Source organism: Nonomuraea ceibae (assembly GCF_019396325.1).
GTDB classification, from domain to species: Bacteria; Actinomycetota; Actinomycetes; order Streptosporangiales; family Streptosporangiaceae; genus Nonomuraea; species Nonomuraea ceibae.
The window spans coordinates 1-56,147 of sequence record NZ_JAHKRO010000048.1 but is presented as its reverse complement, the minus strand read 5'-3'; the positions used below and the strand labels follow the sequence as shown (position 1 = coordinate 56,147).

Genomic DNA, 56,147 nt, shown 5'->3' with positions numbered 1-56,147 from the left:
GACTCGGGTAGAAGGCCGCCATTCCGGCTTCTTCTCGGGGTTACGCCATGACGATCGCTCGCCCACGTCCGCAGCCGACGATTGGTGGGCGGCCGCGGTTCGCCTTGCGCCCAGCCGGGTGGCTGGCGCTGGTCAGTGTCTTGTACGGGCTGGCGCAGTTGATCCTGGTCTCGCCGTGGCTGGGGATCGGGTGGGACGAGGCGGTGTACGCCAGCCAGGTCGCCTCCCACGCGCCGCCCGCGGTGTGGAGCGCGCCGCGTGCGCAAGGGGTGCCGCTGCTGGTCGCGCCGGTGGTGGCGGTGACCGATTCGGTGCTGGTTTTGCGCCTGTATCTGACGGTGGTCTCGTTGCTGGCGCTGTTCGGCGCGTTCTTCGTCTGGACGCGGATTCTGGCGGGCCCGGTGACAGCGGTCGCCGCCCTGCTGTTCGGTGGCTGCTGGCTGTCGCTGTTCTACGGCAATGAGGCCATGCCCAACCTGTACACGGCGCTGGCCGCTGTAGCGGCCACCGGGTTCGTGATCTTGGCCGGGCGGTGGCGCTGGGCGCCGGTGGGGCTGGCCGTGGCGCTGGCGGTGATGTCGCTGATGCGGCCGTCCGACGCGCTGGTGGCGGCGGCGGTCTTGGCCGTGGCCGTGTTCTTCGTCGTGGACCGAGGGCGGCCGGTTGTGCTGGCCGCGATCGCGGCGGGATTGGCGGTGGGCTGGGGGCAGTGGGCGGCCGAGGCGCAGCAGCGGTTCGGTGGGCCGGCCGCCCGGCTGCGGGACGCGGGCGAGCACAACGGCACCGGGTGGGCCTTCTCCGTCACCGAGCATGCGCGCGCGCTGGACGGTCCCACGCTGTGCCGGTTCGGCACCGACTGCGGCCCTGTCTCGCCCGTGGCTCTGGCGTGGTGGGTGGCGATCCCGCTCATGGCCGCGCTCGGGCTGTGGGCCGCTCGCCGTGCTCACCGGTTCGGCCCGGTCGCCCTGGCCGTGGTCACCGGCGTGGCGCTGGCGTTGCCGTACCTCTTCTACGTCTCCTATGCCGCGCCCCGGTTCCTGATGCCGGTGTACGCGCTGCTGTCGATCGCCGTCGCCGAGGCGGTCGTGGCCGGGCTGCGGGGCCGGCGGGCGTTGCAGGTGGTGGTGGCGACCGGGCTGGTGGCGCACCTCGCGCTGCAGGGAGCGTACGGGCATCGCATGGCGGCCATCAACCGGGACGGCAGGGACATGATCGGTGCGGTGGCCGGGGAGCTGCGCCGCGCTGGCGTGCGGCCGCCCTGCATGGTCTACGGCGAGTCGGGCGTGCAGCTCGGCTATCTGCTCGGCTGCCACTCACAAGGCATCATCCAGCGCTTCGCCGAACGGCCGCCGTCTCGCATCCGCCGCTCACTCGACCGCGACGACCGGCTGGTCCTGGTCCACAAGGACGTGCCGCTGCCACCGTATGTGGAGGGCTGGCGCAGCATCGAGCTGCCCGGCCGCTGGCAGGCCCGGTTCCCGGCGCAGGGGGAGCGCCCGTAGAAGGCTGTCCAGCCCTGCTCATGGCAGTCGCCCTTGAACACTCGACGCAAGGTGTGCTGGGAAGGGCGGAGGGTAGGCGGACAGAAGAGCGAAGGGGGCGACGATCATGCCTAGACCGGGCAGCCACGCCTATGACACCAAGCGCGCTCGCGAGCGCAAGCACCAGGAGCGTCAAGGCCGGAGCGAGCAGGAACTGAACTCGCGCGTCAACCGTAAACTGCAGTCCGAGCCCGGAAACCGCCCGCGCAAGGTCGGCGGCGACCGTGCCGAGGGCCCCAAATCCGAACGGCCCGCCAGAGACGAGGACTGAAGCTTCCACACATCCAATCCGAAGCACCGCAGGACCGGATCCTGGAAGCCGGGACAGATTGAGAAGCCATGTCGGCCTCGCCACCCTGCCGCAGCTGGTGGCGAGGCCCGAAAGCGCCGCTCAGCAGGCCGGGCCACCAGGGCAAGAGCAGCGCATCTACAGCGGGCTTAATGGCAGTGCCGACCGGCTCCGTAATGCCTCGGCAGTGCCGAAGCGGCGCCAGATCCACGGCCGTCCCGACAAAGAACGACGCCGGCACCCTGACGGTGCCGGCCGGCCCATCAGTGCTACTTATTGCCCGGCTCCTGAGTACGGCTCTCGTACTCGGCGTGGCCGTTCGGACACTTGGGTATCTTCTCGCCCTGCTTGACCGACACCTTCTCACCGCATTTGGCGCAGTGGAAGACGCCGGTCTTCTGGGCCTTCTCTCCCGCATGGGCGACCATCGCGGAGCCGCCTCAGCTCATCGCTTCGAGGAGGCTGCGGCAGGTCTGCTCGCAGGCGCGGCACCGTTCGGCGCAGATGCGGCAGTGCTCGTGCATCTCGGCATGCCGGCCGCATTCGTCGGCGCATGATCTGCACGCCGTGATGCAAGCCTCGAGCAAAGCGCGGCTGATGTTGGCGTCGTATCCGGTGTGCCGGGACAGCACACGCGCGGTGGCCTGGCAGATGTCGGCGCAGTCGAGGTTGGTACGGACGCACTTGCGCAACTCGCCGACCTGTTCTTCACTTAGGCAGGCGTCGGCACAGGCTGTGCACGCCTGCGCGCAGTCGATCAGCGCCAGGACCGCGTCGGCCAGGCGCTCCCGATTGAGGTTGATCTGGGCCGGGTACGTCTTGATCATCTCGCGGACCGGCATACCGGTTCCTCCCCATGTGGTTGCTTGACGTAGTGGGGGCCTCTACCCGGCCTCCGGCAGGTACACCGGCGAGATTCGGCATGATGACGACAAAGCCGGACGGCCGCACTATCGGCTCAGCTCACTGAGGGCGCGACCTCGACCGCACCGGTTGAATGCGCGGAAGGCATCGAGCACGAGGCGAACTCCTCCTGGTGGCTCAGCGCCATGACGGGATGGGCCGTTTCCAAGGGCGATTCAGCCGAGCGGGCCGGAGATGATGAGCGAACCGCTCTGGCCTCCTCGGAAACCCTTTCGAGAGCAAGCGCGAGGAGTGCACCGTGACCCACTCCGACCTGGTCCGCGTCGCCTTGAGCGGCGTGGACTTCCCTGCGGACAAGCAGTCGATCGTACGGCAGGCGTCCGAGCTTGGCGCCGGGGAGGAGGCGCTCCGGTTGCTGTCGGCGTTGCCACTCGCGACGTACGCCAACGTGCAGGAGGTGCTGCGGTCGATTCCGCGGGACCCGCAGCAGGACGATGAGGTGCCGGCCGACGTGCAGGCGCGGCAGGCCCGGGACAGGAGCGGTGAAGGACGCGGACGCCTGGCCGAGCACCTCCGGGAGCCCAGATCGTGATGTCCCAGCGGGATGGGGCGCTGGAGTTGGTGCACGTCTTCGAGTCCGGGCCGATGCCGAGGGGGGTCACCGTGTCGCGGCAGGGGCGGGTCTTCATCAACTTTCCGACATGGGGTGACGAGGCTCCGGCCACGGTCGTCGAGCTGCGGGGACGGCCAGGCGGTGGCATATTCGGACCAGGAGTGGAACGCCGAATCCGGTGAGGACGCCGACCGGCTGGTGTCGGTGCAGAGCGTGGTCGTCGCTCCGGCCGACCGGCTGTGGATCATCGACACCAGCAGCCCGCTGTTCCGGCCTGTCAAGCCCGGCGGGCCGAAGCTGGTGTGCGACCACCTACCTCAACGACGTCCGTTTCGATCTGCGCAAGGGATGTGCCTACATCACCGACTCGTCCGACCGAGGACCTAACGGGATCATCGTCGTCGATCTGGCCACCGGGCAGGCGTGGCGCAGGTTGCACGACCATCCCAGCACCAAGGCCGAGTCACCGGGAGACGTCCTGCCGATGGTCGAGGGCCAGGTCTTCATGGAACGACCGCCGGACGGCCCGCCGAAGCCGGTGACGATGGGCGCCGATGGCATCGCCCTGGCTGCCGACGGGCGCCGCCTTTACTACTGCCCGCTACTGTCGCGGCGCCTGTACAGCGCCCCTGCCGACGCGCTGACCGACCGTTCCCTCACCGACGCGCAGGTGGCGGAGGCCGTCGTGGACAGGGGGACAAGGGCGGCGCGTCCGACGGCTTGGAGACCGACGACGCCGGACGCCTCTACCTGACCAACTGGGAGCACGACGCCATCATGCGCCGGCTGCCCGACGGCACCGTCGAGACCCTCGTGCACCATTCCGGGCTGCTGTGGCCCGACACGCTGTCGGTCGCTGACGGGTACGTGTACGTCACCGCCAACCAACTGCACCGCCAAGCCAAGTATCAGGGCGGCCGGGATCTGCGACGACGGCCGTATGCGCTCTTTCGCGTACCCATTGGCGCTGGGGCTGTGCGGCTGACGGCGGAATGAGTGGTGTGACGTTCACGAGCGTTCCGCCTGGGCAAGGGGCTGGGATGAGTGTTCATGAAGAGCGGACGCAGCCGGACGGCCCGATGACTTCCGCTGAGGCGATCGACCGCCAAGCCGCTGCCGAGACCGCTGTCGTGATCGTCGGAGGTCTCGGCTCCGGCGGCCCGGACAACCGAATCGGACGGCGTCTCAGGAAGCGTCTGGCCGATCCTGAGACGAGCATGGCCGTGGCTGCCGGTCTTCTTGCGCTGACCGCTTCGGCTGGGGTCGTCGCCTTGGTGTATGCCGTATGGAAGAGACGGTGACAGCGCCGCTGAAGGTGCCGATGACTCGGTTCGCCCGTCGCATCAGGTTCCTGGGGAGAGCGCGGCGCGCAGCTGCCGCAACACGGTGCGCAGGATACGAGAGACGTGCATCTGGGAGATGCCGAACTCAGCCGCGATCTCGGACTGGCTACGGTTGCCATAGAAGCGCATGAGCAGGATGTGCTTCTCCCGGAACGGCAGGGCATCGATGAGTGGCCTCACGGCGTGGTAGTCCACCAGCAGTTCCAGCGACCGGTCGGCCTCGCCCATCACATCGGCCAGGATGACACCATCGTCTTGTTCATCAGTGCGGAACGGCGAGTCCAGCGAGAAGGTGCTGTAGGCGCGGGAGGCATCCATGGTCAGCAGCACCTCTTCCTCGTCGATGCCCATCTGGACGGCCAGTTCGGCCACGTTCGGGGACCGGCCGAGGGCTTGGCTGAGTTCGACAACGAGGGTGTTGAGCTGGGAACGTCGTTCCTGTTGAAGCCGAGGCACCCGCAAAGCCCAGGTGCGATCACGGAAATGGCGCTTGACCTCCCCGAGCATGGTGACCATGGCGTAGCCGCGGAAGTCATGTCCCAGGTCGGCGTCGTAGCCGTTGATGGCTTTGACCAGGCCGAGGTAGGCCACCTGCTGCAGGTCCTCGACCGGTTCGCCTCTGGAGCGGTAGCGACATGCGATGTCTCTGGCCAGGCCGGCGTACATCTCCACCAGACGCTCACGGATGCGGGACCGGATCGGCTCAGAAGTTCGTGGCCGGGCCATCTCGGTCAGCAGCTCTTCGGCGCTCATCTCCTCCAGCGCAATGCGTCGGCCCGTATGCGCTGGCTGGCGTGGGTGTTGTTGATACGCCTCCTCGTGCCTGATCATGTCTCGCTACTGCCCCACCCCCGAATGATCCAACGCGTCAGCCCGTTCTGTCGCGCAGTCTTCCGGTGGATGGACGGAGCTGCGGTCCAACACGCCGTAGGGAAGAGGAGAGTGACCCACGCATTCGCCGGTTCGTCACCTATACGCGCATTGAAGGGTGGTTTCCACGAGGTGATGGGCTCGGTCATCGCTTCCTTCGATGAGCTCGGACATCCGGTTCGGTACGTAGGCGAAGCCGAGGTCGCTGGCGGGGTCGGCGAAGGCGAAGGCTCCGGTGACGCCGGCATGGCCGAAGGCGCCGGGTGGCCGGCGGCCGGCCACATCGGACCTCCGGGGAGCATGAATCCCTGCCCGTAGGCAGTGTCACAGCCGAGGACGAGATCCGGCCCGGTGGCTTCGACAGTACGTGCCCGGTCCGTGGTCTGCGGACGGAGTAGCCGGATGCCGTCGACTTCGCAGACCAGCGAGGCATAAAGGTGGGCCAGACCGGCGGCGTTGCGGCTCCACCGCACGAGGGTATGTCCAGTCGGCAGGCCCGAACGCTTTCCAGGAGATCCGCGGTGACGGTCACGCTGCCGAAGGTCGCCCGGCTGAAGAGGGAGGCCGGGTCGCAGATGGCCTGGTTCAGCGCGCTGAACTGGGGGTTGCCACGCCCGTGCTGGAGCTGCCGTTCGGTGGGTGGCACGAGACCCGCGAGCAGCCGATCGTCACCGGAGCGCGGGCCGATGTGCAGATCGACCAGAGCGGCAAGGCGATCTCACGAGCGAAGAACTGCGCGGCCGTCAGGCCGGTGACGCGCCGGATGGTTTCGCTGACCAGCCAGCCCATCGTCAGGCAGTGGTAGCCGTGGGCATGCCCGGGCCGCCACGCCGGCCGTGCCGCCGCCAGCGCATCGGCCACCGGCGTTGCCTTCTCCATCTCGGCCAGGGTCAGCGGCCGGTCAACGGCCACCACGCCGGAACGATGTCCCAAGACCCAGCGGAGCGGGATGCCCGCCTTTCCTTCGGCGGCGAATTCCGGCCAATGTTCCGCGACCGGCGCGTCGAGGTCAAGGATGCCGCGGTCCACCAGCACCATCGCGGCGGTTGCGACCAGCCCTTTGGTGGCCGAGGCGAGAAGCGCGATCGTGTCCTGCCGCCACGGGACACCGTCAACATCCGCGAGGCCGGACCACAACACACCACTGGTTGCCCGTGCTGGTAGGCGGCCAGGGATGCGCCCAGTTCACGGCCGTGTTCGAAGTTGCGCCGAAAGGCGTCACGGACGTCGCCGAAGCGAGGTTCACACACTCCATGGACCTGAGCCACACCGTTCCTCATGGCACTCAGCTCCGTCAGAGGCGAGATTCGGGCGGGACGAACTCTCGTTCCGGCTACCCGGCGTCCTACGGAGGAAACCACCGCCTACCGCGACGCGGAGTGTGACCGAGACCTTCAGCGAACCCTGCTCAGCGGCCCCTGACCAGGGCGTATTCCGGAGCCGGACGCGTATCACCCGCGACAGCGGGTAGCCCCTCGCGTGCGAGGAGGGGGACAGGCATGCGTATCGCGATGATCGCGCCGCTATGGTAAGGCCGTTCTGTTCTTGGGCAGCTTTATGAGGGTGCTTGACAGCTTTTCTCATGACTGTGCCGTGCCATCGCTTCAGGCGGACCTGGACTCCACCTTTGGTGAAGCACAGTTGGTGATCGCGGGATATGGATTCGCGCACGCTGTGGGTATGATCATCGGTGGCCGGCTGGGCGATCACTTTGGGTGTCGGCGCCTGTTCGTCATCGGTACGGCCGCGTTCGTCGTCGCCTCGGCGGCATGCGCCAGTGCCTGGGACCCGTTCGCTCGGGTCGACCTTCCCGGGCCTCGAAGTGCTGTCTGTTACGAACGCACACGAGCCGTTGGTGCTGGTCCAGCGTGTGGCCCTAGGGGTTTCAGTAGATCATTCTGGGAAAGGCTGTGTGCCTCCGTTCCGCTGGAGGAGTAGCGATGACCTCAGACCAATCCAGTAACGATCGCCAGGCCATCATGCCGTCCGACGTGACTGCTCGCCTTTCGTTCTTTGACCGATTTGCCAGCCGGGCTGCGGCTTTCGTCTCGGGTGCCTGGTTTTTCGCCATGTGCGTGCTGCTCGTGCTTATCTGGGCGCCGTCCTACTTCATGTTCGGCAGTTTGGACATTTGGCAGCTTGTCATCAATACCGCGACCACCATTGTCACGTTCTTGCTGGTCGCCCTGCTGCAGAACTCCCAGAGGCGGTCCGACGACGCCATCCAGCACCAGCTCAACGCCATCGCCGACGGGCTTGCCGATTTCATGGCGCATGTCGCGAGGGAGCAGGATGCTGCACGGCTGCGTGACGACCTGGGGGAGCTGAGAGCCGCGGCCGGGCTGGAGGACAAAGAAGGCAGCTGAGCTTCAGGAATTCCGGTCAGGAAGGTCGGAGGGGTCCTTGCTGCCCTTGTTCCTTGGTAAGACCGCGGTTAGCTCTTGGTGCCCATGGCCTGGCGGATGGCGTCGCGGGCCCGGTCCATCATCGCGATCGGCGTGCCCATGAGCATGTTCTTGGTGGCGGACTCGGTGCCGGGGTGCGGGTGCGTTGGTGCCATCGCCTCGGCGGCCTTGACCCCGGTGGCCAGCGTGCGGCGTTCGGCTTCGGTGGTGTGGGCGCGCAACTTGTAAAACTCATAACGCTCCTCGGCGCGGGCGTGCGCCTCGACGGAGCCGCGTAGCAACAGGAGGTTGTCCATGAAAGCAGGGTCCTCAACCCCCGCTTGGTCCATCTGCTGCAGGAGCTGCTTGGCCTCGTTTTCCTCGGCCAGCCGGTCTTCGACCACGGCGTCACCCGCGTCGATCTTGCGACGGGCGTAGGGGTGGACGATCTCCTCCTCCGCTGTCTCGTGCACGGCCAGCAGCCGAACCAGGCGGGTGAACGCCTCGCCCCGCTGTTCGGGGGCCGCCTGCTCGACCTCGTCGAACAGATCTCTGATCAACGCGTGCTGGGCTAGCAGCAGGTCGATGACGTCCATCTCAGCCATTGTTTCCGGTGTCTTCCGTTGGTCGGCCATGATCGATCTCCTCTCGGATACGGCCGCCTGTCTACCCGTGGGCGCGGTGGTCACGCATCGCCTTGCCAACTCCGGGCTGTTCTGCGGTCCAAAGAGGTGATTGTGCCAAGGGCCGCTGGGTAGGCCGGATCTCGGTGCCGCCTCGCGGATCAAAAGGTGGCCGGCCAGGGCGCGGCCACGGGGCCGCGCAGTCGAGCAGCTTGAAGGAGCGCGCGCACATGACCTTCAATCCGTTGCGGGAGCGGGGCATCCCTCTCGACAAGCAGCTACGCAACTGGCGTGAACTGAACGTCATGCCCATCGACCCCGACCACGCCGACCCGTACACCCGGTGCCGGATCATCGCGATGAACGGGATCGAGGTGGAGGCGATCCTGTTCAGCCACCAGCTCGCCCGGCACTGCCCCGACCTGGAGCTCAAGCAGCAGCTCGCCCGGGTCCGCTACATCGAGGCGCAGCAGCAGAAGGCGGTCAACTGGCTGCTGCCGGGCGTCTCCTCGGTGCTGGAGACCACGCTCGCCTACGAGCAGGTGGCCGTCGACCTGACCGCCTGGGTGGCCCGGATGGAGCCGGACCCGTATCTCAAGCAGGCCTACCAGTTCGGCGTCCTGGAGGACTTCGACCACCTCTACCGGTACGCCAACCTGTACGAGATGATCGAGCACCGCAAGGCGGAGAAGATCGTCGACGACCTCACCGAGGTCATGCCGGGCCGCCCGACCTACCTGCACCACCGCGACCCGATCGACAACGTGCGCGAGCCGTACGACAAGAGCTCCGCCGCGCCGATCTCGAAGCTGCACGCGCTGACCATCATGGCCGCCGAGCAGCAGACCATGAACTTCTACATGAACGTCGGCCCCACCTACATGGAGCCGATCGCCCGCCAGCTCTACCAGGAGATCGGGCTCATCGAGGAGGAGCACGTCACCCACTACGAGTCGCTGGTCGATCCGGGCGAGAGCTGGTGGGAGATGCTGCTCAACCACGAGTACAACGAGTGCTACCTCTACCACTCGTTCATGGAGACCGAGTCCGACCCCAAGGTGAAGGCCATCTGGGAGCTGCACCTGAACATGGAGCTGGAGCACCTGCGGCTGGCCGCCGAGCTGTTCAAGAAGCACGACGGCCGCGACCCGGAGCAGGTGGTCGCCCCCGAGCTGCCGACGCCGGTCACGTTCGAGCCGAACAAGGCGTACCTGCGCGAGCTGATCGCCACCCAGATTGACTACACGACGCTGGGCACCGGCTACGTCCAGGAGGCCCACGAGCGGTTCGAGAAGATGCAGGACGAGCTGATGGGCGGCGAGAAGGCGCCCTCCGAGCGGATTATCGAGGACAACCGCGCCAAGTCCGGCGAGGAGTACCGGCTGCAGACCGAGGGCGAGCACCCCGTTCACAGCCTGCAGATGCAACGCTGACGGTGCGGTTGCCTCCAGCCGACGTGCAGGCGCCTCGGCCTGCGCATGACCGCCGCGCAGGCGTGCGGCGGTCCGGCCGTCTCCGGCGTGGCGCAGGGGCCGAGCCTGCGGCAGCTCCGGCTCGGGGCACGGAACCCTGCGCGCCCTCGCTGTACTTACCGCGCTGCGGAGGTGTGTCGGCGGGACAGGAGGAAGCCGAGGCCGATCATCCCGACGGCCAGGATGAGGTGCAGCCAGTTGTCGGCCGTGTTGAGCGGGACGAAGTTCGCCGGGTTGTCGTGCCCGATCAGCAGGCCGTAGATCCACAGCAGCAGATAGATGAGGCCGCCGCCGATGAGGAAGGCGCGGGCGCGGGACCAGGTCCTGGACAGCAGGATGCCAGCGATTCCGAACAGCAGGTGGACGAGGTTGTGCAGGATCGATACCTGAAAGACGTTGAGGAGCAACGCGCCGGACTCGTGGCCGGCGAACGTCATCTCGTCATAGTGGGCCGTGATGCCGGGGACGAACCCGAGCACGCCGACGAAGACGAACACAGCGCCGGTGACGAACGCCGCCAGCTGGACGGGACTTCTGCCGGCGGCGGTACGAGGGCTATCCATGATGCCTCCTGAGGGTCTTGGCGAGCGCCTACCCCGAGTGGACAGGCCCAGTCGCGCCGTTCTGGTCACCGCCCGAAGATGTCCAGCGCCCGCTCCACCGAGACCTTCTCCCGCCCGTAGGCCGCGTGCGTCGGCCAGTCCTGGGTGACCGGTGTGTCCTCGGGGTCGGGGGAGTGGGCGCCAGGCCGCCGGTGGCGAGGTCCAGGTCGTCTTGCCCGGACGTCGCCCGGACAGTTGGCCGGTCGGCTCGAAGATGGGGACGACGTGGGGATCGGCGGCACAGACGTCGGTCAAACCCCGCCGGAGAACAGTGCTTCAGGTCTGGGGAATGATCCGGAAGGATGGCCGGTCGTCATCCATCTCCGCGTCGAGGGTCTTGTCGTCCAGAAACGAGGCGGCGCTCGGTTCGAGGTACACCCGTACGCCTTCACCCTCGAGTATCTGATCGTCCGGATGCGGGCCGCCCGAGACCGACAGCTCGAGAGATCTGCCGGAGCCGTTGGTGGAGGAGGCTGCGATGCGCAGCCCGGTGTCCGGCGGAGTTTCCGGTTGCGTGGTCAGATCGCGTATCGCCGCGACCGCGTCGGTGGTCAGCGTGAGCACGGCAACTCCTCCCGGTTGTCCGCTCAATTTGCTTCTGAATTCTTGCCCGCGCTGGAGAGGCCGATAACCCCAACAGGGGGCAAATGGTGACAATTGCGACGCGCTGGCCTCGCTTGCCGCCTCCGCGCATACGCCACCTCATGAACAGCGACCAGGGCTGAACACCACGGTTTCACCCGTGCGCCCCCGGGCAGACCGGAGCCCATGCTGGTGCTGGATGACACGCTTTTTCTGTTTCTTGAAGGCTACGGTTGGCTGCCCGGCCTGCGGCGGCGTACGCCCGGGCAGGTCGTGCACACGCGATTGCTGGGCCGGCGAGCCGTGGGACTGTGCGGGCCGGAGGCGGCGCGCTTCTTTTACGACGAGGACCACGTGGTCAGGCATCCGGCGCTGCCCGAGCCTGTCAAGAGCACGCTGGTCGGGCATGGGGCCGTGCACACGCTCGACGGCGTCGATCACCGGGTGCGCAAGGCGATGTTCATGTCGCTGTTGACCGGTGAGGGCGTGGCCTCACTGGTGACGCACACCGAGGCGGCCTGGGACGAGGCGGTCGGCTCCTGGGCGGGCGGGCGGCACGTCGTGCTCTTCGACGAGGCGGCCAAGGTCCTGACCCGAGGGGTGTGCCAGTGGGCGGGCATACCACTGGACAGCGCCGATGTGCCCGCTCTGGCGGCCGACCTCACGGCCGCGGTCGACGGGTTCGGCAGCGGCGGGCCCCGGCACTGGCGGGCCCGGCTGGCCCGCGCCCGCCGCGAGGCGTGGCTGGGCAACCTCGTCCGGCGGATCCGCGAGGGGGCGATCACTGCGCCGCCGGGCTCAGCGCTGGACGTGGTCACCCGTCATCGCGACGCCGACGGCAAGCTGCTCGACCCACGGGTGGCGGCGGTGGAGCTGCTCAACGTCATCCGGCCGACCGTGGCCGTGTGCTGGTTCCTGACGTTCGCCGCGCATGCGATGCACCGCTGGCCCGCCCATCATGCCGCGCTACGAGATGGCGACGCTGCCTTCGCCGAGGCGTTCGCGCAGGAGGTCCGCCGCTTCTACCCGTTCGCGCCCTTCGTCGCGGGCAAGGCGGTCCGCGAGCTGTCCTGGGCAGGGGAACGGATCCCCGAAGGCTGCCTGGTGCTGCTCGACATCTATGGGCAAAACCATGATTCCCGGCTCTGGAAGGAGCCCTACACCTTCGACCCGACGCGGTTCATGGGACGTCACATCGGCGCTTACGACCTTATCCCGCAGGGTGGCGGGGATTTGGCCACCGGGCACCGGTGCCCCGGAGAAGAGATCACGAAGGCCTTGCTGCAGGCACTGACGATGCGGCTCGCCAGCTTGAACTATGACGTGCCCCCGCAAGACCTGGCCATCTCCCTGCGGCGCATCCCGGCCCGCCCGGCGAGCGGTTTCCTGATGGCCGTCCCCAGCCGCCTGATCAGCACGCGACCGGCGTCGTCTCTGCAGGGCTGACCTGCGCATCGACCATGAACGTGAGCGCGCTCGTGATCGTTCGGGTGGGCTCCGATGAGCGGTCAGCATGGACGTGCTCGTCGCACGGCACCAAGGCGAGGGCTGCCCGCACCTGGGGAGCCGAGGAACGTACAGCAAAAGAGGGATAGACAGCCACCAGCGACCACCTGTGGCCGGCACAGGCGGCTCGAGAGGGAGCAGACAGAGCCGCCGCGCGCGCACGAGGCGGCGGCTCGGCAACATGATACCGGCGCCGGCCTCGGCATCGGCGACGTCAGCAGCCATCGTCGCCGCGCCGGCTGGCACCGCAGAGCGACGGCCTTGCGGGACCGGAACGCAGCGGTCGCTGCGGCCGTTCAGCGACCGGGCACTTCCCCGGCTCGCCGAACAGGCGCCGGTGACCGACGAGGTCATCGGCTTTCGTGCTCGACGCACGGTGAAGCCTCGCCGGCTTCCCCGTTGCCGTGTGGTCAGGGCGTTATCCACCAGCTCATCGACGGCCTCGTGGAGATCGCCGGACACCGTCACGCCGATCTCCAGGCGAGCCGCTTCTCCCCACCGGTCATCGAGCCGCCAGCGGACCAGCTCGATCCCGTCATCAGTCGCGTTGTGGCGATCCGGCCTCACTACGGGAGCGAGGGAGAGGTGAGGAGGCGGTTGAAGTGTCTTGCCGAGGGTACGGGAGGGGACTCGGCGCACCAGAGCGCTGGGCGTGCACCAGCTAGGAACCCTTTATGAGACTGGATCTCAATGTCAGCCTGTCCGCAGGCGCCCCCGTCGTCGGCGTAGGCGGCGAGGTCGATCTGTCCACCGCCGATGATCTGTACGAATTTCTCGCCACGGTGATCCGGCAGCGCGGCCCGCGACTGACCCTGGACCTGCGGCGCGTGACCTTCATGGACTCGCGCGGCGCCACTGCCGTGCTGCGGGCACGCCACATGGCCCGCTCGCTCGGCGGGAACCTCACGCTGATCGGCCCCAGCGCTCCGGCGGCCCTCGTGCTGAGGGCCGTCCTGCCCGACCAGGACCTGGCACCGCCAGGCCAAACGGCGGTGGCTCTGCCCTGCCGCCATCCGCATCCGCTCCGCTGAAGGGACGCAGAGATGACTCAGGACCGTGACGATCACGAAACCCGCGTGGCGGGGCTCGAGCCGGGTTCTCCGGAGGGGATAAGCGCGAAGGACGTGGACCGGCGTAGCGATCTCGCTCGATGGATCAGCGGGGTGCATGCCTTCCCCGCCGACCGCGCGACCTTGGTGGAGCGCGCGGAATCGCAGGCGGCCCCGGAGAGGGTGCTGTCCGTTCTGCGTTCCTTGCCCGAGCGCAGTTTTGCCAACGTGGAGGACATCGCACACGAGCTCGGCATCGGGGGTGATCAGCGGCGCGACTGACGGTGAGCCGCGGCCACGGACGTCACGCTTGACGGCTGACCGACACCGAACCCGACGGACCCGCACTGCGGCACCCCCGGCGGCAATGACCGTGCGGCCCCCCGCCCGCCCTTTGGGCCCGGGACGGCATCGCCGGACGGTAGCCGCTGTCGTACCGTCCGGATGAGCAAGGAGCGTCATGGACAGCAAGGTCAAGGCATTGGGACATCCGGGGCATCCCATGCTCACCGTCTTCCCGACGGGGCTGCTGGTCACAGCGGCTATTTGACATCCTCCACCTGATCGCGAACGGGTCCGGCTACCCGGTGGCCGCCTCCTCCACGATCGCCGCGGGGCCCGTCGGTGGCGTGGTCGCAGGTGTGTTCGGTCTCGTCGACTGGGTTGCCATCCCGGCTGGCAGCCGGGCCAAGCGGATCGGCGCCCTGCACGGGATCCCGCAACGTGCTCGTCCTCACGTTGTTCGCCGGCAGCTGGTTGCTCCGGACCGGCACCGACCGAGTTCCACCGTTCCGGCCCTGGTCCTGAGCTTCGCCGGGTGCTCCTGGGAGGGGCGTCCGACTGGATGGGCGGGGAACTGGTGGACGGCCTCGGCGTCGGGTGGACGAGGGCGCGAACGTCAACGCCCTCAGCTCGCTCTCCGGCAGCCCGCCCCCCTTGAACCTCCAGCGGTGTGGCGTCGAGGGCGGGGGTAGTCGGGCGTCATGATGAAGCGCGCACTGTGGCAGGGCCTTGTCGCCGACACCGTGGGTGCAGCGGCGATGACAGTAGGAGAGAAGCTCGAGCAGCATCTAACGGGACGCCCCGATTCCTACGTCCCCGCCCGCGTTCTCAACGGCTCACCGGCATACGTAAGCATCACGGGACGGCGTCGCGGCTGCTGAATCTCGGCATGCACCTCGGACAGGGCGCCCTGATCGGCGTGCTGCGCTCCACCATGGCGCACGTGGGACTGCGGGGCGGGTGGGCGTCGCTGATGTCCACGGTGGCGCGGCTGACCAACGACCAGATCCTGGAGAACGCCACAGGCGTCGGAGCCCCGCCACAGACCTGGCCGAGGCGCGAGCTCGCGGTGGACGTGCTGCACAAGTCGATCTACGGGCTGGTCACCGGCCCCGTCGCCGATGCCCTGGCCGCACGCGGCGGCCCCGGCCAGCCCCACGCGGCCAAAGAACGCGGACGCCGCTCCGACATCGGCCCACTGCCCCGCGAAGAGGCGTTCACCCGTTGACCTGCCGGTGACGCAACACCGTTAGATTCTTATCCCTTGCTCCATCTGGTATTCCCAGAATGCGTAAGGACGAGCTGGTCGCGGCGGCGGCGCAGCGGGAAGGGGTGGCAGGACGGGTCGGGCAGCGACGGCGGAGGGGAGTGCGGCGCGGCCCGGAAAGCTCCAAGAGCTTGAAGGACTCCCAGGAGATCCGCTGCCGGAGGACGAGCCGAGCATGCCGACCGGAGCCTGGTCACGACGAGCCACGAAGTGATCAAGCGGTGGGCCGACGCACGCGAGGTCGTGCCAGCGACGGTCGAGGGCACCGAGCACGGCGATCACCTGGGCGTCCTGCGTCTCGACTTCCCCGGCTATGGCGGCGACAAGCTCAGCCACGTCAGCGGGGACGAGTGGTTCGGCACGTTCGGCGAGCGCGGTCTGAACCTCATCTACCAGGAACACAGGAGCGACGGGAGCCCGAGCAACTTCTTCCGCCTGGAGAACCAGGACCGCGAGGACGCCTGACTCGCCCTTCCGATCCCGATCCTGCCGCGTCCCAGGAGCTCCCACGCTGAACGGGGAGGCCCGACGCGACGTCTCAGCCGTCGCCGGACCCCGGCTCGGCCATCCGGCGGTGCGCCTGGGCCTTGGCCTTTTCGGGCAGCACCTTGGCCGCCCCAGCCATCACCCTGTTCTTGACCGATCCGGCCACCACGTGGTCCTTGCCGGCCATGAGTGCCTCGTACGCCTGCGCGGCTACCTGCGCCGGGTCGTCCTTGTTGCCGCTGCCGACCCGGGTGTCCGTCATCCCGGCCCGCTCGAAGAACGTGGTGTCGGTCGGCCCCGGCATCAGCGTGGTCACTGTCACGCCGCTGTCCTTGAGCTCGTTGCGCAGCGCCTCGGAGAACGAGAGCAGGAACGCTTTCGACGCCGCGTAGGTGGCCTCGAAGGGCCCTGGTTGCGTGGCGGCGATGGACGAGGTGAACAGCATCCGTCCGTGTCGGCGTGCCGCCATGTCGCGGACGCAGAGCTTGGCCAGGTGGACGGAGGAACGCACGTTCAGGTCCACCACCCGCAGGTCGGCGGCCAGCTCAGTCTCGGCGAAGGGTCCGCCCGCGCCGATGCCCGCGTTGATCGCCACCGCATCGAGGGGACGGCCGCCGGCCGTGGCCTGCGCGTAGAGGCGCTCGACGCCGTCCTCGCGGGTGAGGTCGGCCCGCACGGCCTCGACCGAGGTGCCGAGCTGGCGCAGCTCGCACGCCGTGTCGTCGATGCCCGGGTTCTCGGCGTTGACGACCAGGGCGAAGCCGTGTTCGGCGAACTGCCTGGCCAGCTCGTAGCCGATGCCGCTGGACGCCCCGGTCACCAGCGCGAGCGGCCGGCCTTCGTCGTCGCTCATGATGACGATTCCTCTCCTCTGTGTCGGAGTGACCCGCTGCCCGTGACGCGAAGGCTCAAGCGTCGCGGTGGCTGTGGACCCGCGGGCGAGCAGGCGCCCCCGGCAGGTCTCGGGAACGAGGACCGGCGGGGGTGGGGGGCGCCCGCGGACCTTGGGAACCACCGACGGCGATGTCCAGTGTGCTGCTGTTCGCTGAGGTGGGATGAGTCACATGGTCACAACCGGCATGGAAGGAGCAGACCGGCCGGACGTAGAGCGCCTAACGCAATGAGGCGAGGCGTCGCCAGCAGACGAGGGCGCAGGCCAGTTTGAGGAAGGCTTCGTGAATGTCGGCGCGGACTTCCCAGCGGATGCGCAGGCGTCAGAAGGCGTGTAAGTGGGCGAATGCCTGCTCGACGACCCATCGTTGTTTGCCCAAGCCAGAGCCGTGTGCGATGCCACGGCGGGCGATCAGCGGGCGGATCTGCAGTTCTCGGACCAGGCGGCGGTACTTGTCATGGTCGTAGCCGCGGTCGGCGAGCAGCACGTTTGGGCGCTGGCGGGGTCGGCCGCGCTTGCCGCGCACCTTGGGGATGGCGTCCAGCAGCGGGCGGAGCTGGGTGACGTCGTTGCGGTTGGCGCCGGTCAAGATGACGGCGAGTGGGATGCTGGTGGCGTCGGTGATCAGGTGATGTTTGCTGCCGGTCCGGCCTCGGTCGACCGGGGACGGGCCGGTCTGCGGCCCCCTTTTAACGCCCTGATCTGCGAGGAGTCCACCGCAGCGCGGGAGAAGTCGAGGGCGTCGGCGGCCCGCAGCCGGTCCAGCAGTACCTCCTGCAGCCGCTACCACACGCCGGAGGCGTTCCACTCGGCCAGCCGCCGCCAGCACGTCATGCCCAAGCCGTAGCCCAGTTCCTGCGGCAGGTGTTCCCAGGCGATCCCGGTGTGCAGCACGAACAAGATGCCCTGCAACGCCAGCCGATCGTCCAGCCGCTTGCGCCCCGGATGTCAGAAGCGCCGCTGCCGCCGGGGCAGCAGCAGCTCGATCGCCGCCCAGAGTTCGTCGCTGACCTCCCACGGCTTCTGCTTCGCCACTCGTGCTCCTCTCACTCGGCTACAGCGAGAGAGCAAAGCACGACAAAGATCATTCTGTGAGGCGCTCTTAGGGTGAAGGATTCGTGTGACCGTGCGCGTACGAGCGGAACGCGCCGTAGCCGGTCATGGCCACGTCGATCGAGAGCCCTGCCACGACGGCGGCGCCGGCGACGGCCAGACCGGGCATGGTGGTGGTCGCTAGCGCCGCGGCACTGGCGAGCAGGGCGACGCCATGGGCCAGGCTCGCCGCTGTCAGCCAGCCGGTGGCGACGGCGGCCATGACGGCGCCGCGCAGGTAGCCGCGTACCAGCCACAACGCGGGGACGGGGGCCAGCAGCCACGACCAGGTCAGGGCGAACGATGTCAGGTCGGCCGGCACGGCCAGCAGGTCGCGCAGGTAGACGCCAGCCGGCCCGGTCGCCAGCACCAGGACGAACACGCACGTGAACGCGGTGGCGAGCCGGACGGTCACGCGCCGGGGCGCGGTGCCGCGTGGCTGCGTGCGGAGGGCGCCGACGGCCACGGATTCCCAGTCGCTGGTGGGGGAGGCGAAGAGCATCGCCAGCTCGTACAGCGCGGGCCAGACCATAAGGGAGGCCGTCGAGCGAGCCGAGTGGGCGACGGCGATCGTGGTGACGAGCATCGGGGCCATGACGAGCAGGCGCGCTGCCGACACGTCGGCGTGGCGGCGGACCAGCTCACGGTACGGGCTCGGTGCGGGTGGCGGCTCGGAGGGAAGGGTTCGGACCACCACGGCCAGATAGGCGGCCTCGGTGAAGGCGCCGGCCGATAGCGCCAGCCCGGCGACCAGCGCGCCATGGGCGGGCCAGAGCGCCGTACCCGTCCAGGCCAGGACGAGCGTGCCGAGGATGCGTAGGACGGTGGCCGCGGCGATCGGCCGGGTCCGTCCAGTGACGATCAACCGCCCGTGCAGGTAGCGGCGCAGCGCTACGCCGAGAGCGTTGGGAGCCAGGCCGAGCAGGCCTGCGCGGATATGACCGAGCAGCTCTGCGTCGGCGTCGAAGGCCAGCCGCACGAGTGCGACCAGCGGTGGCACGATGGCCAGCGCGGCCAGGACGAGGGCGGCCGCGAGGCCGGTCAGCAGCGCCTGCCGGAGCAGCCGTCGCCAGGAATGGCGGCCGTGCGCGGTGACGGCGAGCGGCGTGACGGCCAGTGCGGGGGAGTTGACCACGACCAGGATCGCGATGCAGACGCCCATCGCTGCGAGCACCTGCGGGCCACCGGTCGAGCGGGCCGCGGCGGCGTAGACGATGGGGATCTCCAGCACCAACATCGACGCGCCCAGCGCCGTGGGCCACCAGAGGGCCAGCAACGTGCGCTCGGCCGACGCCACCGCATCACGTCCTCTCCCTCCACCTTGGACTGCCCGCCGTCGGGCTGGGTAGGCGTGTAAGCCCATAGCAGGTAGGAAAGGAGCGGTCATCGTGCATCCTCCCACGAGCCGATCCTCAGTGAGGTACGCGCCGGCATGAAGGTCGTCGACCGTGATGGCAAGCGGCTCGGCAAGGTGAAGTTCGTCAAGATGGGCGACCCGCAGGCCGTGACCACTGCGGGGCAGGAGCCGGGTGACCGTCCCGGCCTGGTGCCGGCCCTGGCCGCGGTGTTCCACGACGCCGAGCCCGACCTGCCGCCTGCGCTGGCGGCGAGGCTGGTGCGCAGCGGCTTCGTCAAGGTGGACGCCAAGTGAGTGTTCTCCCGTGACCTGTACGTGGCCGCTGATCAGGTGACGGGGGTCGAGGAGGACCTCGTACGCCTGAGCGTCGACGCCGGATCGCCAGCCGAAGAGAGCTGAGCCCCGGCCATGCCTTTAGCCGGTCCTTCCCCCGGCGGCTGGATCCGGGCGTCCAGCAGCCGACGCCAGGGCGCGATGCTGAGTGTTCTGCTCCTGACCACGTTCGTGGGGGTGGTCGACGGGTTCATCGTCACGGTCGCCATCCCCTCGATCCAGGCCGGCCTTCGCATGACGTCGGGCGAGGCGCAGCTCGTGGTCTCGGTGTACGGGCTGGCGTACGCGGTGGCTCTGGTTACCGGAGGGCGACTGGGCGATCTGCTGGGCCATCGGAGGATGTTCATGTCCGGCATGGCCGGCTTCGTGGCAGCGTCGGGCGCCTGCGCCGCCGCCACCGGTCCGTTCCTGCTGATCGGCGCGCGCGTGGCGCAGGGGCTCGCCGCAGCGGCGATGCTGCCGCAGGTGCTGTCCCTTATCCGCACCGCGCTTCCCGGCTCCCGGCAGGACCGGGCGATGGGCTGGTACGGGATGACGGTTGGCCTGGACGTGGTGGCGGGGCCGGTGGCGGGTAGCCTGCTGCTGCTGGCGGCGGACTGGGCAGGGTGGAGCTGGCGGTGGATCTTCCTGGTCAACGTGCCGATCGGCGTCGCGGTGCTGGCGGTAGCCCTGCTCGCGGTGCCGGGGACGCCGGGTAGGGGAGGCGCACGGCCGGGATCGGCGGGAATGTCGGGCAGGGCCGGAGATCGGCTCGACCTGGCGGGGAACGGGCTATTCGCCTCGGGGCTGACGGCGTTGCTGGTCGCGCTGTCGCAAGGGCCAGGGAGCCGCTGGCGCCGTGGACGGTCGGCTGCCTGGTGCTCGCGGCCGCCTCGCTGGTGGCGTTCGCTGCCTGGGAGCGGCGGGTCGCGGCGCCGATGCTGCCGTTGAAGCTGCTGGACCGTTCGCGGCTCGGCAGCGGGATCGCCGTGGTGTTCGCCGTCTTCGCCGCCGGGATCAGCGCTCCGCTGCTGTTCGTCCTCACCTACCACCTGCAACAAGAGCTCGGGCTGTCGCCGTCGGTGACCAGCGGGATGTTCGCGGCGGTCGGAGCGGGGTTCGCGCTCGGCTCTCTGGCGGCGCCCAGCCTCACCGGCCGCTGGGGGCTCCTCGTCCCCGCCGGCGGAGTGCTTGTCGTCGTAGCGGGGCTGGCTGGCCTGGTCGTGATCGAGGCCGCCGTCGCGCTTGGGCATCGCCACCTGGCCTTCCTGCCCGTGCTCTGCGCCGCCGGAGCCGGGCAGGGGTGCGTCACCAACCCTCTGTTCGCGCGGATCCTGGCAGGCGTTCCCGCCGCGGAGGCGGGTGCCGTTTCCGGTCTCGCGCTGACCGCCACGCAGATCGCCAACGCGATCGGCGTGCCGGCCGTCGGCGGTGTCTTCTTCGCGCTGCTCGGCAACGGGACCTCGCACGTGTTCACCTGGACACTGGCCATGCTGATGCTGGTCCTGACGGCCGCCTTGCCCTTGCTGAGGCGGCTGCGTACTCCGTGGCCGGGCGGACCGGCCAGACGCTGAAGCCAGCCGAGTCCCGGTGCGTACGGCGTTGCCGGCGCCCACCCACCGGCATCGGCCCCCGCTTGCTGGCGCGTAGCACGACATGGGCATCGTCGTTGCGCCGGTTTCCACGCGAATGTTGAGGGGCGCGGTGCATCGGCTGTCTGTTTCCTCGTCCGCAGCCGGGGAAGCCGAAGTGCATCCCCCATCATGGAGGTCACGATGGCGCAGACGTCCACCCGGAAGAACCCCCAGGCCGGTCCGCCCTTCGCCAGGCCACCCTTCGCCAAGGCCTACTCCTTCGCCCTGTGGACCGGGGCGTTCTTCCTGTTCTCCTGGCTGGGTCAGTTCATCTTCCAGCTGGTGGTGTTCCAGAACGAGCAGGGCGAGCACGGGCAAGAATTCGCCTGGGCCGAGTACCTGCCGCAGTTCCTGGCCTCCACACTGGAGAACTGGCAGTCGGAGTTCCTTCAGCTGATCTGGCAGGCGGCGGGGCTGGCCTTCCTCTACTACTGGGGGTCTTCCCAGTCGAAGGAGAGCGACGAGCGGATGGAGGCCAAGCTCGACGCCCTGCTGAAGGAGCGCGGGATCGATCCGGCCGCGCTCGGCCACCGCTGATCAGCGCCATCCTGCCTGAGCCCGCCGACAGGCCTTCCTGTCGAACCCGCTCTCCAGGCTCACCGGCGTGAGCACGGTCGAGGACACCGAGGCGGTGCAGGCCCGTCTGCCGGTTGCGTCCACGGGAGTGGTGTACCTCGATTTTGCTTGAGTAGTGGGTGGTCGGGGTTGAGCGGCCGTTGATTGCTGCTCACCTGTGAGGCCGGTGAGTGCTCAGCCGTCGCCTGACCAGTGCGCACCTGCTCGTCAGGGGCACCCGCCGTCCGCCCGAAACGCGGAGCGTGACCTACAGACCCCCCAGCGGCGCGCAGCCTGCCGGAGTGCGTCGCGCAGAACAGTCACAGCGGGATTCGCCGGTGCGCCGCGCTAGGTGAGATAGAGGGTGTTCAAAGGGGCTGCTTCCGGCTCGTGCAGTTGCACGACTCTCCCGGATTTCAGCGCGGGCTCGGCGATGTAGCGCGGCAGAACCGAGATGCCGGCCCTCGTCGCCGCTCCCTCCAAAACCGCCCGCAGATCGGAGACGACGAGCACCACCGGATTCGGGGGCGCCGGCCGAACTCGCTTCGCCAGTAGCGACGCACTCTCGGCAGTTCCTCGGCATATGCCACAAGAGGAAGATGCGCCAATGCCGCGACTGGTTCGGTCTCCAGTCGTTCCACGTCGACGGTCTCGGCCATCGCGGGCGGCGCGACAAGGATGAACTCTGCGCCAGCCGATAATTACATCCACCCAGGTCATGAGTCTGCGAGGGCTTCGCCGGGTGTACGCGAGCTCGGTCACCTAGGAACGGAAGCGCGTACGGCAGGATGATCCGCCGTGCGGGCGGCATGATTCGGCCTTCCTTCATCTGAACGTCGGGTGCATAGGGTTTCACGAGAGCGGCGGCGTGGTGGCGGGCCCGCCCGCCGCCTGCTCCTGAGGGATGGCGCCGTCGGCGGCGCCGAGGTCAGTCGGCCGCTGGTGCGCGCCGGTCGTCCGCAGCGCGCACGGTGACAGGCACGGTGACAGGCGCGGTGGCGGTCTCGGCGGTGGCGGCTACGTCCGGTGTGGTGCGGCGGGTGCGGAGCAGGGTGAAGGCGACCACGGCGGCGGCGGCCGTGAGCACGGCACCGGCGAGCATGACGGACGACATGGAGCCGGTGAACGCCTGCCGGGCCACGCCCATGATCGCCTGCTGTCCGCTGGCCAGAGCACCGGCCAGGGACTCTTGGACGCCGGTGGGAAGTCCGCCGGGGAGCTGGGACCGGTAGCCGGCGGTCAGGGCGCTGCCCAGCACGGCGATGCCCAGGGCGCTGCCGGCCTGGGAGATGGTGCTGTTCATCGCGGAGCCGGCGCCGGCTTCCTCGGGCGGGATGGCGCCCATGAGCGCGGTGACCGCCGCGGGGGTGGCCAGTCCGGCGCCCATGCCTAGCACTGTCAGGGCGGCGGCCAGCAGCGGGTAGCCGCCGTTGGGGGTCAGCGTGGCCAGCAGCAGGAACCCTGCCGTGGTGACGAGCATGCCGGTGGTGACCATCGTCCGGTTGGTGAAGCGGCGGCCGAGCGTGGCGCCGGCCAGGTTGAATACGGCGGAGGAGGCGGCGAACGGCAGCAGCGCCATCCCGGCCTGCAGCACGCCGTAACCGGCGACGAGCTGGACGTACTGGGTGAGCGCGAGCATCATGCCTGCCGCGGCGAACGCGAGCAGCATGACCGCCAGGGTTCCGCCGGTGAAGGTGCGGTCGCGGAAGACGCGTAGCGGCAGCATCGCCGTGGGTGTGCGCAACTCCCAGACGGCGAAGACGGCCATGACGACCAGTCCGAAAGCCAGTACTCCGGTGGTGAGAGGGCTGTCCCAGCCGTGTTCGGGAGCGGCGATGACCGCGTACACCACGGCGACCATGCCCGTGGTGCACAGCAGCGCGCCCACGGCGTCGCTGCGCCCGGCTCTGCCGGTGGATTCCGGCATGAGCAGCATCGCGGCGGCGATCGCGATGGCGGCGACGGGCGCGTTGATCAGGAACACCGACCCCCACCAGAAGTGATCCAGCAGGAAGCCGCCCAGCGACGGCCCGGCCAGCAGGCCGGCCAGGGACACGGTGCTCCAGGCGGCGATGGCCTTGCGCCGCTCGCTCTCGTCGAACACCGTGATGAGGATGGACATGGTGGCGGGCATGACCAACGCGGCGCCGACGCCCATCAGTGCCCGCCCGGCGATCAGGATCTCGGGCGTGCCGGCGTAGGTGGCCAGCAGGGAGGCGAGCGCGAACACCGTCAGGCCGGCGGTGAGCCTGCGCCTGCGGCCGTAGCGGTCCGACAGCCCGCTGGCGGTCAGCAGCAGTCCGGCGAAGGCCAGCGTGTACGCGCTGATGATCCATTGGATGTCCTGCGGGGACGCGCCGAGCTCGCGCATAAGAGAGGGGATGGCGAGGTTGAGGATGGTGTTGTCGATCACCAGGACGAGCAGGCTCAGGCAGAGCGCTGCCAGGATCCACCAGCGGCGCGGGTGCGCCGTTCCGGGGGTGTGCATGGCGGGCTTTCTCACCTTCAGGGGCTCGAGGGCTCCCGTGGCCGGGACGGGGTCGCCGGCCACGGGCAGGGTCAGTTGCTGTCGGGGGAGGTGCGGCGCAGGCCCTCTTCGTAGATGGCGACGAACCGGTCGATCTGCCACAGCTGCGAGACGAAGATCAGCGCCAGGCCGAACACCGACGGCCACGCCTCGATCCTGACGAGGCCATACACCATGATCCCCAGCCCCACGGCGGCCAGCGCGATCAGCCAGCGGATCGCCGGGCGGTGCGCCTCGGCGGCCAGCGAGTGGTCGGCGGCGTACATCTTCTCGCCGTAGATGCCCTTCTCCGCCCAGCGGCGCGGCTCGTGGATCGGCCTGAAGGCGTGCGGGTTGATGCCTCCTGGCGGAAGTTCTTACGCCTACAAGCGTACGGACTGCTGGCTTGCGACTTCTTCCACGTCGACACGATCTTCTTGAAGCGCCTGTACGTGTTGTTCGTGATGGAGATAGGGACCGGCATGTGCACGTTCTGGCTGTGGCCGCCCCTTCAGCTGGCGCATGGACGGCTCAGCAGGCAGGCGGTCTGCTCATAGATCTCGGGCAGAAGGCGAGCTCGTTTCGGTTCCTGATTCATGACCGGACGCCAAATTCACCGCTGTCTCGATGAGATCTTCGCCGGGGCTGGTGTCACGGTGATAAAGACGCCGCCGCGGGCCAACTGTTACGCCGAACGCTGGGTGCACACCGTTCGAGCTGAACACACTGACCGGATGACTAATCTACGAAGAACAGCACCTTTGACCGGTCTTGGAAGAGTACGCCGAGCATTACACATCATCGAACGCACCAGTCCTGTCAGCAACGCCCTCCCAGTCAAGACGAGCAAGTTGTGGTGCCGATTGAAGGTCGAATTCATCGCCGCATGCTGCTCAGCGAGTACCACCGAATAACCTAGCCGACATGAAGAAACACCAGTTCAGGCCTCGTGTACGAGTTTTGAATTGGTGAAGGCCTCGGGGCGGCTCCTTCCTTGAAGCCCGGCGATAACTGTCTGCGGCGCCTGCTCACGAACACCTATCCATACAGACTTCTGTCAGCTATGTAGTCAACTGTCCGGAATCTTCTTGGCACCTCAGTGCCAGCTCTTCAAGCTGCAGGACGATCTTGTTGATCGGTGCACGTGTGTCGACCTCGACCGTACAGGTTGCCCTGAGCAGCGGCTCCACCTCCACCAAATCGCGCAGGATAGCCTCACGCTCCTCGGGGCGCTTGCCGAAGGTGTTGTTGGTTCGCGTCGCGATGCGAGCAAACATGATCTCAGCGGGAGCGCTGAGCAGGACGACGTGGTCGAACTGCGGGTAGAACCGGCCCTGGTTGGATTTGCAGCCAGCTACGAAGAGCGCGCCCGTCCGGTGGTTGGCGAGCAGGTCGCTGATGGCCTGCTCCCGCCATACCCAGTCACTAGATCCGTCCGGCAGTGTCACCCAGTGGCTCCACTGGTCGGTGTCGGTATCGACGGCGTGATGCCCTCGAGCTGCAAGCATTTCCATCGTCGTGGACTTGCCGTTGCCCGACATTCCGGTGACCAAGATCTTCGCCATCGGTCGAGCCTACCGGACCAATTCGGTCGCGCAGCGCATCTTCGCAATCACTGAATGCTTTTCATCCTCACGCGGCCTGCGCGAGCCCGGTGGTTTTGAAGGACGGAGATGGCCTTGCACAGGTGGCCGGCCTTGGACGGGCTGCAGCGTAGCTTTCGGAGGATCTTCCAGCTCTTCAGCTGGGCGTTCGCGCGCTCGCCGGGCCCGCGGAGCTTGGCGTGAGCTTGGTTGGCCTGTTTCTGGGAGGCGGGCTTGTTCTTGCCCTTGTTCGGGGTGCGGACTGGGCCTTCGGCGCCCTGATACGCCTTGTCGGCCAGGGTGATGATGCCTGCCTGTTCGAGGGCGTCCATCTGCGCAGAGGCGAGACACTCACCGAACTGGCAGCGGGCTTCGCCGTGGGCGCCACCACCGCATGGCGCTATATCCGTGAAGCCATCACGCTGCTGGCCGACCGCTCGCCTGACCTGGACCAGGCATGACGAGCCGCCCAGCGCGCCGGCTACGCCTTCGTGGTGCTGGACGGCACTCTGATCCCTATCTATCGAGTCGCCGCCGACCGGCCCGACTACTCCCTCAAGCACAAGAAGCGCGGCATGAACATTCAGGTCCTGGCCGCCCTGGACGGCACGCCGTTGCGGACCTCCGGCGCCTTGCCGGGCTCGGTGCACGGCCTCAGGGCCGCTCGGATCCGGAGCATCGTGCGCCGCCTGAACGCCGCCGGACTGATCGCCTTAGCAGACAAGGGCTACGCCGGCGCCGGTGAGCCCGTGCGGGTGCCCTACAAGGGGAAGAACAAGCCGGCCTCGCAGAAGACGGCCAACTCCTCGCATGCCAAGCTCCGCGGACCAGGCGAACGCGCCAATGCGCAGCTGAAGACCTGGCGCATCCTCCGCAAGCTACGCTGCTGCCCTCTTCCCGTAGGCCAGCTTGTCAAGGCCAACCTCGTCCATCAGCTCCGCGAGGCAAGATGAAAAGCACTCACCGTACAGTCCTCACCCGCGCTGTTGCTCGTTGGTTGCTCTTCGGCGCGTGGCGCGCGTCAGCACGTGCTGGCATTTTGGGACAATTGACATTCGATAGAAGCCATCAAAAGGGTCACAATGAGGCGTAATTAGGCGTGATTTAACACTAAGGCTAGCGACTCTTAATCAGCGGGTCCGGGGTTCGAGTCCCTGGCGGCGCACCGCACCGAAACCCCAGCTCAAGGGCCTGAGCTGGGGTTTCTCGGTTTTCGAAGGGCCTCCGCCCGCCTCTGGGTAGACCGAGGCGCGCCATTGGTTGCTCGCTGGATGCTCTTCGGCACGGTTCCGGCGGGTGGCGGGGCGTTCCGCGAACCCGTTCGTCAAGTCAGACGCCTAAGACGATCAACAGAACGCCAAACCAGGAGGTGTCGCGGGCATGCCGGGTTGGGGAGGGCCTTTGATCCGTCAAAGAGTTGATCAAGCTGTCTGAGGTGCATGTTCCACCGCTTCGCAGCGGAATTGTGCTGGCCTCCTCTGCGGAACATGACTCGGTACGATCGTGCGCGCTTCACACCATGCCGTCACTATCGCTCCCACCGCCCGGTATGTGATCGTTGGGAACTCTGCGGGCCGACCTTCGCCGCTTCGGCCCTCTCGTCCTTAGACTCAGCTCAGCGGTCCTGGCTCCTGCAGCAGTGCGACCGCGTCGAGGAAAGCGCCTCCGCCCTGCTCAACAGTCTCGATCACGGCGTGGTCCACAGTGATGCCCACATTGGCAACCTGTTTGGCGGCCCCGGCCGCTGGCGGCTCGCCGACTGGGGCTCCATCAGCTACGGCACCTACCTGCAAGACGCTTTTCCACGCTCCGGGGGCGCCATCGCTTCGGCCGTCCCCGTGAGCGTTGGCTTCGCTTCTGCCACGGTTACCGGCTCGACCCGGAGATCGAAGCAACCCCCGCAGCCCAGCTGCTGCGCTCAGCGCGGGAACTACGCTGGCTGGCTACATCCGCGTCGCCGACCACCCCGCCATCCACGCGGAACAGCAACGGCAAGTCTCTTGCCGGCCGACCTAACCCACTCCCACCGAGGAAAGGGACACCGGCTCGCGCAACGCGCTCTCAGCGGCATCAACCACAAGGACGTCACCCAACTGCGGCCACTGCTGGAAGCCATCTCCAAGATCAGAGGCGAACGCGGATGGCCGATGAGAGTCGGTTAGAGCTGTTTAGCCTGCTCATAGTGGCTGCTCTCGCGGACGGATGCGCTCAGCGCCCTTCCGGCTCTATGAGCTGGCACTGGACGAGCTGTCGGTAGGCGATGATGGTCTGGTGTCGAACGCATCTTCTGGCGCCCAGCCGATTGAGCATCGGACGCCGACTGAAGGCACGATCAAGCAGCTCTACGGCACGGCATGGCGGTGTGGGGAGCCGACTTGCAAGAAGCCCCTTTACCGGCTGAACGGCGACACCGGTGAGTACATTCTTAACAGCCGGATCGCTCATATCCACGCCCGGAGCAAGGGCGGGCCACGCTGGGACCCGAACATGTCTGAGGCGGCTAACCGGGCGGCGTCAAATTTGATCCCGCTGTGCGATACGCACGCATGGGAGATTGATCAAACTCCAGAGCACTTCACCGCCGACATGTTGCGCACGTGGAAGAAGGAGCAACTTGCCGAGTTTCAGACGCTGCAACGTTCGTGGACGCTAACTGACGCCGAAGTAGCCGATGTCATTGGCGCATCCTTTACTGATCAACTCAAAGAAACAATCCTCAGCGGCATCTATGCGGCTGCGGAATCCAGCCGAAACGAAGAACGACGTCAGCGTCAGCGGCTGCTTATCGCAGACATGGTCCACGCTGCCAACAGCTGGGTCGACGCATTGCAGATAATCGCCATCAGCAGCGCAGGACATCAGTGGAAGACGAGCGACATGATCGAGTGGGCGAATACTGATAGCGGCCGCGCAATGGCCCAAAATATGGAGATCATCAAGCAGAACGCACGAAAGATCCGCTTCGAAACAAGGGATGTTGACCTACTGGCGGCACTTGATGTAGCACAAACTGCCGTGAGCAACTCGGAGATCTTCGATCCGATCTGGAATGGATCTGCCCGCGATGCCGAGACGCGGACGGTCATCTACCGCCATCTCAACCATGTCAAACGAGTCTTCCTAGATCTCGAAGAGATCGGGATCAAGGTGCTGGGTGACCCGCCGACCAAAGGCGCGCCGTAGCGCACCGAGCGTCCTGGTGGCGCCTTAGTGGTCCATAGTGAACAATGAAAACTTATTGCTACAGTACAATCGCTCACGAACCAGGACTAGGCAGCCGATGCCCTGTAGATGTTGTCTACAACGTTGGCCGGCAGGAACGTTCTGGCTTCAGTGCTCTCAGGAGAAGCGAGAAAGGCGAGGAGCGAGGAAGGCTGTTCGGGAGCCCCAAGCGGGACGGGTTCGACCCGTCGCCATCCACGAGCCGAGATTGTCTTGACGGCGGTAAGGTAGGCGCGGTCGTTCATCTTTCCGAGTGTTTTGGCCCGCATGATGAGCGCAGCTAGGGAGACTTGCCAGCGGCGTTTGAGCTCGAATAGAACAGGCCAATCGGGTCTACTCGGCAGTTGGTCAACAATGTCCTCAGCGGGCATCAGAAAGGCTGCGGCAAACTGGTGAGCCTGGGTCTCGACTTCCTTGACGCCCCAGATCTGCTCGCCGTGAAGAATCAGGTGCCCCAATTCATGTGCGCAATCGAACCGTGATCGGGCGCGATCGTTCTTGTCGGTGCTGAGGACGACAACCGGATGGTCGGCGAACGGCAGGGAGAAGGCGTCGACATCAGTATTGCCGAGGGGCAGCCTGATCACCGCCACTCCGTGCATCTCCAGGAGACCGACGACGTCGCTGATCGGCCCAGGGGCAACACCCCACAGCGACCGGACGTGCGCGGCGCTCTGCTCAATCTCGGACGCCTCAGCATCCAGGCCGCTCGCAGGGAGCACGGGAACGGTGTGGGCGGGGAACATGCCAGCCCCGGCGGCGTGTAGGACGAGGTCGTGGGCGACCTGCCCAACTGCGCGGGCGTGCCGCCGGTCGACGACGGATGTCCTGCGAAGACTCCGAAAGAAACCTTCGTGACTGTCGGACATCGGAGTGTAGAAGAACTCGACGGGCACGTCCAGGAGTTCGCCGAGCGCCATGACTGTCTCGGGCTTGGGCCGTGTGGCACCGCTCTCGAACTGGCTGATCGCGGCCGGGGTCAGCTTCGCCTTAGTCGCGAGCTCGGCCTGGCTCCACTTGGCGAGTTCGCGTGCGGTTCGAAGGCGTGTCCGGTCGAACGCCTGCGTGCTCATCTCAGTCCCCTTGCCCGATCTTGTTGTCCCATCATGTCGGATCGCCTGGCCCACCCGCCGGTCGGGGGGCGCTTCCTGTGTAAAAGGTTACGCCATCTGAGGTGAAGTCCACTCTGAAGAATCTGTTGTGGTATTAAGTACTGTTGATAGCGGAGAGCCGCTAGAGGCGGCCTCCTCGGACTCGGGTACCCGGGAGTCGGGCGTGCCGATGGAGCGTTTCCAGATCCTTTCCCTCGACGGCGGGGGCTTTCGCGGCATGTACACCGCCGCGGTGCTGGCTCGGCTCGAAGAGGACCTCGACATCCGGATCGTCGATCACTTCGATCTCATCGCGGGTACGTCCACCGGCGGGATCATCGCCCTCGGGCTCGGCCTGGGCGTCCCGGCCAAGGAGATCGTCCGTTTCTACGTCGAGCACGGGCCGCGGATCTTCCGTAACCGCAGCAGGCTCCGGACAGTGCGTCACCTGGTTCGGGCCAAGTACGACACCGAACCGTTGCGGCTGGCGCTCACCGAGGTGTTCGGTGAGCGGACCTTCGGAGAGAGCACCAAACGGCTGGTGATCAGCAGCTACAACCTCGCGGGCGACGACGTCTACCTCTTCCGCACGCCCCACTTGCCGACCCTGAAGCGCGACTGGCGCGAGAGCGCGGTCAACGTCGCTCTCGCGACCTCGGCCGCCCCGACCTACCTGCCCGGCCTGCCGCTGGACGGCGCCCGCCTTGTCGACGGAGGTCTGTGGGCGAACAATCCGACGATGGTGGCGCTGACCGAGGCGGTGGGCCCGCTGAACGTTCCGCTGAAGTCCATCCGGGTGCTGAGTCTCGGCACCACCGCCGAGGTCCGTAGCCGTCACCGTCGTCTCGATCGTGGTGGGCTGCTGTCCTGGGCTGGTGGCGCCGTCGAGATCCTCATGAGGGCGCAGAGCGAGAGCGCCGCCAAGCAGGCCCGGCACTTCGTCGGCAAGGAGAACGTGCTCCGTATCAACCCGACCGTTCCCACTGGCGCCGTCGCGCTCGACAAGGTCGATATCCAGACCCTCTACGGACTCGCGGGGCACGTCAGCCGGGACGCCTCTCCTGCTGTCCACAGGCTCTTCTGCGATCACCGTGCGCCGGTGTTCGTCCCGTACTACCCCGCACGTGAGGGATGATCATGGAAACCAAGTCACCCAAGCTCGACACACTCTCGGGGATGCTCTCCGATCTGATCAACGGCGCCGTGGAAGTCCTCGACATCTCACCGCACCTGTACGAGATAGCTGTCGCGCGCTACGAAGAGGTCGGTGCCTGGCTGGCCGACAACGGCGGCATCAACTGGAGGATCTATCCTCAGGGGTCCTTCCTCCTGGGCACGGTCGTGCGTCCTGACCGGCCGACGGGCGAATACGACATCGACTCGGTGTGCTGGCTCCCGCTGGCCAAGGAGAGCATCTCCCAGGAGGATCTTAAGGGTCGGGTCGGCGACCACCTGGCTGCTTACCGCAGGTGGAAGATCGGCCAGGGGCACACCGACGGTCCACTGCGCATCGAGTCCAAGCGCCGGTGCTGGCAACTCGTCTATACCGGCTTCCATCTGGACGTCTTGCCTGCCATCGCCGATGTCGACTACCCGCCCACCGGGATCCTTCTCACCGACAAGGACCTGGTGAAATGGCAGCACAGCAACCCGCGCGGATACGCCAAGTGGTTCCGGGAGCAGGCCAAGCCGCGGCGCGCGCTGGAGGCCAAGGGCCACCCCAGCGTCGCGGACGTTCCGGCCTGGCCAGTCCGCACCACGCTCCAGCGGATCGTCCAGGTCCTGAAGTGGCACAAGATGATCATGTTTGGGGATGACCCCGACAACCGGCCGCCGTCGATCCTGGTAACCACCCTGGCCGCTCACGCCTACCAGGACGAGGTCGACCTGTTCACCGCCATGCGTCAGGTTCTGGACGGGATGCCGCGCTTCATAACGCAGCACGACGGCACCTGGTGGGTGCCCAACCCGGCGCATGAAGAGGAGAACTTCACTGACAAGTGGAAGGAGTATCCCGAGCGGAGGGAAGCGTTCTACCGATGGTTCGACGAGATCAGGAGACTCGTTGACGAACTGGCCGCCATGGAGGGCAAGGGGTACCGGCAGGTGTTCGCCCGTCTCATTGAGTCGTTTGACCGGAAGGCGATGCACACCTCCGCTGAGCGGGTCGCCGCCCGGATCGGCGAGAGCAGCGGTGATCTGCGACTTGGCCGGACCGGCAGACTGTCGCCGACTGCGACCGGTCCTCGTACGGGCGGACACACCTTCTATGGCCAGCATCCCGCGCCGCGCGGTTAATCTGGGGCGGCAGGCCGCAGCGATTCACGCGGTACTGCCGCACGCCCAGACTAGCTTGTGCAAGGGCCGTCTCTGGTGCCGCGTGTCTCTGCAGCCGGCGCCGATCTGCCAGATTTACACCGTGCAGGTGACCTACCGGCACCGGACATGGCCCAGGGTGATCGTCGTCGACCCTGAGCTGGAACTGCACCCGCGCGCCGCCTCGCTCCCTCACGTCTACCCGGGCGGCGATCTCTGTCTCCACCTGCCCGGGGAATGGAACGACAGCATGTACCTCGCCACGACCATCCTGCCGTGGGCAAGCGAATGGCTGCTGCATTATGAACTCTGGCTCGTCACCGGCCGATGGTCGGGTAGCGGTCACGATCACGCTGTAGCGAACCAGAGCGCGCTCATCAACCCAGCGGAGTAGGAAGAGGCCCTTCCCCCGCCGGGGCCGTTTCGCCTTGCGCCGACTCGGCGGAATCAGCAAGTTCCCTGGCCGAGGGGCACAGCTCATTTCTGTGATCGCTTAGTTCTTCATCTGCACGCCCATGGAGGAGAGGATGTCGTGGGCAAGCGGTGCGCTCGAAGCGGCCACGAAAGCTTGCCGGCAGTCCATGGCCCGGTTGATGTCGGTCAAGGTGCCGAACCCGTAGTCGAGAGAGATGGGCTGGCCTTCGAGGTCCAGGACCACGCCGCCTGCGGCGTCGAGAACGTAGTGCCCGGGTGCAAGGTCCCAGACGGCGAACCCCTTGGCGAACTCGATCACCGCGTCGGTGAATCCCGCCGCGACATGGCACAGACTGACGGACCCGAAGTCGACTCCAATACGACCGCGGATCGCCCCGTCGTCCGATGGCTGGTTCAGGGCCTCGATCAAGCCCGTCTGCTGGGCGAGCGGTCGAAGCCTCTCTACGGGCTTCATGAGGTAATTGGTGATCAGGGCTTCCCGCAGCTCGGCGAAACGATGGAGCCTCAGCTCGTGCGTCTTGCCTTCCGCGGTGATGATGAACGCCTGGTCGCTGCCTGCCTCGTCACGAGCGGCGAGATAGATCTGCAGGTAGTGGAAGATGTCGCCGACCACGGCGGCGATGGGCCGGGCAAGACTGCGGGAGTAGACCATGACGTGCGTGTAGCCATGCAGGGCCCGCACAGCCAGCTCGCTGGTGTCGAGCGGGTCGACCAGGACGCACAGGTCAGGGTCGGGGTCGTCGCCGATGACCTGAGGCTCGGCCTCTTCTGAGGCGTAGACGAAGGAGGGGATGATCGGAGCCAGCAGCTCGCGGTAGCGCTCGTGCATCCACAGGTCATGGGCGGACAGGAAGTTGTCGGCGTGCCGCAGATTGGCAGCCTCTGAGCGCTCACCTGACAGGGCAGCCTGGATCAGGCGAGGCCTGATCTCGCTGATCACCAAGGCGACCAGGTCGGCGAGCTGGTGAGCCAGGCCGGGAAGCGGGGGTGAGGCGTTCACGGTGTACCTCCGTTGGTTCAGCGCAGCTCTAGCGGCGGCTCGATGCCGGGAGGGCTCATCGTCGCGGCGACGAACACCGCCTTGAAGTTTGCCGCCCGCATGATGCTCGCCCCCGTCAGATCGTCGAAGTCGATGACTTCGAGCTTCCCCTTGGTCATGGCCCCGAACACCGCGAAGTAGATCTCCGCTCCTGGGTAGCGGCTGCGGATCTGTCGGGAGATGAAGCCCACCACGTCGGCGTGCTTGACCTCGAAGTCACACAGGACGATGGCCGGGGACTCGGGCAGTTCGGGGAACATCGAGGCCTTGTCGAGCGCGATGAGATCGCGGCTCTTGTTGCATTTGAAATAGCCGATGGGACATCGTCCGAATTGGGCCGATGCGAGGAAGGTCGCCATCACGAGACCCGCTTCGTTGATGCCGAAGCAGGCGTCCACGTCGATACGGCGGCCGATGTTCTTGATCTGATGGACGAGCCTTTCGATGCCGTATCCGAAGGAGGCCCAGGAGAGGTTCAGCAGTTCACCTGGCTGCGGATTGGGCAATGAGTAGACCAGTCGCACAGGATTGCCGTACTCAACGGTGGGGACGGCGAGGCTGAAGTCCGGGCCGATGTCGTTCACTTCGGCGGAGGTCTTCCGGGTGCGAAGTTCGGCAGGTTGCCCTGTGGGCACGGGCGGATGCTCCGCCCGGCCGGCGGACTTGGCTGTGGCGAATCTCTTCAGGGCGAGTTGGTCTTCCACAGCCAGGCGCTCATAGGCCTCGGCCACCAAGTCGCTGGGGGAGATGCTCTCTTCGGCAGTGCCTGCAGGACCGCCGCCGTAGGCGGCGGCCAGGATGAGCAGGCTGGCGAAGCTGGGCGGTGAGCCGGCCGAGCCCCGCTCGCGCGCCCAGGTCTCCCAGGCGTTGACGGATGTGCCTCCGAGGCTGGTCTGGTGGCCGGTCACGCTGTTGTAGCGGACCGCGGCCTGGTCTTGGGAGAGGCCGCATACGTACCGGTGGGCTTGGAGGCTGCAAATGTCCGGATGCTGATTCATCAGCTCTATAGCGGCCTTTTTGACCGATCCGCTCTCTTCCCAGAGTTGCTTTCCGATTCGTGCCAGTTTGCGACCTCGCGCCTGAGGGCTTCCCATATTTGATCGTTGTCCACGCATCGGGTGCCTCCTCTCGGGAAACGCCATCAGATTACCCATTCCAATGGGTAATGGTCTGGGAGTTGATACAAACTCGCAGTTCAGCTTCGCCTAGGGATCGGGGTGATTGCGGACCAGCTCAAAGGTGTGACAGTAAGTCGTGCAGTTCTAGCGTCGTTGTCATGCCACCCGGACACGCTTCCTCCCGCCGCAAGGGCATATCCGCTGAGACCGCCGATCAGCTCTACGAGGCGTTGGAGCCGGTGCAGCAGGAGTTGAAGAGGCGGCACATCCCGTGCCTGCGCGTGATGCTGATCAGCCTGGAGCTGCGCGACGCGCAGCCCTGCACCTTCCCTCGCTACCACATGCCGGCACTGGAGATCTGGGACCGGCAGGGCAAGATCGTGGCCGCGGTGACCCCCAGTGTGGACCTGAGCCGCTTCTACCTGGTCGTCCCCGCTGAGCAGAGCAAGCCGTACGTGGTGCCCGCTGAGGCACCCGAGTAGGTGGCGGCGCACATTCCAGGCTATGACCGGGAGTGCTCATGAGCCTGGGCACCAGGACGTCGGAGGCAGGGTTCCGCTACCCGTACGTGATCGGGTGGACCGGGGAGGACCTGGAACGTCACATCATGCGCTGGCGGCCGCACCGCGAGGCACAGCGGTTTAGCTATGCCGACGAGCGCAGGACCGACGCCGATGGGATGTTACGACTGCGGCAGGGGCAGACGATGACGGGACGGCCCGACTTCAGGACGGTCAACACCCGCCGTCAATGGCGCTGCATGTCGAAGCAGCTGTGCCAGGTGTGCACTCGATCGACCTCGAGCTCGGGCACGGGCCGAACCTGGTGGCCTTTTCCCTCACACGAGGGCGCGGGCGACGGATTCACCAACGCTTCACCCACCTGCTTGTTAACGGAAGTGGGCCGTGGCCGGTCGAAGAGGAGACGGAGACGGGCACAGGTGCCCTCCTCTCGATAACCCCAACACAGAACAGGAGCAAAGTCATGAGCACTTCGACCATCAATCCGGGCACCGGCCGGGCGGGCGCCGTCGCCGTTGAGGAAGCTGCGTTCGACCCGTTCGACCTCGACATCAAGCTCACGGAGAACACCCCAGCGGCCAACACGTCGCTCAGGTGCGGCACTGGTGATACGTGCGGCAGTTCCTGCCCGAGCGCCTGCACCACGTCATAGACCGGCCATCGGCCCGGGTCCCCGTAACGGGCCTGGGCCTGCGCCCCGGATGGTGAGTAGGAACGGAGTGAACACGATGACACGGACGCGGATCAGACGGTATCGGCGTACCGGCACCGCGATGCTGCGCGCCGCGATCCATCTGACCCCACCTCGCCTTCCGGACTGGCCAGAGCCCGGCTGCTCGACGGAGCGATGGCGGTCGTGGTTGTCTGCGGTGTGGGCGGATGAGTTTTTCCGGCAGGCGGTCGCCAACGCCAGCCCGGATCTGGCGCGGCAGGTCCGGGCTGTGCTCGACAGACGGGTGAACAACGTGCGCCGTGCCAGGCGCGCCGCGCTCGCCGTCGCCCGGTACGCCCTGCGCTACGCGTACCGTTCCACCCCGTTCGGTCTGTTCGCCGGGGTCGCCCTGGTCGAGTTCGGCGACGTAGCCCTTGTGCGCGTCGGGGATGGGCACGAGGCCGTGCATCGGCCTGACCCGACAGCCTTGGACTCGGCGATCACCGCATGGGAGACCAGCGAGGACGGGATGGCCGACGTCGAGGTGTGCGTGAACAACCTCGCCCGCCTCTTCGACGGCCGCGTTCACGTGCCGGCCGAGGGAGCAGACGAGTTCACCCTGGCATCGACGACGGCAGTGGAACTGGTGCTGCAGGCGGCCGGCTTCCCGATCCCGCACGCGGCCCTGCTCGGCAAACTCGCCGCCGAGTTCCCGCACGTCGAATCGCGCCGCCGCGCGGAACTGGTCACCGACCTGCTGCGCACGCGGCTGCTGCGCTCCCGGCTGCGTGCCGCCGCCACCATTACCGATCCGGCCGCCGTCGTGCCGTCCCCGCTCCTCGCCGCCTGCGAGCGCACAGCGGTGGACACGCGGTTGGACGCCGAGGTGCGGCTGCCCGAGACGGTCGCGGTCGAGATGGAGACCGCGGCGACGGTACTGGCCCGCCTCGCCACGCATCCCGCCGGTACTCCGGCCTGGCGGCGCTATGCCGAGCGGTTCGTCGACCGGTTCGGCGAGGGGACCGAGGTCTCGGTGGAGCAGCTGACCGACCCCAGCGTCGGGCTCGGCCTGCCGGACGGGTTCGGCGTGTTGTCGGAGCCGCCGAGGCCGATGTCACGCCGTGACCGGCTGCTGCTGGATCTGGCCGGGACGGCCGCCGTCGAGGGCAACCGTTCGGTGATCTTGTCCGAGGCCGTAATCGAGGAGTTGGAGGCCGCCGCGGCCGAGCCGTTCACCAACCTCGTACCCGCGCCGCACTTCGAGGTGTGCGCCCAGATCCAGGCACGGACGATGCAGGCGCTCGACGCGGGCGACTTCCGGCTGCGCGTCCACACCGTTTCCCGCGCGGCCGGCACTATGACCGGGAGGTTCTGGCATCTGCTGCCGGAGCTGGCCGCCGGATACGCCGACCTGCCTACCGTCGCGCCCGACGCGACGTCGGCGCAGTTGTCGTTCCACCCCACCCGGGCCGAGGCCGACCTGCTCACCCGGGCGCCGCGTGTCCTGCCGACGCTGGTCAGCGTTGGCGAGTATCGAGACGCGGGCGAGAACGTCCTGCATCCCCGTGACTTGGTCGTCGGCTCTCGCGACGGTCACCTGTACCTGGCGGTGGCCGCGACGGGGGAGCGCCTGGAGTTGCTGGCACCCACGGCGATCAACTTCCTGTGGAACAGCTACACGCCGCCGCTGGTCCGGTTCCTGGCCGAGATCAGCCGTGCCGCCACCGCGCAGGTGACCTGGTTCGACTGGGGCGCCGCGTGGACGTTGCCGTTCACCCCGGCCGTGCACTACCGGCGTACCGTCCTGGCTGCCGCCCGCTGGCAGCTCCACGCCCGCAAGCTGCCCGGCCGTACGGCGCACCTGGAGGCGTGGGCTGATCAGTTGCACGCCTGGCGCGGCCGGGCCGGGGTGCCCGAGCGGGTCCTGCTTGCGGTCGATGACCAGCACCTGCCGCTGGACCTGGCGCGGGAGATGGACGTGGACCTGCTGCGCGCGCACCTGAGCGGGACACCGGTCGCGGTGCTGTTCGAGGCACCGCCGCCGGATGCCGATGGGTGGATCGGCGGGCGGGCGCACAGCATCGTCGTCTCGCTGGAGTCGCGGCGATGAGCGCTCTGGCCACACAAGCCCTGGCCGAGGGCGCACTCGGCCAGGCGCTGCTGCACATCGAGCGTGCCGACCTGGCCGGCGCACACCCTCTGCTGCAGGAGGCAGTCACCGGCGGGGTCAGCATCGGCTCCAACGCCAGCTTGTATCACGGAGCCCCGGCGCTGGAGTTCGTCCTCGGCCGCGCCGGTCGCGTCGATCGCGACGTGCAGGCAGGGGTCGACCGGGTGGTAACCGCTCGTCTGGCCGCCGCACGCCGACGGCAGCAGGAGGGGCGATTGCCGTCGCTGGCCGAGTTCGACCTCATCAGCGGGCTGACCGGGCTGGGGACGCTCCTGCTGGCCCGGACCGGCTCCTCACCTCTGCTCGAAGAGGTCTTGACCTACCTGGTGTCGCTGGCACGCCCGGTCAAGATCGACAACCGGACGCTGCCGGGATGGTGGTCGCCGGACACCCCCAGGCACCAGGTGGAGGTGCCTGGCGGCCATGGGAACAACGGCATCGCGCACGGCATCGCCGGTCCGCTGGCGTTGCTGGCGTTGGCTGCTCGCCGCAGCTTCCACGTTGAAGGCCAGCGCGAGGCCATCAGGACGTTCGCGACGTGGCTGGAGAAGTTCGGCGGCTCCTACTGGATCACCCTCGACCAGCTCGCCGCCGACGAACCGCCGCAGGTGCTTCCCTTGCGGCCGTCGTGGTGTTACGGGGATCTGGGGATCGCCCGCGCCTTGCAACTGGCGGCGCTCGCGCTGTGCGACCCGGCTCGAAGGCAGAAGGCCGAGGAAATGGCGCTGGCGGCGCTGCTCGACGCGGATCGGCTCGGCCGGGTGTGCGATGCGTCGCTGTGTCACGGCTGGGCCGGGATCTTGACCGTCACCACCGCCATCGCTGCCGACAGCGCCACCCCTGGCCGATTCACCGCGAGTATCCAGCACATCCGCCAACGCCTGGCCGCCGGACTCGGCGACCTGAGCAAACCCGGATTTCTGGAAGGGCGCGCCGGGGCGCAATTGGCATTGGAGGGCTCCAACCTCACCGGCTGGACCTGCGCCCTGCTGATCCACTGACCCCTCCACATGCGAGCCGAATCCCAACCGAGCCGGAGCAACGAAACCATGGACAGCTACGAGGACAACCTCGCCCCACCGGCCGAACCGGAGTGGTGGCAGGCAACGATCCGTTTCTCCGCCGACGCCGGGGTGAGCCCGGAGGCGGCGGCCAGGGTTTCGGCTGCGCTGGCCGGACGGCGCTTCCACTTCCTGCGCAAGGACGGCGGGCTGCGACTGCGCACCGATCAGTCCGTAGCCGCCCTCCTCGACCGGCTCGTTGCCGAGCAGGTGGTGGCCGGATGGGCCGGTGGCATCTATGAACCTGAGACGGACGCGTTCGGCGGCCCGCAGGGCATGGCCATCGCCCACGAGGTGTGGTGCGCCGACAGCCCCGCCGCCTTGGCCGAGACCGGCAGCCCCGACAGCAGGGAGCGGTGCATCCTGCTGCTGTCGGCGATGTTCCGAGCGGCCGGGCTTGATGTGTTCGAGGTCGGCGACGTGTGGGCGAAGATCGGCGAACTCCGCCCATCGATCGACCCGCCCACCGAAGCGCGCCGGGCGGCGGCGATCACCGCCATGCGGCGCCTCATGAACGCCGACGCCGCCCAGCGGCCCTGCCCCGAACCGGGCTGGGGCGAGCGCGTGGCCGCGTTCCAGGACGCCGGTCGGCGTCTCGCCCGGCTCGCCAAAGCCGGGCATCTGACGCGAGGGCTGCGCGCCGTCCTCGCCCACCACGCCATCTTCGCGTTCAACCGCGCCGGTACGCCCGTGGCCGAGCAGGCCGCCGCGGCCTGGCTTGGCAGGCAGGCCGCCTTCGGAGATACCGCATCGGCGGCCGCGTCTACCAGCCCCTCCTCATCGGTAACACCTACCTTCACCAGGATGGAGACCACCATCACTACCACCGCCGACCCCACCGAGCTGCGCGAGGCCATGGTGGCCAAGTACATCGACTCCGGTCACCTGCGCACCCCAGAGATCATCGAGGCGTTCCGTACGGTCGAGCGCCACACGTTCATCCCCGACGCCGCCATCGAGGCCGCCTACGTCGACGACGCCGTGGCGATCAAGCACGACGCCGGCGGCGAGATGATCTCGTGCATCTCCGCGCCGTCCATCGTCGCCACCCAGCTGGAGCAGGTGGGCGCGCGGCCAGGCCACAACATCCTGGAGGCCGGAGCCGCCACCGGTTACAACGCCGCGCTCCTCGGCCACCTCGTCGCCCCGACCGGCCGGGTGTGGACCGTCGACGTCGACCATGACCTCGTCGACACCGCGCAACGGCACCTGCAAGCCGCCGGGGCCACCAACGTGACCGCAGTGCTCGGCGACGGCGCGGCCGGGCTGCCCGAGCACGCTCCTTACGACCGCATCCAGTTCACCGTGGGTGCCGGCGATATCCCGGCCCAGGTACTCGGCCAGCTCGCCCGCGACGGTCGTCTGGTAATCCCGATGCGCATCCGCGGCAGCATCTCCCGCTCCTTCGCCTTCGAGCGCGACGGCGACACCTGGAAGACGGTCTCCTGCGAGATGGCGACCTTCGTGCCGCTGCGTAAGGGCATCTGCGACGACATCTACACCCGCGTTCAGCTCGACGGGGAAGGCGATGTCCACCTGGAGACTTTCGGCGAGCAACTCGTTGACCGCGAGGCGATGCGCACGATCCTCGACACCCCCGCGCACCCGCTCTACACCGAGGTGAAGTTCCGGCAAGGCGACCCCTGGCAGTGGGTGTATCTGTGGCTGGCGTGCGTCCTGCCGAACGGGCTTTCCCGCATGCCCGGCAACCGCCCGGGGTTCACGCCGCACTTCGCGTGGGGTTCGATGGCCGCGCTCGACGGCGACACCCTGGCCTACCTGACCGTCCGCGAAGGCGAGGACGCCAAGGGACGTTTCTGGGAGATCGGCGTCATCGGGCACGGCCCGCGCGCCGCCACCCTGACCGAGCAGGTCGCCGCGGCGATCGAGGAATGGGATCGCGACTACGGCAACCACGCCCCGGCTCCCGGCTTCCGCATGGCCACCGCCGACAGCCGTGACCTGCTCAAAGCGGCCGACCCGCGCTTCATCATCGACAAACCCGCCAGCCGCCTCGTGGTCGACTGGCCGTAGAAGGGGGACCCAGCGTCGTGATGGACCCTGCGATCGCCGCTCGCATCCCGCTGGTCTGCCGTACCAAACCGCCCGGCAAACCCCTGCCGGAGCGCATCGCCGATCTCACCGCGCTGAGCATCGAACCCGCAGGCGCTGACCACCGGGACCTGGTGGCCCGCGCCTGCGGAGTCCTCAACATCTCCGCGCTCATCGCCTCCGACGCCGCCCTGCCCGACCTGGCCGCGACCTTGTGCTGGCGGCAGCACAAGGTGTTTGCCGAGGCCGGGGATCTGCCTCAGGACATCGCGGTCATGTCGCTGATGCCCCTGATCAACATCGCCCGAATGCTGATCCGCGAAGGGGACGGCAAGGCTGCCTACGAGATACTCGACCAGCTCTACCGCGCCGCCCAGAGGCGCGGTAGCACCGTGATCTGCGGCCACACCGTCGACCTTTCGCCCCTGACCCGCAGCAGCGACGAGCACCGTGCGGTCTGCACGGAGCTGTGGGTGGCGCTGCTCATCGACGGAGCCCGGGCCCTCGCCCAGCAGGGCCGCTGGAGCGATGCCGCCGACGCCATGGCCGCCCACCGCGGCATCGGCGACCGGCTGCTGGACGGCCGCCAACTCAAGGTCATGGCGCTGGTGGAACAGGGACACCTCGACGAAGCGACCGAGATGATCGACTCCACGGTGCCGGTCGAGCCGTGGGAAGCCACCGTGGCGTCGCTCCTGCGCATCGCTGTTCGCTCGGGTATCACGCCCACCTCCGGAGACGAGCTGGAGCGCGTGGTCGGGGAGGTGCTCAGCCTGCTCACCTCTGAGGAGCCGACAACGGCCGCGTTCCGGGTCCGCCTCGCCCTGACCGCACTCGACGTGGCCGCCTGCCACAGCTCGGCGGCCAGCACCTGCCTGGCCACCGCAATCATCGACGTGGCCTCCACCGACGCCTACGCCGCCCGCGACGTCCTCGGCCACCCGGCGATGCGCTCCTCCATCACCAGCCGGCAGCACCAGAACCTCACCGCCGTGATCGCCGCCGCAGCGCTCGGTACCGGCAGCATCCCGGACGTCCACTGGAACGCCATCACCAAGGAGATAGATCACGCAGAAGCGCGCCTGCGCACTCTGCTCGCCGCGGCTCCTTTGACGTCCCACGAGTCCGGCGAGGGTGTGGCGGCACAGCTTGGGAGGTCATGAGCGGGTTACGCCTTCACCGACCCTGCAGACCAAGGCATGGCTGAAGCCGATCGGCATCTGGTAGCCTGCCAAAAAATGACTACTCAGAGTTGTAAAACAATTACTTGTAGTCCTGGTTGGGTCCTTGCCGAACGCCAGGCACGTTCATGGTCGGCGCGGCACGGCCTGGTCGCCGGCGAGGAGGAGATGCGGCGACTGGCCCGGATGGGGCAGGGTCGCATGGCCGGATGGCTGGCCCCGCAGGCCGGGCCGGCGGAGCTGGCTCTGCTCGCGCAGTGGGGCGCGTTCATCGCGCTGGTCGACGACGGGTTCGATCGGCACGGCCAGTCGCCGGAGCGGGTGCGGGCCCTGCTGGACCAGTTGCTCGACGTGCTCGGCGGCACCGGCGGAACCCGTCACCCGGTGCCCGCGGTGCGCGCGCTCACCGATCTGTGGCAGCGCACCGAGGTCTCGGCCCGGCCCGGATGGAGCAGCCGCTTTCTCGCTCTCTACCGGGACTTCGCCGAGGCCACCTGCACCGAGATGCGGCTGCGCGCCTGCGGTGAGCAGCTTGGGCTCGACGACTATCTGGCGCTGCGCCGGCGCACCATCACTGTGCTGCCGGTGCTCGCCGTCGTGGAACGCGCCCTGCCTGAGGCGAGCGGGCTCGACGGGTTGCGGGAGGCGAGCGCCGACATCGTCGCCTGGACCAACGACCTGCGCTCCGCGCCGCAGGACCTGGACGAGGGAGTGGAGAACCTCGTCGGCGTGCTCGCCCGCCACCACCGGTGCAGCCGGTCGGAGGCTGCGGCGCGGGCCCGGGTCATGCTTGCCGAGCGCATGGACGACTTCGACCGCGCCGCCTGCGGCGATCGCGCCGCGCCGATCCGCCAGGTCCGGGACGGATCCCTGGCCTGGCAGCGAGAGACCCACCGCAACCCGCTAGGCTCCGGCCTCACCGCCGACGTTCACGAGCGGGGCGTGCGCGCGCTCGCGCAGCACCTGGCCGTCGCCGTGGATGCCAGCGGCACCGTGGACGACCGGTGCGGCAGCCGCGTGCTGGAATCGGCGCTGCTGCTGGCCCTGCTGCGCAAGCATGGGGCCGAACCCGGCGAGCAGGACCGGCTGACGCGGTTCCTGAAGGAGCGCCGGCCCGGCGCGAGCCCGGTGGACGCCCTGCTGATCGACGCCTGCCTGGACCCGGCGGGCATGGCCGGCCGTGCCCCGGACCTGGCCGCCAGCCTGCCGATGGCGGCCGTCGGCGGCACCGCCGGTCGCGGGCGGCTTAAGGCCGTCATGCTGCGCACGGTGTTGCATCTGCTGTGCGGCTCACCCCTGGACCACTGGGACGCTCCCGCGCCGGCCGGGCCCGAGGGCATCACCACCTTCACCGACGTGCACCTGCTGACGGCCCGCATCATCCACGCGCACGCCTGCAACCGTGTGCACGCGGTCACCGACGCCGAGCGCGACCGCCTGGTGGCGCTGATGTCGCTGGGCCGTGACAGGGTGCTGTGGGAGGCCAGCGCCACCACTCACCTGCTCGGCCTGCACGCGGTGCGCACCTTCCGGCCGGACGCCCAGACCCTCGACGACGGCCTGCTACGGCTGTGCCTGGCCGTCAACGCCGACGACGGCGTGCCGTTCCTGGACAGCCAGGACCTCTGGCTGACCGCCGTGGCCGGCCTCGCGTTCACCAGCGACGACACCCTGGCGCCGTTCGTCCCCCGGATGGCCGATCTCGTCGCCTCCTGGCAGGCCCCCGACGGCGGTTGGCCGTTCGCCACCGGCATGCGGCAGACCGACGTGGACACCACCACCCGGTGCATGGAGTTCCTGCACGCCGCCGACCCCATCCGGCACCGCGAGACGCTGGAGCAGGCGACCAGGTACCTGACCGAGATCGCCGCCCCCGGCGGTGGATTCCCCACCTGGGTGCGCGGCGACGCGCCGGACCTGGACATGACCGCCGGCGCGATCCTCGCGCTGGCCCCGCAGGCCGCCCGGCACGAGCGGCTGCTCGCCGGCGCCGCGGAGTTCATCCTGGACGCTCAGCTTGCCGACGGGACCTTCGAGCGGAGCTGGACGGTCAGCGAGTCCAGCGCCATCCTGCGCGCCCTGGACGCCCTGCACGCGATCCCCACAACAATCCTCTCGACGACCACCGGCCTGGCCGCCCGGATCGCCGCCGCCACCGCCCGGTCCGTGGCGCGCCTCGTCCAGACGCAGAACCCCGACGGCGGCTGGGGGCAGCTCCCCGGCGACCCCAGCGACGTGCTCTCCACCGCCCAAGCCGTCCCGGTGCTGGCCAGGCAGGGCGACCGGCTCGCGGCCGCCCGGGCGGTGACGTACCTGCTGGACCGGCAGGACCCAGACGGCGGCTTCACCTCGGTGCCCGACCAGGTCGGCCCGCGGCCGCTGCCGTTCGACTATCCGGTGCTCGCCGACCTCCACACCCTGTCCGCCCTGCGTCGCGCCCGCCTGCCTGCCGCCCCGGTCCGCCGAAGGCCCTCCAACTCGTCCGGGACGAACTGGTCGGCGCTGCAGTCGAGCATGCGCGGCGTGCTGCTGCGGCCCGAGCAGGCCGCCTACGAACAAGCCCGGCTGCTGGTCAACCAGCGCTTCGACGACATCCGCCCGCAAGCGATCGCCTACCCGGCCGACGTCCAGGACGTGGTGGAATGCGTGAACTTCGCCCGAGCCGACCGGGTACCGCTGGCGCTGCGCTCCGGCGGGCACAGCTACGCCGGATACTCCACCGGCCCCGGGCTCGTGCTCGACGTCAGCTCACTCAACACGGCCGTCGTGGGCGGCGGGCGGGCGCTGTTCGGCGCCGGCGTCAAGGGCCTGCAGGCGCACCTCGCCCTGGCCGCCGCCGCAGCGGGGCTGCCGCTGGGCCGCTGCCCCACCATCGGCCTGGCCGGGGTCACCCTCGGCGGCGGGCTGAGCGCCTTCACCAGGGCGTGGGGGCTGGCCTGCGACCACCTGCGTGAGATCGAGATCGTCACCGCCGACGGCCGCATCCGCCGGGTGCGCCCTGACTCGCCGCCCCCGGACGACGACCTGTTCTGGGCCCTGTGCGGTGGGGGCGGAGGCAACTTCGGCGTGGTCACCTCCCTGGAGTTCGCCACCGAGGACATCCGCGACCTGAGCTTCACCCGCTTCATGATCGCCTGGCCCGCCACCGCGACCGCGACCGTGATCCAGGGCTGGACGTCCTGGATTAACGGCCCGGCCACGCCGCGCGCCGTGTGCTGCGCCTTCGAGCAGCTCAGCGACTCCGGCCTGCCCTCGGCGCCGACGGTGACCGGCACCTTCATCGGCACCCCCGGCGACCTCGCACCGGTGCTGGACCGGCTGACCGCCGCAGTGGGCCAGGCCGAAACCCACCGGGTGATCGTCCCCTGCGACTACATCCGGGCCGCCTCCGAAGCCGACCGCTGGGGCGGCGGCACCTGGGGACCCCGCGTCGCCTTCGCCGCCAAGTCCCACATCGTGCGCGCGCCGATGAACCCGGCATCAGCGGCCGAGATGGCCGCGGCTCTGGAGCGGCTGCACCACTTCACCGGCGTGGGCGGAGCCGGCGGCCTGCTCATCGACGCCCTCGGCGGCGCGGTCAACGATCGCCCCTCCGATGCAACCGCCTTCCCGCACCGGGCCGCGGTCGGCGTCGTTCAGTACCACTCCTACTGGCACCAGTTCACCGACCGCGCCCACATCGAGCACAGACTCCAGTGGCTGCGCGACGTCCACGCCGCCATGCAGCCGCACCTGGGAATCGGCGGCTACACCAACGGCATGGACCCCGAACTCACCGACTGGACGCTGGCCTACCACGGCGAGAACTACCCCAGGATGCAGCGCGTCAAGGCCACCTGTGACCCCGATCAGCTGTTCACCTTCCGCCAAGCAGTCACCCCGGACCGGCCTCCTGAAGCCACGAAAGCACAGCTCGGCCGCCGGTCCTGAGCGAGGTCGGCGTCATGTGGGAGCAACTCGCCGTGGGTGCTGTGAGTCGGCGATCGCCGTACCGCCTGGCACGCCCATCGCCAGGACGATGCAGGAGGCAGGTAGCCAGGCTGGTCGTAGCTGCCCCAGATCGCCAAGGCCCGCCCGGGCCTGGACCGGAGTATCCCTCCGGTGCCGCCCTGGCCTTATCAAGGTCCTGACGCTGCAGGCCCGGCGGCAGCACTCCAACACTCGGTTGAGTTGCTGGTGAGTAGCAGCAGCGCTTGTCGGGGACCGATCGGGCCCGAATCTCGGTGAGAAGTAGCAGCACCCGGAGACTCGACCACTCGCCTTATGTATTCATCTGATTGCTGAGAGGCACGCCCATCTTTTGGTGCCGCCGAGCGGGACGCAGGCGGATTGGAGCGGGATGCAACGACGCCCGAGCGTTCGGCTCGGGCGTCGGGGCGTGATCGATGCCGGGCTGGTTCAGTTAGTGAGTCGGCAGCGCACCGCCGCTCAGCTCACTGGAGGCGGTCGCGCGTCGATCAGTCACACGGTCCGCGTCGAGCGGCGCGGATGACGAAGCCGAAGTCGTCGACGACCTGTCCCGGGGCGAGTTCCTGGCGGTTCCCGCCGTACCCGAACCAGTTGTAGAAGCACCAGGGGTTGCCGCTGTGGTTGGCCGCCCGGACGATGGGCGGGGTGATGTCGGCTTCGTCGTCGAAGAGCACCCTGAGGTTGTCGTCCACGTCGTAGGCGCAGATCCCCAGTACGGGCGGGCAGGGGAAGGCAGCGGAGGCCGATTGAGCGGACGTAGCGGAAGCTGATAGGGGCGGGCCGATGACGGCCATGGCCAGCGCCGCCGCGGCGGCGGCCTTGCAGGAGAGGCGCAGGCGCGCGGGGAAAGAAGTGGTCATGCGTGCTCCTTGGGGGAGGTGGGCCCGGCGTTCGCGGGCGAGAGCCTGCGAAGTGGCGTCATCGGGCGGGCAGATGTCGTTAGGGGACGAGCAGGAAGAACGGTTCGTCGGCGGCTGCGCCGTTCTTGCCGGTGTAGACGAAGATGGCGTTGGGGTGGCCGGCGCAGTGCGAGCTGTCGACGTTGGTGTAGATCTCGCTGCGCCAGTCGGCGGTGGCGCGCAGGGTGGCGACGGGGACGGCGCGGGCGGCGTTGATGTCGCGGTGGAGCTTGACGCAGTACTTGCCGGTGCTGACCTTGGTGACGCCGGTGACGTTCTTGGAGTTTTCGATGGTGCCGTTGGCGTTGACTTGGGCGGTGGCCTGGGCGTGGGGGGCGATCGGCGGGTCTACGGCCAGGGCCGGGGTGGCGAGGGCGGCCAAGGCCAGGCCGCTGGCGGTGACGGTGGTGGCCGCGATGGTGGCGATTCTGCCGGTGAAGTGCATGTTGGCTGCCTTCTGCGAGACGTCCCCGGTCGGAACCGGGTGTGTGGACGCCTGTGATCGTGCCGCAATAGATAAATGACTGTCTGTAGCCGATCAGTTACTCTGAGATATCGTCGCATCATGTTTGGCAGAGCCAGGCGACGTCGTTCTCTGGCCGAGGCCCCCTGTGCCTGATCGCATTGTCGAGGTGACCGTCTTCGTGGGTTTCGGCGCTGTTCAGTACCTGTTCGAGCAGGTCACTGCCTGAACTTGACCCGAGCCGGAAGGGCAGGACCTTGCATCGGCTGCGGTACAGCGTGCGCTGCAGCATCGGGCCGAGGCCGGGTGCATTGGGACATTAGGCGTGATAGATCAGCCCAAGAGGCGGTGACAGGCCATGTTGCGCAGCCGAAATTCTCGTTTGCGCGGCGGGAACAGTTCGTCGCACTTCATGTCCAGCAGCGACGGGCCCCTATCCCCGGCGGAGGCGTCCGATGAGGCCGGGCGCGGCCCTCGTGGCAGGCGCTTTGGCCGAGGGTCGGCCCGAGAAGAGCGACGGTCGGCAACGGGAAGGGCCAGCGACCGTGGGCGCACAAGACCGTGGCGACCAGGTGCCTCATCGACGTGCGCACGATCATTGCCTGTGCCCATGCGCTGGGTATCGCCGCCGGCCCGTTCTCCAGTCTTCTTGGCTGGAACGCCGGTGATACCCGTGGGTGAGGTGGATGCGCTACTCGAGCCATGCCGCGGCGAAGAAGGCCCCGGGATGGCGTTGCGGGTGACGTCTCGCGGAGTGTCGATAGCTTCGGGTGAAGAGCCCTGCTGGCTGTCGGGCCTGATCGCCCCAGCGCCTCCCAGTGCTATTGCGGTGGCGATGACGGCCGCTGCTCCACCTGCCAGCAGCAGAGGTTTGGCGTGTACACGCCTGTGCGGTCGTTCACCCGTTTCGGGCGTTCATCAACAACACCGCCGACCCCGCCGCATGCGCCGCCGCCCACGCCGCCCGCTACGACGCCAACCGGCACGTGCTGGCCGCCCGGCTGCGCACGCTCCTGCCCGCGCTGGAGGGCACCGGCGAGCCATCCCCCCTGGTGCGGGACTGGGCCGCGCTGCTGACCCGCTACAAGGCACGCATCACCGAACTCATCACCAGCGGGCGCCTGTCGATCAAGGACAGTGACACCGGCCCCTCCGACGCTTCCATGAAAACCGCCCCCATGCAGAGAACCGCGCTGTTCGCCCAGCTGTCCGCCGACCCGCACGTCCAGCGCTTCCGCGACAGCATCGACTACCAGCGCTACCGGCTGCTGCTCAACTACACCTACGGCGTGCTGACCCGCCTGCGCGTCAGGCCCGTCGAACGCGGCCTGCTGTGCCACCTGGCCGCCGCCACCGTCGAAGACGCCTTCGGCGTCAGCGCCGAGGCCCGCTTCCGCGACTTCCTCAACGACCCGCGCCCCCTGGAAGGCAGCCACCGATGACCTCCCTGCCCGCCACCTGGCCCGCTACCTGGCCCGCCGCGCAGCAGCCGAACCAGGCGCCCTTCGGTCTCCACCTCAACATCAGCGGCGGCACCCTCAGTGACCTGTCACCCGCTACGGTGCTGGACCTGGTCGCCGAGAACCACCTGCTCATCCTGCGCGGCCTGCCCGCCACCCTGCCCTGCGAGGAGTTCGAGGCGTTCGGCTGCGCGCTGGGCGAGCCCATCTTGTGGTCGGACCGCCCGGCCTTCTCCGTGCAGGCCCAGGCCGAACCCGAGGACTTCCTGTTCGAGACCGGTTTCATGCCCATGCACTGGGACGGCATCTTCAGCGACGACCACACGCCCGACCTGCAGATCTTCCACTGTGTGCAGGCCGTCGACCCCGCCCTGGGCGGCGCCACCCTGTTCTGCGACACCACCCGGGTGCTGGCCGACGCCGCCCCGCACACCCGCGCCCTTTGGGAGAGCCTCACCCTGCATCACGAACGCTTCATCAACGGCAGGACCCTGACCCGCGACCTGCCGCTGGTCTCCCGGCACCCGCACCGCGGCCATGCCGTGCTGCGCTATCACGAGCCCGTCCCGGCCGACATCAGCATCCTCAACCCGCCGCTCACCACCCTGTCCCAAGCGCCGGGGATACGACACCGACCAGATCATGGCCGACCTGCGCGCGGCGGTGTACCACCCCCGCCACACCTACACCCACCACTGGCAGGCAGGCGACATCGTCATCTCCGACAACCAGACCATGCTGCACACCCGCCAGCCCTACCCGGCAGGCACACCCCGCCTACTTCGCCGCATCACCACCCGCAACGTCGAACCCGCAACCTGAACTCGGGCAGTCGGCGTACAGGGATTGGCCGGTGATGAAGGCGGCCTGGGGGCTGGCGAAAAGGGCGCCAGCGGCGGCGACATCGTCAGGTTGTCCACGCCGGCAAACGCATTGGCGGGCGATCTGGGCCGCTGCAGGAGTGCGGTCGCCGGCCGGGAGCATGCGTTCGCGATCGACCTGGATGGGGCCGGGGATCAGGCGGCGCCACGGCAGGAACTTCCTCACCATCCCCGTGATGGCCTTCGAGTACCCTCGCTGCGAGACCGTGCTGTCGCCCCCGGCCTGCGCGAGCGGCCGTGTCGGCTCGTCCCACCGGCCGCCGCATCATCGCCGATAGTCCCGATGGCCGCGATCGAGCTCACGGGATGTGCCAGTGGTGATGGAAGCATGTCTTCGGGGGCTCGGCCAGCGCAGATGGCGCCGACCCCGAAGGCTCACGAGTGGGTTGTCACCCCCACGGAACATAGGTGCCGTTCTGGCACTGGACCATCTGCCCGTTGATGTAGGCGAAGTTGCCGTCCCAGCGGTTCACGTATGAGCTGGTGTTTTGGTCCCAGGCACTGCAACCTGCTCCTGCGTGGGCTGGAATGGACATCATGATGGTGGCGAACAGTATCGCCCCTGCCGTGGTGAGCGCGCGGGTCAGGCCGTGCATGCTTCTCCCCTCCCGAGGAAGTAGCTGAGAGTATTTGCAGCCTCGCTAATAGTTACACGAATGGGGGCCCCATGGCTTGCCCCACCCGATCCGGCACGCTGGGTCCTCACCATCGGGCGCGACCTTCCGGCGGCGCGGCACGGCGCCCACCCACCTGGCCGCAGCCGAGATCGCGCGCTGACGCGAACGAGAAGGACGTCCCCTGGGAGGCGAGCGACCGTGGGTGGCCCGGGAGGAGCAGATGGGCCGCTCCCTCACGCATCGTCTTGGAGACGACGTCCCGACCCAAGCGCGTGCCCTGCGGGCTGAGGGACGATGGCCGGTCACCCGGCGGGAGGTGGCGGAAGGAGGCCAGGCAGGCGGGAGGAAGGGGAACAGCTCCCCGTAGCCACGACTGGCTGGGGAAGCACATAATTCGAGATGCCGATGGGAGGCTGATGTAGCTGTGAGCAGCATCGAGCAGAACCGGGCGTTGTCGCGGCTGATGTTCCAGTGGCGGCAGGACCACCCGGATTCGCCTGACGACCTGAACGACGATCCGGACTTCTTGCTCGCGGCGCGCAACCTGCTGGGGCTCGACCCAGAGACGGGCCGGCGGCTGAGCTGAAACCACTGGCGCGAGGTTGCCCGCCCGCTCAAGGCGGGCACCCTCCGGGTCGTGGCCATATTCGGCGGATGGGCCCGCTCTGCATTCGCCCTCGGCCGAAGGCGGTTGACCAGTGCTTAGACGTGTCTCCGCCCAAGTCGGAAGTGTCCCGCCCGGCCGCCCCTTTCATCGGGCCGTTCCGTTGGGCGTCGTTGGGGTCTGGCTTTGCGATCCGGCTGAGCCGACCGAGAGGGGGCAGCGCAAACGGCGCAAATCGCTGCGGTGTCAGCCCGGGGATGTGCCGGACACGTGCCGAAGAGCATGTGACGAGCATGAACTCGGCCGTCTGCGCCGCTCAGAAGGCGGCCGAGAATCGAGAAATCGCAGGTCAGATGGGGTATAGGGTGGTAGGGCGCCCGGGGCTCGAACCCGGAACCTACGGATTAAAAGTCCAGCGGTGCGTCGCTGCATGTCAGAGTATGCCGCAGGAGGTTGCGCAGGGTTGGGAAGTGTCGCTGCGAGTGCATTCTATTCGGGCATTCAGCGATAACACAATAGTGGCGATTTGTTAATGAATGTCCTGTATTTGTCACTCTCGCTTGGTGGTTGGTTGCTCGGGGGGACCCGTGTGCATTCCGGTGTTGATTTTGCTGAAGACTGAACTGTCGCACGGTCTCAGCTCGGCCTTTCGAGCTGGTATTGAGTCAGGTGACAGGAAGGACCCGCTCGTCAGATCGGGACGGTGGACGGTCACCTATTTTCCAGCCGGTTCGCCGCGTGGACTGGGTTGGCCCTGACAGGAAGCCTGGCGCGGTGGCCTTCGGCTGATGAGCATCTGCGTCGGGCAGGCCGCCTGTCTTCACGTCCGATGACGGTGCCGAGCGTTCCACCGCGGTGCGGGTCGACAAGGCCGCTGTCGGCCCCGATGCCGGAAACATCGTACGGGGCGACTAACGGTTGATTGCGTTCGGCTCGCCAGGAGGGTTGGTGTCGGGTGCCACGCTCCGGGTTGTCGAATCTTTGCTCGATCGGTTGTCCTAACTCGGGCCTTGAGACAGGTATTTGGATTAGTGACAGGGATCAGTGACCCGGTGCTCGGGCCACACCCACATGACCGAACTCGCCACCACCTCGACCACCGTTCTCAACCCCACCACCGAAACGTCGTCCATCACCTTCCCGTCACGCGCGAACCTCGCCGCCGGAAGCGGCGTGAGGTGGGAGGCGTGGGCCCCTGAGCAGGGGCACCTGTCGCTGATCGTGTGGCTGGCCGCAGCCGGCACCGAAACGGCTGCCACCTGCCCGGCTGGGTGCCGTCACCGGGTCAGCGGACCTTTGGCCCACGACCTGGTCTGCGCCTGTGCCCGGATGGGTGAGACGGTGATCGACCTAGGCACCATCGATCACCAGTTGATCTCGGCTGTGCTGACAGCGGGCTGGGTGCCGGCGGCCGTCTTCGGCGACGCCAACCGGGTGGGTGTGACCTGGACTCAGCTGGCGCGTACCCGCCCGGACGCCGACCTGCAGGTCTCCGATCTGCATATCGCCGACCGCTGCGACGATGGACGCTTGGCGTTGGCCGACCGCGTGGAAAGTGTGGGTTTGGTGGCGGCTGAGCGCATCTGCGAGGAGAGTCTCGCCGCGAGTCGCTGGCCAGGCTCCGTCGACCCGGCCGAGAGTCTGGACATCGACGGCGCCGCGGGGTGGGTCAAGCAGGGCAGGCATCTGGTCGTGGTCACCTGCTGCACCGCATCGGCGGCATGGCCGATCCGGTACGGGAGATCATCGCGCAGGCTCGGGAGACGGGTCTGGTGTATCTGCAGCACATCGCCTTGCGACAGTCCGCACGCGGCGACCGCAGCGAACCCTGTCTCTCCGATCGCGATCTGGCCGCTTGCAGGCGTTGCCGGAGTTCGCCGGACGGCTGGCGAGCGCAGGGACGCATGGGGACCTGCTGCTGTTCACACGGCCGAAGCTCACTCGGCGTCGAGGCCCTCCGCGCTTGGGTCCGGCCTGCCAGACGGCCGCGCGCTGGAGTAGCTCGGTTCCGTCCCTTCGTCCTTGGCCCAGATTCGGGCCGGGAGCTGGGGTGCGGGCACTGACCTGTGGATTTCGCTTGACGCGGGCCATGGAGGTGGGGATCGATACCGCCGCCACCAATCCTGGCCGCGCACCGGCCCACGCGCACCGGCCCCCGCGCACCGGCCCCCGCGCACCGGCCCCGGCGTGCCGGGGCTGTGTCCGGCCCGTCGCGAACGCGACGGCTACCCCCAGCAAGGGGGCGGACGCGGCCGGGGCGGTGGCGTAGCGCCCGTCACAGGCCGCCCCGCCACAGCGGATCACGCGCCCGCGCGGCCTGAACCGGCGTGCTCGTCAACGCAAATGGAGGTGATGGATGACCACCACAACCCCTGCCAGGGACTCGGTAGCCGATGCCGTCGGGGCGCCTGAGGTGGTGGGCTTGCTGGCGGCCGGGCGGCTGCTCGGGATGGGCTGCACCAAGGCATACCGGCTGGCCAACGCGAACGCGTTCCCACGCCGGGTGATGCGCATCGGCGGCAGGTACGCGAGCCGGTATGCGGACTGTGGGCGCTACTCGACCCCACCGACCCGGACCGCAGTGGCCGTCCGGCAAGCGAGAAGGGATAACTCATGATGGCAAGCAACAACCCCGGCCCCACCGTAGGAGAGATCCGCGCGGTTGCCAAAGGCGCCACGTTCAAATCGTGTGCGTGCAAGGACCCGGCCACGGGCAAGCGGCTGGGCAAGTCCTGTCCCGGACTGCGCATCACGCACAGCGATGGCGGCCAGCGGTGGAGCAGCGCCCACGGCACCTGGGGATATCAGCTGGAACTCCCCGCTCACGCTGACGGCAAGCGGCAAAACCCTCTACGTCGCCGTGGCTTCGCCACGCTGGAGGCGGCCGAAGCCGAGCTGGAGCACGCCCGCGGCTTGCTCGCTCTCGACTCCGATCTTGCGGTGCGGCGGCAGATCACCGCGCTGATGCTGTCGGTGCTCAAGGACACCAAGTGCTTGCCCGACGTTGAGGAGGTGCGGCGCAAGGTCCGCACCCGCCAAGACCTCAACCGCCATGTCACGGTCGAGGAGTGGTTGGCGGAGTTCCTCAAGCGCAAGCGCGTCATCGAGCCGACCACAAGGCGCTCCTACGAATCCCATGTCCGGCTCTACCTCACCCCCTACCTCGGGAGCATCCGGCTGGACAAGCTACGGGTCTCCGACATCGCGGGCATGTTCGATGCGATCGAGGAGTTCAACGACACCATCGCCGCCGAACGTGCCAGCGGCGACCCCGCCCGCGTCCTGGCGGTCCGCTACCGGCGACCGGTCGGTCCTACGAGCATGCATCGCATTCGCGCTACCCTCCGCCACGCCCTGAACATGGCGATCCGGCAAGATCGGCTCCTGGATTTCAACCCCGCCTCCGTGGTCGAACTGCCAGCGATCGACCGGCCCAAGCCGCTGGTATGGACCGAGGAGAAGGTGAAGCAATGGCGTGAGGATCACGCCGCGCATCTCAGCCTGCTCCTGCGAGCCCGTGAGGGGCGGCGCGTCGATCCGATCGCCGCCTACATCAGTACGCCCAGGCCCTCGTCGGTGATGGTGTGGACGGCCGAGCAGACGAAGGCGTTTCTTGCCTACGCCCGCCAGGATCGGCTGTTCGTCTTGTTCCGGCTGATCGCTACGCGCGGCCTGCGACGCGGTGAAGGCGTGGGTCTGCGCAAGCCGGATGTCAATTACTCCACCGGGAGAATCGGGATTCACTGGCAGATCACCCAGCTAGGCTGGGAGCCGATCCAGGGCGCCCCGAAGACCGATGCCAGCGACCGCGAGATCGCCGTTGACGCCGAGACGATGATCCTTCTGAAGGAGCACGACAAACGCCAGAGGCGGGAACGGCTGGCCGCAGGCGAGGACTGGATCGAGTCCGGGTTCGTCTTCACCGACGAGATTGGCCGGCCCCTGCACCCCCAGCACGTCACCGACCGCTTCTACGGCATCTGCTATCAAGCAGGATTGCCGCCGATCCGGCTGCATGACCTGCGCCACGGCGCTGCGACCGCCATGCTCGCGGCCGGAGCGGATATCAAGATCGTGCAGGAGACTCTCGGGCACACCTCCTCGGCCTTCACCCGCGATACCTACACCAGCATCTACCCCGAAGCCGCAGCCGCGGCAGCCGAGGCAACCGCTGCCTTCCTCACCGGATCTCCCGCACCTACGCCCCGGCCAGTACCTCCCGGACCTCGCATTCCGCGCCCCGGACAAGGCACGACGGACGAAACGGCCGCAGCCAAGGGAGGGACGGTGATCCACCTGCCTACCAGTTAGTTACAGGCGAGGTCCGCAGGAGGCAGGTCAGCCGCACACAGACCTGTCTCTTGCTTGTCCAGCACCATCCACCTGGCAGGAGTGACCTCCACACCAACGCAGTGATCATCTCCGGCCCCAGCGCTTAAGCCTAAGAGCGCCTAACGCAATGAAGTGAGGCGCCGCCAGCAGATGAGGCCGCAGGCCAGCTTGAGGAATGCCTCGTGGATGTCGGCGCGGATCTCCCAGCGGATGCGCAGGCGTTTGAAGGCGTGCAGCAGGGCGAAGGTCTGCTCGACGACCCAGCGTTGCTTGCCCAGGCCGGAGCCGTGCCCGGAGCCGCGGCGGGCGATCAGCGGGCGGATCTGCAGCTCGCGCACCAAGGCACGGTACTTGTCGTGG

56 protein-coding genes and 2 pseudogenes are annotated in these 56,147 nt (G+C 68.0%); 35 read left to right on the top strand and 23 right to left on the bottom strand.

Annotation, left to right across the window (positions count from 1 at the left end; all coding sequences use genetic code 11):
• Positions 1-104 precede the first annotated feature (104 nt).
• Both KME80_RS26885 and KME80_RS26880 read left to right on the top strand, forming a co-directional pair.
• Positions 105-1,502, top strand: a complete 1,398-nt coding sequence (locus KME80_RS26885; RefSeq protein WP_219509027.1) for a glycosyltransferase family protein — start codon at positions 105-107, stop codon at positions 1,500-1,502.
• A gap of 106 nt (positions 1,503-1,608) precedes the next feature.
• A complete protein-coding gene (locus KME80_RS26880; RefSeq protein ID WP_219509026.1) occupies positions 1,609-1,812 on the top strand; it encodes a hypothetical protein in 204 nt (67 codons plus the stop codon).
• A gap of 287 nt (positions 1,813-2,099) precedes the next feature.
• On the opposite strand, the gene KME80_RS53330 is transcribed toward KME80_RS26880, so the two are convergent.
• Together KME80_RS53330 and KME80_RS26870 are read right to left on the bottom strand one after the other, a co-directional pair.
• Complete coding sequence (locus KME80_RS53330) at positions 2,100-2,258, bottom strand: zinc ribbon-containing protein (RefSeq protein ID WP_219509025.1); 159 nt, start codon at positions 2,256-2,258, stop codon at positions 2,100-2,102.
• 12 nt (positions 2,259-2,270) lie between these two features.
• Entirely contained in the window at positions 2,271-2,672 is a 402-nt protein-coding gene (locus KME80_RS26870) for a four-helix bundle copper-binding protein (protein WP_219509023.1), read from the bottom strand.
• Positions 2,673-2,992: 320 nt separating this feature from the next.
• Between KME80_RS26870 and KME80_RS26865 the strand changes: the two genes are divergently transcribed.
• From KME80_RS26865 to KME80_RS26850, 4 genes are all read left to right on the top strand, one after another.
• Positions 2,993-3,286: a DUF2795 domain-containing protein gene (locus KME80_RS26865; protein ID WP_219509021.1), complete on the top strand. Its 294-nt coding sequence runs from the start codon at positions 2,993-2,995 to the stop codon at positions 3,284-3,286.
• Between the two features lie 199 nt (positions 3,287-3,485).
• Positions 3,486-4,061 carry an L-dopachrome tautomerase-related protein gene (locus KME80_RS53325; protein WP_219509020.1) on the top strand — a complete coding sequence of 192 codons (576 nt, stop codon included), beginning with the start codon at positions 3,486-3,488 and terminating at the stop codon, positions 4,059-4,061.
• Positions 4,028-4,303, top strand: a complete 276-nt coding sequence (locus KME80_RS26855; protein ID WP_219509018.1) for an SMP-30/gluconolactonase/LRE family protein — start codon at positions 4,028-4,030, stop codon at positions 4,301-4,303. Before KME80_RS53325 ends, KME80_RS26855 begins: the two co-directional genes overlap by 34 nt.
• 44 nt (positions 4,304-4,347) lie before the next feature.
• Positions 4,348-4,608: a hypothetical protein gene (locus KME80_RS26850; RefSeq protein WP_219509017.1), complete on the top strand. Its 261-nt coding sequence runs from the start codon at positions 4,348-4,350 to the stop codon at positions 4,606-4,608.
• A gap of 42 nt (positions 4,609-4,650) precedes the next feature.
• Here the strand turns inward: KME80_RS26850 and KME80_RS26845 are convergent, their stop codons facing one another.
• Both KME80_RS26845 and KME80_RS26835 read right to left on the bottom strand, forming a co-directional pair.
• The gene (locus tag KME80_RS26845) at positions 4,651-5,481 is read right to left on the bottom strand and encodes a SigB/SigF/SigG family RNA polymerase sigma factor (protein ID WP_219509015.1); all 831 of its coding nucleotides are present in this window, start codon (positions 5,479-5,481) and stop codon (positions 4,651-4,653) included.
• Between the two features lie 624 nt (positions 5,482-6,105).
• Positions 6,106-6,657: a serine hydrolase domain-containing protein gene (locus KME80_RS26835; protein WP_219509012.1), complete on the bottom strand. Its 552-nt coding sequence runs from the start codon at positions 6,655-6,657 to the stop codon at positions 6,106-6,108.
• 408 nt (positions 6,658-7,065) lie between these two features.
• On the opposite strand from KME80_RS26835, the gene KME80_RS26830 reads away from it, so the two are divergent.
• Together KME80_RS26830 and KME80_RS26825 are read left to right on the top strand one after the other, a co-directional pair.
• The gene (locus tag KME80_RS26830; protein WP_281427179.1) at positions 7,066-7,458 is read left to right on the top strand and encodes an MFS transporter; all 393 of its coding nucleotides are present in this window, start codon (positions 7,066-7,068) and stop codon (positions 7,456-7,458) included.
• Positions 7,459-7,460: 2 nt separating this feature from the next.
• Positions 7,461-7,886 carry a low affinity iron permease family protein gene (locus tag KME80_RS26825; protein ID WP_219509010.1) on the top strand — a complete coding sequence of 142 codons (426 nt, stop codon included), beginning with the start codon at positions 7,461-7,463 and terminating at the stop codon, positions 7,884-7,886.
• A gap of 68 nt (positions 7,887-7,954) precedes the next feature.
• Here KME80_RS26825 and KME80_RS26820 read toward each other — a convergent pair whose 3' ends face one another.
• A complete protein-coding gene (locus KME80_RS26820; protein WP_246645838.1) occupies positions 7,955-8,500 on the bottom strand; it encodes a hemerythrin domain-containing protein in 546 nt (181 codons plus the stop codon).
• A 257-nt stretch (positions 8,501-8,757) separates the two neighbouring features.
• Here KME80_RS26820 and KME80_RS26815 point away from each other — a divergent pair, with 257 nt between their 5' ends.
• Positions 8,758-9,960, top strand: a complete 1,203-nt coding sequence (locus KME80_RS26815; RefSeq protein WP_219509009.1) for a hypothetical protein — start codon at positions 8,758-8,760, stop codon at positions 9,958-9,960.
• A gap of 155 nt (positions 9,961-10,115) precedes the next feature.
• Here the strand turns inward: KME80_RS26815 and KME80_RS26810 are convergent, their stop codons facing one another.
• Both KME80_RS26810 and KME80_RS26805 read right to left on the bottom strand, forming a co-directional pair.
• Positions 10,116-10,562: a DUF4383 domain-containing protein gene (locus KME80_RS26810; protein ID WP_219509008.1), complete on the bottom strand. Its 447-nt coding sequence runs from the start codon at positions 10,560-10,562 to the stop codon at positions 10,116-10,118.
• A gap of 315 nt (positions 10,563-10,877) precedes the next feature.
• A complete protein-coding gene (locus KME80_RS26805; RefSeq protein WP_219509007.1) occupies positions 10,878-11,165 on the bottom strand; it encodes a HesB/IscA family protein in 288 nt (95 codons plus the stop codon).
• A 204-nt stretch (positions 11,166-11,369) separates the two neighbouring features.
• On the opposite strand from KME80_RS26805, the gene KME80_RS26800 reads away from it, so the two are divergent.
• The 5 genes from KME80_RS26800 (at position 11,370) to KME80_RS26780 (ending at position 15,752) form a co-directional block, all read left to right on the top strand.
• Positions 11,370-12,629: a cytochrome P450 gene (locus KME80_RS26800; protein ID WP_246645837.1), complete on the top strand. Its 1,260-nt coding sequence runs from the start codon at positions 11,370-11,372 to the stop codon at positions 12,627-12,629.
• 734 nt (positions 12,630-13,363) lie between these two features.
• Positions 13,364-13,720 (top strand): STAS domain-containing protein, encoded by a 357-nt coding sequence (locus tag KME80_RS26795; protein WP_219509006.1) that lies wholly within the window; start codon positions 13,364-13,366, stop codon positions 13,718-13,720.
• A gap of 12 nt (positions 13,721-13,732) precedes the next feature.
• Positions 13,733-14,020: a DUF2795 domain-containing protein gene (locus KME80_RS26790; RefSeq protein ID WP_219509004.1), complete on the top strand. Its 288-nt coding sequence runs from the start codon at positions 13,733-13,735 to the stop codon at positions 14,018-14,020.
• Between the two features lie 889 nt (positions 14,021-14,909).
• Positions 14,910-15,248, top strand: coding sequence for a hypothetical protein (locus KME80_RS26785; RefSeq protein WP_219509002.1), 339 nt, complete (start codon positions 14,910-14,912; stop codon positions 15,246-15,248).
• A 249-nt stretch (positions 15,249-15,497) separates the two neighbouring features.
• The gene (locus KME80_RS26780) at positions 15,498-15,752 is read left to right on the top strand and encodes a hypothetical protein (RefSeq protein WP_219509001.1); all 255 of its coding nucleotides are present in this window, start codon (positions 15,498-15,500) and stop codon (positions 15,750-15,752) included.
• A gap of 73 nt (positions 15,753-15,825) precedes the next feature.
• On the opposite strand, the gene KME80_RS26775 is transcribed toward KME80_RS26780, so the two are convergent.
• The 3 genes and pseudogenes from KME80_RS26775 to KME80_RS26765 all read right to left on the bottom strand — a co-directional run bounded on the left by KME80_RS26775 (position 15,826) and on the right by KME80_RS26765 (position 19,054).
• Positions 15,826-16,626 carry an SDR family NAD(P)-dependent oxidoreductase gene (locus KME80_RS26775; RefSeq protein WP_219509000.1) on the bottom strand — a complete coding sequence of 267 codons (801 nt, stop codon included), beginning with the start codon at positions 16,624-16,626 and terminating at the stop codon, positions 15,826-15,828.
• A 259-nt stretch (positions 16,627-16,885) separates the two neighbouring features.
• Positions 16,886-17,700, bottom strand: a pseudogene (locus KME80_RS26770) (IS5 family transposase).
• Between the two features lie 67 nt (positions 17,701-17,767).
• Positions 17,768-19,054: a hypothetical protein gene (locus tag KME80_RS26765; RefSeq protein ID WP_219508999.1), complete on the bottom strand. Its 1,287-nt coding sequence runs from the start codon at positions 19,052-19,054 to the stop codon at positions 17,768-17,770.
• Between the two features lie 135 nt (positions 19,055-19,189).
• Between KME80_RS26765 and KME80_RS26760 the strand changes: the two genes are divergently transcribed.
• From KME80_RS26760 to KME80_RS26745, 4 genes are all read left to right on the top strand, one after another.
• Positions 19,190-19,408 (top strand): hypothetical protein, encoded by a 219-nt coding sequence (locus KME80_RS26760; RefSeq protein ID WP_219508998.1) that lies wholly within the window; start codon positions 19,190-19,192, stop codon positions 19,406-19,408.
• Between the two features lie 180 nt (positions 19,409-19,588).
• Positions 19,589-20,377, top strand: a complete 789-nt coding sequence (locus KME80_RS26755) for an MFS transporter (RefSeq protein ID WP_219508997.1) — start codon at positions 19,589-19,591, stop codon at positions 20,375-20,377.
• Positions 20,365-21,000 (top strand): MFS transporter, encoded by a 636-nt coding sequence (locus tag KME80_RS26750; RefSeq protein WP_219508996.1) that lies wholly within the window; start codon positions 20,365-20,367, stop codon positions 20,998-21,000. Before KME80_RS26755 ends, KME80_RS26750 begins: the two co-directional genes overlap by 13 nt.
• Before the next feature lie 201 nt (positions 21,001-21,201).
• A complete protein-coding gene (locus tag KME80_RS26745; RefSeq protein WP_219508994.1) occupies positions 21,202-21,597 on the top strand; it encodes a DUF6766 family protein in 396 nt (131 codons plus the stop codon).
• 366 nt (positions 21,598-21,963) lie between these two features.
• On the opposite strand, the gene KME80_RS50715 is transcribed toward KME80_RS26745, so the two are convergent.
• From KME80_RS50715 to KME80_RS50710, 5 genes are all read right to left on the bottom strand, one after another.
• On the bottom strand, positions 21,964-22,335 hold the full coding sequence (locus tag KME80_RS50715; protein ID WP_246645843.1) for a LysR substrate-binding domain-containing protein: 372 nt from the start codon (positions 22,333-22,335) through the stop codon (positions 21,964-21,966).
• Positions 22,336-22,543: 208 nt separating this feature from the next.
• Complete coding sequence (locus tag KME80_RS26735; RefSeq protein ID WP_219508990.1) at positions 22,544-24,103, bottom strand: MFS transporter; 1,560 nt, start codon at positions 24,101-24,103, stop codon at positions 22,544-22,546.
• Positions 24,104-24,174: 71 nt separating this feature from the next.
• Positions 24,175-24,480: a DUF6653 family protein gene (locus tag KME80_RS26730; protein ID WP_308125944.1), complete on the bottom strand. Its 306-nt coding sequence runs from the start codon at positions 24,478-24,480 to the stop codon at positions 24,175-24,177.
• 702 nt (positions 24,481-25,182) lie between these two features.
• Complete coding sequence (locus tag KME80_RS26725; protein WP_219508987.1) at positions 25,183-25,686, bottom strand: ATP-binding protein; 504 nt, start codon at positions 25,684-25,686, stop codon at positions 25,183-25,185.
• A 47-nt stretch (positions 25,687-25,733) separates the two neighbouring features.
• The gene (locus KME80_RS50710; RefSeq protein ID WP_372455395.1) at positions 25,734-26,003 is read right to left on the bottom strand and encodes a transposase family protein; all 270 of its coding nucleotides are present in this window, start codon (positions 26,001-26,003) and stop codon (positions 25,734-25,736) included.
• Between KME80_RS50710 and KME80_RS26715 the strand changes: the two are divergent.
• A pseudogene (locus KME80_RS26715) lies at positions 25,905-26,657 on the top strand (transposase family protein). The gene KME80_RS50710 and the pseudogene KME80_RS26715 overlap by 99 nt on opposite strands.
• Before the next feature lie 1,249 nt (positions 26,658-27,906).
• Positions 27,907-28,887 (top strand): hypothetical protein, encoded by a 981-nt coding sequence (locus KME80_RS26710; protein ID WP_219508983.1) that lies wholly within the window; start codon positions 27,907-27,909, stop codon positions 28,885-28,887.
• Positions 28,888-28,973: 86 nt separating this feature from the next.
• Here the strand turns inward: KME80_RS26710 and KME80_RS26705 are convergent, their stop codons facing one another.
• Positions 28,974-29,999 (bottom strand): XRE family transcriptional regulator, encoded by a 1,026-nt coding sequence (locus KME80_RS26705; RefSeq protein WP_219508982.1) that lies wholly within the window; start codon positions 29,997-29,999, stop codon positions 28,974-28,976.
• Positions 30,000-30,207: 208 nt separating this feature from the next.
• Between KME80_RS26705 and KME80_RS26700 the strand changes: the two genes are divergently transcribed.
• The 3 genes from KME80_RS26700 to KME80_RS26690 are packed head-to-tail and all read left to right on the top strand — an operon-like array spanning position 30,208 to position 32,727.
• Positions 30,208-31,152, top strand: coding sequence for a CBASS cGAMP-activated phospholipase (locus KME80_RS26700; RefSeq protein WP_246645842.1), 945 nt, complete (start codon positions 30,208-30,210; stop codon positions 31,150-31,152).
• Positions 31,153-31,154: 2 nt separating this feature from the next.
• Entirely contained in the window at positions 31,155-32,315 is a 1,161-nt protein-coding gene (locus KME80_RS26695) for a nucleotidyltransferase domain-containing protein (RefSeq protein WP_219508980.1), read from the top strand.
• Positions 32,287-32,727, top strand: coding sequence for a type II CBASS E2 protein (locus KME80_RS26690; RefSeq protein ID WP_504739724.1), 441 nt, complete (start codon positions 32,287-32,289; stop codon positions 32,725-32,727). The genes KME80_RS26695 and KME80_RS26690 overlap by 29 nt, the downstream gene beginning before the upstream one ends.
• Positions 32,728-32,826: 99 nt before the next feature.
• Here the strand turns inward: KME80_RS26690 and KME80_RS26685 are convergent, their stop codons facing one another.
• Positions 32,827-33,768: an inositol monophosphatase family protein gene (locus tag KME80_RS26685; RefSeq protein ID WP_219508978.1), complete on the bottom strand. Its 942-nt coding sequence runs from the start codon at positions 33,766-33,768 to the stop codon at positions 32,827-32,829.
• A gap of 17 nt (positions 33,769-33,785) precedes the next feature.
• The gene (locus tag KME80_RS26680) at positions 33,786-34,922 is read right to left on the bottom strand and encodes a hypothetical protein (protein ID WP_219509036.1); all 1,137 of its coding nucleotides are present in this window, start codon (positions 34,920-34,922) and stop codon (positions 33,786-33,788) included.
• A gap of 161 nt (positions 34,923-35,083) precedes the next feature.
• Here KME80_RS26680 and KME80_RS26675 point away from each other — a divergent pair, with 161 nt between their 5' ends.
• The 7 genes from KME80_RS26675 to KME80_RS26645 all read left to right on the top strand — a co-directional run bounded on the left by KME80_RS26675 (position 35,084) and on the right by KME80_RS26645 (position 46,492).
• Positions 35,084-35,407 (top strand): hypothetical protein, encoded by a 324-nt coding sequence (locus KME80_RS26675; RefSeq protein ID WP_219508977.1) that lies wholly within the window; start codon positions 35,084-35,086, stop codon positions 35,405-35,407.
• A gap of 502 nt (positions 35,408-35,909) precedes the next feature.
• Positions 35,910-36,098 (top strand): FxLD family lanthipeptide, encoded by a 189-nt coding sequence (locus KME80_RS26670; protein ID WP_219508976.1) that lies wholly within the window; start codon positions 35,910-35,912, stop codon positions 36,096-36,098.
• A gap of 49 nt (positions 36,099-36,147) precedes the next feature.
• Positions 36,148-38,208 carry a lantibiotic dehydratase family protein gene (locus KME80_RS26665; protein WP_246645836.1) on the top strand — a complete coding sequence of 687 codons (2,061 nt, stop codon included), beginning with the start codon at positions 36,148-36,150 and terminating at the stop codon, positions 38,206-38,208.
• Positions 38,205-39,269, top strand: coding sequence for a lanthionine synthetase C family protein (locus tag KME80_RS26660; RefSeq protein ID WP_219508973.1), 1,065 nt, complete (start codon positions 38,205-38,207; stop codon positions 39,267-39,269). The genes KME80_RS26665 and KME80_RS26660 overlap by 4 nt, the downstream gene beginning before the upstream one ends.
• A gap of 48 nt (positions 39,270-39,317) precedes the next feature.
• Positions 39,318-41,363, top strand: a complete 2,046-nt coding sequence (fxlM, locus tag KME80_RS26655) for a methyltransferase, FxLD system (protein ID WP_219508972.1) — start codon at positions 39,318-39,320, stop codon at positions 41,361-41,363.
• Positions 41,364-41,383: 20 nt separating this feature from the next.
• Positions 41,384-42,544 (top strand): hypothetical protein, encoded by a 1,161-nt coding sequence (locus KME80_RS26650; RefSeq protein WP_219508970.1) that lies wholly within the window; start codon positions 41,384-41,386, stop codon positions 42,542-42,544.
• A gap of 186 nt (positions 42,545-42,730) precedes the next feature.
• On the top strand, positions 42,731-46,492 hold the full coding sequence (locus tag KME80_RS26645; RefSeq protein WP_219508969.1) for a terpene synthase family protein: 3,762 nt from the start codon (positions 42,731-42,733) through the stop codon (positions 46,490-46,492).
• A gap of 527 nt (positions 46,493-47,019) precedes the next feature.
• Here KME80_RS26645 and KME80_RS26640 read toward each other — a convergent pair.
• Together KME80_RS26640 and KME80_RS26635 are read right to left on the bottom strand one after the other, a co-directional pair.
• Positions 47,020-47,391, bottom strand: a complete 372-nt coding sequence (locus tag KME80_RS26640) for a hypothetical protein (protein ID WP_219508967.1) — start codon at positions 47,389-47,391, stop codon at positions 47,020-47,022.
• A gap of 79 nt (positions 47,392-47,470) precedes the next feature.
• Positions 47,471-47,875 (bottom strand): hypothetical protein, encoded by a 405-nt coding sequence (locus KME80_RS26635; RefSeq protein ID WP_219508966.1) that lies wholly within the window; start codon positions 47,873-47,875, stop codon positions 47,471-47,473.
• 1,004 nt (positions 47,876-48,879) lie between these two features.
• On the opposite strand from KME80_RS26635, the gene KME80_RS26630 reads away from it, so the two are divergent.
• Positions 48,880-49,335, top strand: a complete 456-nt coding sequence (locus KME80_RS26630; protein ID WP_372455392.1) for a hypothetical protein — start codon at positions 48,880-48,882, stop codon at positions 49,333-49,335.
• Complete coding sequence (locus KME80_RS26625) at positions 49,332-50,210, top strand: TauD/TfdA family dioxygenase (RefSeq protein WP_219508964.1); 879 nt, start codon at positions 49,332-49,334, stop codon at positions 50,208-50,210. Before KME80_RS26630 ends, KME80_RS26625 begins: the two co-directional genes overlap by 4 nt.
• Here the strand turns inward: KME80_RS26625 and KME80_RS26620 are convergent.
• Positions 50,131-50,337 carry an SDR family oxidoreductase gene (locus KME80_RS26620; RefSeq protein WP_246645839.1) on the bottom strand — a complete coding sequence of 69 codons (207 nt, stop codon included), beginning with the start codon at positions 50,335-50,337 and terminating at the stop codon, positions 50,131-50,133. The genes KME80_RS26625 and KME80_RS26620 overlap by 80 nt on opposite strands.
• 286 nt (positions 50,338-50,623) lie before the next feature.
• Positions 50,624-50,830 (bottom strand): hypothetical protein, encoded by a 207-nt coding sequence (locus KME80_RS26615; RefSeq protein WP_219508961.1) that lies wholly within the window; start codon positions 50,828-50,830, stop codon positions 50,624-50,626.
• 445 nt (positions 50,831-51,275) lie between these two features.
• On the opposite strand from KME80_RS26615, the gene KME80_RS26610 reads away from it, so the two are divergent.
• From KME80_RS26610 to KME80_RS26600, 3 genes are all read left to right on the top strand, one after another.
• Positions 51,276-51,437: a hypothetical protein gene (locus tag KME80_RS26610; protein ID WP_219508959.1), complete on the top strand. Its 162-nt coding sequence runs from the start codon at positions 51,276-51,278 to the stop codon at positions 51,435-51,437.
• A gap of 1,089 nt (positions 51,438-52,526) precedes the next feature.
• The gene (locus KME80_RS26605; protein ID WP_219508958.1) at positions 52,527-53,456 is read left to right on the top strand and encodes a hypothetical protein; all 930 of its coding nucleotides are present in this window, start codon (positions 52,527-52,529) and stop codon (positions 53,454-53,456) included.
• A 612-nt stretch (positions 53,457-54,068) separates the two neighbouring features.
• On the top strand, positions 54,069-55,766 hold the full coding sequence (locus KME80_RS26600; RefSeq protein WP_219508956.1) for a tyrosine-type recombinase/integrase: 1,698 nt from the start codon (positions 54,069-54,071) through the stop codon (positions 55,764-55,766).
• 140 nt (positions 55,767-55,906) lie between these two features.
• On the opposite strand, the gene KME80_RS26595 is transcribed toward KME80_RS26600, so the two are convergent.
• Positions 55,907-56,147: transposase (locus tag KME80_RS26595; RefSeq protein WP_219508955.1), on the bottom strand; the 241-nt coding region annotated here is incomplete at its 5' end.

Coding starts and splice junctions, on each gene's coding strand:
- KME80_RS26825 (WP_219509010.1), top strand. CDS start 7,461: ATGACCTCAGACCAATCCAGTAACGATCGCCAGGCCATCATGCCGTCC.
- KME80_RS26870 (WP_219509023.1), bottom strand. CDS start 2,672: ATGCCGGTCCGCGAGATGATCAAGACGTACCCGGCCCAGATCAACCTC.
- KME80_RS26695 (WP_219508980.1), top strand. CDS start 31,155: ATGGAAACCAAGTCACCCAAGCTCGACACACTCTCGGGGATGCTCTCC.
- KME80_RS26665 (WP_246645836.1), top strand. CDS start 36,148: ATGGTGAGTAGGAACGGAGTGAACACGATGACACGGACGCGGATCAGA.
- KME80_RS26600 (WP_219508956.1), top strand. CDS start 54,069: ATGATGGCAAGCAACAACCCCGGCCCCACCGTAGGAGAGATCCGCGCG.
- fxlM (WP_219508972.1), top strand. CDS start 39,318: ATGGACAGCTACGAGGACAACCTCGCCCCACCGGCCGAACCGGAGTGG.
- KME80_RS26620 (WP_246645839.1), bottom strand. CDS start 50,337: ATGCTCCCGGCCGGCGACCGCACTCCTGCAGCGGCCCAGATCGCCCGC.
- KME80_RS26640 (WP_219508967.1), bottom strand. CDS start 47,391: ATGACCACTTCTTTCCCCGCGCGCCTGCGCCTCTCCTGCAAGGCCGCC.
- KME80_RS26785 (WP_219509002.1), top strand. CDS start 14,910: ATGCACCTCGGACAGGGCGCCCTGATCGGCGTGCTGCGCTCCACCATG.
- KME80_RS53330 (WP_219509025.1), bottom strand. CDS start 2,258: ATGGTCGCCCATGCGGGAGAGAAGGCCCAGAAGACCGGCGTCTTCCAC.
- KME80_RS26745 (WP_219508994.1), top strand. CDS start 21,202: ATGGCGCAGACGTCCACCCGGAAGAACCCCCAGGCCGGTCCGCCCTTC.
- KME80_RS26650 (WP_219508970.1), top strand. CDS start 41,384: ATGGACCCTGCGATCGCCGCTCGCATCCCGCTGGTCTGCCGTACCAAA.
- KME80_RS26810 (WP_219509008.1), bottom strand. CDS start 10,562: ATGGATAGCCCTCGTACCGCCGCCGGCAGAAGTCCCGTCCAGCTGGCG.
- KME80_RS26880 (WP_219509026.1), top strand. CDS start 1,609: ATGCCTAGACCGGGCAGCCACGCCTATGACACCAAGCGCGCTCGCGAG.
- KME80_RS50715 (WP_246645843.1), bottom strand. CDS start 22,335: ATGACCTGGGTGGATGTAATTATCGGCTGGCGCAGAGTTCATCCTTGT.
- KME80_RS26760 (WP_219508998.1), top strand. CDS start 19,190: ATGAAGGTCGTCGACCGTGATGGCAAGCGGCTCGGCAAGGTGAAGTTC.
- KME80_RS26645 (WP_219508969.1), top strand. CDS start 42,731: ATGCGGCGACTGGCCCGGATGGGGCAGGGTCGCATGGCCGGATGGCTG.
- KME80_RS26615 (WP_219508961.1), bottom strand. CDS start 50,830: ATGCACGGCCTGACCCGCGCGCTCACCACGGCAGGGGCGATACTGTTC.
- KME80_RS26795 (WP_219509006.1), top strand. CDS start 13,364: ATGAGACTGGATCTCAATGTCAGCCTGTCCGCAGGCGCCCCCGTCGTC.
- KME80_RS26775 (WP_219509000.1), bottom strand. CDS start 16,626: ATGAGCGACGACGAAGGCCGGCCGCTCGCGCTGGTGACCGGGGCGTCC.
- KME80_RS26700 (WP_246645842.1), top strand. CDS start 30,208: ATGGAGCGTTTCCAGATCCTTTCCCTCGACGGCGGGGGCTTTCGCGGC.
- KME80_RS26670 (WP_219508976.1), top strand. CDS start 35,910: ATGAGCACTTCGACCATCAATCCGGGCACCGGCCGGGCGGGCGCCGTC.
- KME80_RS26675 (WP_219508977.1), top strand. CDS start 35,084: ATGCCACCCGGACACGCTTCCTCCCGCCGCAAGGGCATATCCGCTGAG.
- KME80_RS26680 (WP_219509036.1), bottom strand. CDS start 34,922: ATGCGTGGACAACGATCAAATATGGGAAGCCCTCAGGCGCGAGGTCGC.
- KME80_RS26635 (WP_219508966.1), bottom strand. CDS start 47,875: ATGCACTTCACCGGCAGAATCGCCACCATCGCGGCCACCACCGTCACC.
- KME80_RS26725 (WP_219508987.1), bottom strand. CDS start 25,686: ATGGCGAAGATCTTGGTCACCGGAATGTCGGGCAACGGCAAGTCCACG.
- KME80_RS26845 (WP_219509015.1), bottom strand. CDS start 5,481: ATGATCAGGCACGAGGAGGCGTATCAACAACACCCACGCCAGCCAGCG.
- KME80_RS26605 (WP_219508958.1), top strand. CDS start 52,527: ATGACCGAACTCGCCACCACCTCGACCACCGTTCTCAACCCCACCACC.
- KME80_RS26625 (WP_219508964.1), top strand. CDS start 49,332: ATGACCTCCCTGCCCGCCACCTGGCCCGCTACCTGGCCCGCCGCGCAG.
- KME80_RS26800 (WP_246645837.1), top strand. CDS start 11,370: ATGCTGGTGCTGGATGACACGCTTTTTCTGTTTCTTGAAGGCTACGGT.
- KME80_RS26705 (WP_219508982.1), bottom strand. CDS start 29,999: ATGAGCACGCAGGCGTTCGACCGGACACGCCTTCGAACCGCACGCGAA.
- KME80_RS26755 (WP_219508997.1), top strand. CDS start 19,589: ATGCTGAGTGTTCTGCTCCTGACCACGTTCGTGGGGGTGGTCGACGGG.
- KME80_RS26735 (WP_219508990.1), bottom strand. CDS start 24,103: ATGCACACCCCCGGAACGGCGCACCCGCGCCGCTGGTGGATCCTGGCA.
- KME80_RS26710 (WP_219508983.1), top strand. CDS start 27,907: ATGCGCTCAGCGCCCTTCCGGCTCTATGAGCTGGCACTGGACGAGCTG.
- KME80_RS26820 (WP_246645838.1), bottom strand. CDS start 8,500: ATGGACGTCATCGACCTGCTGCTAGCCCAGCACGCGTTGATCAGAGAT.
- KME80_RS26850 (WP_219509017.1), top strand. CDS start 4,348: ATGAGTGTTCATGAAGAGCGGACGCAGCCGGACGGCCCGATGACTTCC.
- KME80_RS26660 (WP_219508973.1), top strand. CDS start 38,205: ATGAGCGCTCTGGCCACACAAGCCCTGGCCGAGGGCGCACTCGGCCAG.
- KME80_RS26750 (WP_219508996.1), top strand. CDS start 20,365: ATGCTGCCGTTGAAGCTGCTGGACCGTTCGCGGCTCGGCAGCGGGATC.
- KME80_RS26815 (WP_219509009.1), top strand. CDS start 8,758: ATGACCTTCAATCCGTTGCGGGAGCGGGGCATCCCTCTCGACAAGCAG.
- KME80_RS26690 (WP_504739724.1), top strand. CDS start 32,287: ATGGCCAGCATCCCGCGCCGCGCGGTTAATCTGGGGCGGCAGGCCGCA.
- KME80_RS26790 (WP_219509004.1), top strand. CDS start 13,733: ATGACTCAGGACCGTGACGATCACGAAACCCGCGTGGCGGGGCTCGAG.